The sequence below is a fragment of the Enterococcus raffinosus genome, assembly GCF_001886185.1.
Taxonomy (GTDB): Bacteria; Bacillota; Bacilli; order Lactobacillales; family Enterococcaceae; genus Enterococcus_A; species Enterococcus_A raffinosus.
The window spans coordinates 1-57,671 of the sequence record NZ_JXLA01000013.1; the positions used below are offsets into that span (position 1 = coordinate 1).

The 57,671-nt window shown below is 37.8% G+C and carries 61 protein-coding genes (1 of these 61 running past the window's edge); 12 read left to right on the forward strand and 49 right to left on the reverse strand.

The annotated features are described in order from the left end of the window. Positions 1-79: 79 nt before the first annotated feature. The 7 genes from RV13_RS20990 to rpsP all read right to left on the reverse strand — a co-directional run bounded on the left by RV13_RS20990 (position 80) and on the right by rpsP (position 4,501). Positions 80-736 (reverse strand): hypothetical protein, encoded by a 657-nt coding sequence (locus RV13_RS20990; RefSeq protein ID WP_028020892.1) that lies wholly within the window; start codon positions 734-736, stop codon positions 80-82. 368 nt (positions 737-1,104) lie between these two features. After that, positions 1,105-1,452, reverse strand: a complete 348-nt coding sequence (rplS, locus tag RV13_RS08490; RefSeq protein ID WP_010746105.1) for a 50S ribosomal protein L19 — start codon at positions 1,450-1,452, stop codon at positions 1,105-1,107. Between the two features lie 315 nt (positions 1,453-1,767). Then, positions 1,768-2,505 carry a tRNA (guanosine(37)-N1)-methyltransferase TrmD gene (gene trmD / locus RV13_RS08495; protein ID WP_010746104.1) on the reverse strand — a complete coding sequence of 246 codons (738 nt, stop codon included), beginning with the start codon at positions 2,503-2,505 and terminating at the stop codon, positions 1,768-1,770. Then, positions 2,495-3,019, reverse strand: coding sequence for a ribosome maturation factor RimM (gene rimM / locus RV13_RS08500; protein WP_010746103.1), 525 nt, complete (start codon positions 3,017-3,019; stop codon positions 2,495-2,497). The genes trmD and rimM overlap by 11 nt, the downstream gene beginning before the upstream one ends. A 22-nt stretch (positions 3,020-3,041) precedes the next feature. Beyond that, on the reverse strand, positions 3,042-3,890 hold the full coding sequence (locus tag RV13_RS08505; protein WP_010746102.1) for a membrane lipoprotein lipid attachment site-containing protein: 849 nt from the start codon (positions 3,888-3,890) through the stop codon (positions 3,042-3,044). 78 nt (positions 3,891-3,968) lie between these two features. Beyond that, positions 3,969-4,214 (reverse strand): KH domain-containing protein, encoded by a 246-nt coding sequence (locus RV13_RS08510; protein WP_010746101.1) that lies wholly within the window; start codon positions 4,212-4,214, stop codon positions 3,969-3,971. A gap of 11 nt (positions 4,215-4,225) precedes the next feature. Further along, the gene (gene rpsP, locus RV13_RS08515; protein ID WP_010740297.1) at positions 4,226-4,501 is read right to left on the reverse strand and encodes a 30S ribosomal protein S16; all 276 of its coding nucleotides are present in this window, start codon (positions 4,499-4,501) and stop codon (positions 4,226-4,228) included. Positions 4,502-4,692: 191 nt separating this feature from the next. On the opposite strand from rpsP, the gene RV13_RS08520 reads away from it, so the two are divergent. Both RV13_RS08520 and RV13_RS08525 read left to right on the forward strand, forming a co-directional pair. Next, a complete protein-coding gene (locus RV13_RS08520; protein ID WP_010746100.1) occupies positions 4,693-5,247 on the forward strand; it encodes an NADPH-dependent FMN reductase in 555 nt (184 codons plus the stop codon). 128 nt (positions 5,248-5,375) lie between these two features. Then, positions 5,376-5,987: a GNAT family N-acetyltransferase gene (locus RV13_RS08525; protein WP_249024466.1), complete on the forward strand. Its 612-nt coding sequence runs from the start codon at positions 5,376-5,378 to the stop codon at positions 5,985-5,987. A gap of 62 nt (positions 5,988-6,049) precedes the next feature. Here the strand turns inward: RV13_RS08525 and RV13_RS08530 are convergent, their stop codons facing one another. Together RV13_RS08530 and RV13_RS08535 are read right to left on the reverse strand one after the other, a co-directional pair. Beyond that, positions 6,050-6,562, reverse strand: coding sequence for a dihydrofolate reductase family protein (locus tag RV13_RS08530; RefSeq protein ID WP_010746098.1), 513 nt, complete (start codon positions 6,560-6,562; stop codon positions 6,050-6,052). Positions 6,563-6,646: 84 nt separating this feature from the next. Next, complete coding sequence (locus RV13_RS08535) at positions 6,647-7,210, reverse strand: DNA-3-methyladenine glycosylase I (RefSeq protein ID WP_010746097.1); 564 nt, start codon at positions 7,208-7,210, stop codon at positions 6,647-6,649. Positions 7,211-7,352: 142 nt separating this feature from the next. Between RV13_RS08535 and RV13_RS08540 the strand changes: the two genes are divergently transcribed. The 4 genes from RV13_RS08540 to RV13_RS08555 are packed head-to-tail and all read left to right on the forward strand — an operon-like array spanning position 7,353 to position 10,429. Beyond that, positions 7,353-7,739: a GntR family transcriptional regulator gene (locus tag RV13_RS08540; RefSeq protein WP_010746096.1), complete on the forward strand. Its 387-nt coding sequence runs from the start codon at positions 7,353-7,355 to the stop codon at positions 7,737-7,739. Then, positions 7,736-8,620, forward strand: a complete 885-nt coding sequence (locus RV13_RS08545) for an ATP-binding cassette domain-containing protein (RefSeq protein ID WP_010746095.1) — start codon at positions 7,736-7,738, stop codon at positions 8,618-8,620. Before RV13_RS08540 ends, RV13_RS08545 begins: the two co-directional genes overlap by 4 nt. After that, on the forward strand, positions 8,617-9,819 hold the full coding sequence (locus tag RV13_RS08550; RefSeq protein WP_010746094.1) for an ABC transporter permease: 1,203 nt from the start codon (positions 8,617-8,619) through the stop codon (positions 9,817-9,819). The genes RV13_RS08545 and RV13_RS08550 overlap by 4 nt, the downstream gene beginning before the upstream one ends. 4 nt (positions 9,820-9,823) lie before the next feature. Next, positions 9,824-10,429: a VanZ family protein gene (locus RV13_RS08555; protein ID WP_051095919.1), complete on the forward strand. Its 606-nt coding sequence runs from the start codon at positions 9,824-9,826 to the stop codon at positions 10,427-10,429. Between the two features lie 43 nt (positions 10,430-10,472). Here the strand turns inward: RV13_RS08555 and ffh are convergent, their stop codons facing one another. The 3 genes from ffh to RV13_RS08570 form a co-directional block, all read right to left on the reverse strand. Next, complete coding sequence (gene ffh, locus RV13_RS08560) at positions 10,473-11,888, reverse strand: signal recognition particle protein (RefSeq protein ID WP_010746092.1); 1,416 nt, start codon at positions 11,886-11,888, stop codon at positions 10,473-10,475. A 136-nt stretch (positions 11,889-12,024) separates the two neighbouring features. After that, positions 12,025-12,363, reverse strand: a complete 339-nt coding sequence (locus RV13_RS08565) for a putative DNA-binding protein (RefSeq protein WP_010746091.1) — start codon at positions 12,361-12,363, stop codon at positions 12,025-12,027. Beyond that, the gene (locus RV13_RS08570; protein ID WP_010746090.1) at positions 12,363-12,824 is read right to left on the reverse strand and encodes a 2-thiouracil desulfurase family protein; all 462 of its coding nucleotides are present in this window, start codon (positions 12,822-12,824) and stop codon (positions 12,363-12,365) included. The genes RV13_RS08565 and RV13_RS08570 overlap by 1 nt, the downstream gene beginning before the upstream one ends. A 121-nt stretch (positions 12,825-12,945) precedes the next feature. Here RV13_RS08570 and RV13_RS08575 point away from each other — a divergent pair, with 121 nt between their 5' ends. Together RV13_RS08575 and RV13_RS08580 are read left to right on the forward strand one after the other, a co-directional pair. Then, a complete protein-coding gene (locus RV13_RS08575; RefSeq protein ID WP_010746089.1) occupies positions 12,946-13,641 on the forward strand; it encodes a response regulator transcription factor in 696 nt (231 codons plus the stop codon). Further along, the gene (locus tag RV13_RS08580) at positions 13,638-15,371 is read left to right on the forward strand and encodes a sensor histidine kinase (protein WP_010746088.1); all 1,734 of its coding nucleotides are present in this window, start codon (positions 13,638-13,640) and stop codon (positions 15,369-15,371) included. The genes RV13_RS08575 and RV13_RS08580 overlap by 4 nt, the downstream gene beginning before the upstream one ends. Positions 15,372-15,448: 77 nt before the next feature. On the opposite strand, the gene RV13_RS08585 is transcribed toward RV13_RS08580, so the two are convergent. After that, positions 15,449-16,321, reverse strand: coding sequence for a phosphate ABC transporter substrate-binding protein PstS family protein (locus RV13_RS08585; RefSeq protein WP_028020703.1), 873 nt, complete (start codon positions 16,319-16,321; stop codon positions 15,449-15,451). Positions 16,322-16,559: 238 nt separating this feature from the next. Here RV13_RS08585 and RV13_RS08590 point away from each other — a divergent pair, with 238 nt between their 5' ends. Next, positions 16,560-16,760, forward strand: a complete 201-nt coding sequence (locus tag RV13_RS08590; protein WP_010746086.1) for a DUF4649 family protein — start codon at positions 16,560-16,562, stop codon at positions 16,758-16,760. 42 nt (positions 16,761-16,802) lie between these two features. On the opposite strand, the gene RV13_RS08595 is transcribed toward RV13_RS08590, so the two are convergent. Beyond that, the gene (locus tag RV13_RS08595; protein ID WP_010746085.1) at positions 16,803-17,969 is read right to left on the reverse strand and encodes a pyridoxal phosphate-dependent aminotransferase; all 1,167 of its coding nucleotides are present in this window, start codon (positions 17,967-17,969) and stop codon (positions 16,803-16,805) included. 348 nt (positions 17,970-18,317) lie between these two features. Between RV13_RS08595 and RV13_RS08600 the strand changes: the two genes are divergently transcribed. Beyond that, complete coding sequence (locus tag RV13_RS08600; protein ID WP_010746084.1) at positions 18,318-18,701, forward strand: hypothetical protein; 384 nt, start codon at positions 18,318-18,320, stop codon at positions 18,699-18,701. A 47-nt stretch (positions 18,702-18,748) separates the two neighbouring features. On the opposite strand, the gene RV13_RS08605 is transcribed toward RV13_RS08600, so the two are convergent. The 24 genes from RV13_RS08605 to rpsB all read right to left on the reverse strand — a co-directional run bounded on the left by RV13_RS08605 (position 18,749) and on the right by rpsB (position 43,884). After that, entirely contained in the window at positions 18,749-19,660 is a 912-nt protein-coding gene (locus RV13_RS08605) for an AraC family transcriptional regulator (RefSeq protein ID WP_010746083.1), read from the reverse strand. A gap of 69 nt (positions 19,661-19,729) precedes the next feature. After that, positions 19,730-19,918: a DUF6440 family protein gene (locus RV13_RS08610; RefSeq protein WP_010746082.1), complete on the reverse strand. Its 189-nt coding sequence runs from the start codon at positions 19,916-19,918 to the stop codon at positions 19,730-19,732. Between the two features lie 144 nt (positions 19,919-20,062). Further along, complete coding sequence (locus RV13_RS08615) at positions 20,063-20,890, reverse strand: MerR family transcriptional regulator (protein WP_010746081.1); 828 nt, start codon at positions 20,888-20,890, stop codon at positions 20,063-20,065. Positions 20,891-20,910: 20 nt separating this feature from the next. Then, a complete protein-coding gene (locus RV13_RS08620) occupies positions 20,911-21,651 on the reverse strand; it encodes an ABC transporter permease (RefSeq protein WP_060789543.1) in 741 nt (246 codons plus the stop codon). Beyond that, the gene (locus tag RV13_RS08625) at positions 21,644-22,366 is read right to left on the reverse strand and encodes an ABC transporter ATP-binding protein (RefSeq protein ID WP_010746079.1); all 723 of its coding nucleotides are present in this window, start codon (positions 22,364-22,366) and stop codon (positions 21,644-21,646) included. Before RV13_RS08625 ends, RV13_RS08620 begins: the two co-directional genes overlap by 8 nt. A 68-nt stretch (positions 22,367-22,434) precedes the next feature. Beyond that, positions 22,435-22,833, reverse strand: coding sequence for a GNAT family N-acetyltransferase (locus tag RV13_RS08630; protein ID WP_010746078.1), 399 nt, complete (start codon positions 22,831-22,833; stop codon positions 22,435-22,437). Positions 22,834-22,927: 94 nt separating this feature from the next. Beyond that, the gene (ribF, locus tag RV13_RS08635; RefSeq protein ID WP_010746077.1) at positions 22,928-23,875 is read right to left on the reverse strand and encodes a riboflavin biosynthesis protein RibF; all 948 of its coding nucleotides are present in this window, start codon (positions 23,873-23,875) and stop codon (positions 22,928-22,930) included. A 3-nt stretch (positions 23,876-23,878) separates the two neighbouring features. Next, positions 23,879-24,802, reverse strand: coding sequence for a tRNA pseudouridine(55) synthase TruB (gene truB, locus RV13_RS08640; RefSeq protein WP_010746076.1), 924 nt, complete (start codon positions 24,800-24,802; stop codon positions 23,879-23,881). A 134-nt stretch (positions 24,803-24,936) separates the two neighbouring features. Further along, a complete protein-coding gene (locus tag RV13_RS08645; RefSeq protein ID WP_010746075.1) occupies positions 24,937-27,018 on the reverse strand; it encodes a cation:proton antiporter in 2,082 nt (693 codons plus the stop codon). 4 nt (positions 27,019-27,022) lie between these two features. Further along, a complete protein-coding gene (locus RV13_RS08650) occupies positions 27,023-27,313 on the reverse strand; it encodes a hypothetical protein (RefSeq protein ID WP_010746074.1) in 291 nt (96 codons plus the stop codon). 123 nt (positions 27,314-27,436) lie between these two features. Next, positions 27,437-27,784, reverse strand: a complete 348-nt coding sequence (gene rbfA, locus RV13_RS08655) for a 30S ribosome-binding factor RbfA (protein ID WP_010746073.1) — start codon at positions 27,782-27,784, stop codon at positions 27,437-27,439. A gap of 85 nt (positions 27,785-27,869) precedes the next feature. Next, a complete protein-coding gene (gene infB, locus RV13_RS08660) occupies positions 27,870-30,446 on the reverse strand; it encodes a translation initiation factor IF-2 (RefSeq protein WP_028020700.1) in 2,577 nt (858 codons plus the stop codon). A gap of 12 nt (positions 30,447-30,458) precedes the next feature. Then, complete coding sequence (locus RV13_RS08665; RefSeq protein ID WP_010746070.1) at positions 30,459-30,761, reverse strand: L7Ae/L30e/S12e/Gadd45 family ribosomal protein; 303 nt, start codon at positions 30,759-30,761, stop codon at positions 30,459-30,461. After that, the gene (rnpM, locus tag RV13_RS08670; protein ID WP_010746069.1) at positions 30,754-31,050 is read right to left on the reverse strand and encodes an RNase P modulator RnpM; all 297 of its coding nucleotides are present in this window, start codon (positions 31,048-31,050) and stop codon (positions 30,754-30,756) included. The genes RV13_RS08665 and rnpM overlap by 8 nt, the downstream gene beginning before the upstream one ends. Positions 31,051-31,069: 19 nt before the next feature. Continuing rightward, positions 31,070-32,287, reverse strand: coding sequence for a transcription termination factor NusA (nusA, locus tag RV13_RS08675; RefSeq protein ID WP_010746068.1), 1,218 nt, complete (start codon positions 32,285-32,287; stop codon positions 31,070-31,072). Between the two features lie 114 nt (positions 32,288-32,401). Continuing rightward, positions 32,402-32,875, reverse strand: a complete 474-nt coding sequence (gene rimP, locus RV13_RS08680) for a ribosome maturation factor RimP (protein ID WP_010746067.1) — start codon at positions 32,873-32,875, stop codon at positions 32,402-32,404. Between the two features lie 166 nt (positions 32,876-33,041). Beyond that, the gene (locus RV13_RS08685) at positions 33,042-37,367 is read right to left on the reverse strand and encodes a PolC-type DNA polymerase III (protein ID WP_141759747.1); all 4,326 of its coding nucleotides are present in this window, start codon (positions 37,365-37,367) and stop codon (positions 33,042-33,044) included. A gap of 117 nt (positions 37,368-37,484) precedes the next feature. Further along, a complete protein-coding gene (gene rseP, locus RV13_RS08690) occupies positions 37,485-38,753 on the reverse strand; it encodes an RIP metalloprotease RseP (protein ID WP_010746065.1) in 1,269 nt (422 codons plus the stop codon). Between the two features lie 177 nt (positions 38,754-38,930). Next, positions 38,931-39,725: a phosphatidate cytidylyltransferase gene (locus tag RV13_RS08695; RefSeq protein WP_010746064.1), complete on the reverse strand. Its 795-nt coding sequence runs from the start codon at positions 39,723-39,725 to the stop codon at positions 38,931-38,933. Beyond that, complete coding sequence (gene uppS, locus RV13_RS08700) at positions 39,722-40,522, reverse strand: undecaprenyl pyrophosphate synthase (RefSeq protein ID WP_010746063.1); 801 nt, start codon at positions 40,520-40,522, stop codon at positions 39,722-39,724. Before uppS ends, RV13_RS08695 begins: the two co-directional genes overlap by 4 nt. A 191-nt stretch (positions 40,523-40,713) precedes the next feature. Then, positions 40,714-41,271 (reverse strand): ribosome recycling factor, encoded by a 558-nt coding sequence (gene frr, locus RV13_RS08705; RefSeq protein ID WP_010746062.1) that lies wholly within the window; start codon positions 41,269-41,271, stop codon positions 40,714-40,716. Between the two features lies 1 nt (position 41,272). Further along, on the reverse strand, positions 41,273-41,995 hold the full coding sequence (pyrH, locus tag RV13_RS08710; RefSeq protein ID WP_010746061.1) for a UMP kinase: 723 nt from the start codon (positions 41,993-41,995) through the stop codon (positions 41,273-41,275). A gap of 128 nt (positions 41,996-42,123) precedes the next feature. Continuing rightward, entirely contained in the window at positions 42,124-43,008 is an 885-nt protein-coding gene (tsf, locus tag RV13_RS08715; protein ID WP_010746060.1) for a translation elongation factor Ts, read from the reverse strand. A gap of 78 nt (positions 43,009-43,086) precedes the next feature. Beyond that, positions 43,087-43,884: a 30S ribosomal protein S2 gene (rpsB, locus tag RV13_RS08720; RefSeq protein WP_010746059.1), complete on the reverse strand. Its 798-nt coding sequence runs from the start codon at positions 43,882-43,884 to the stop codon at positions 43,087-43,089. A gap of 393 nt (positions 43,885-44,277) precedes the next feature. Here rpsB and RV13_RS08725 point away from each other — a divergent pair, with 393 nt between their 5' ends. Then, complete coding sequence (locus RV13_RS08725; protein WP_010746058.1) at positions 44,278-44,757, forward strand: arginine repressor; 480 nt, start codon at positions 44,278-44,280, stop codon at positions 44,755-44,757. Between the two features lie 70 nt (positions 44,758-44,827). Here RV13_RS08725 and argS read toward each other — a convergent pair whose 3' ends face one another. The 9 genes from argS to galE all read right to left on the reverse strand — a co-directional run bounded on the left by argS (position 44,828) and on the right by galE (position 54,588). Then, on the reverse strand, positions 44,828-46,519 hold the full coding sequence (argS, locus tag RV13_RS08730) for an arginine--tRNA ligase (protein ID WP_010746057.1): 1,692 nt from the start codon (positions 46,517-46,519) through the stop codon (positions 44,828-44,830). Positions 46,520-46,804: 285 nt separating this feature from the next. Then, positions 46,805-47,818 carry an ornithine carbamoyltransferase gene (gene argF, locus RV13_RS08735; protein ID WP_010746056.1) on the reverse strand — a complete coding sequence of 338 codons (1,014 nt, stop codon included), beginning with the start codon at positions 47,816-47,818 and terminating at the stop codon, positions 46,805-46,807. A gap of 478 nt (positions 47,819-48,296) precedes the next feature. After that, on the reverse strand, positions 48,297-49,319 hold the full coding sequence (tsaD, locus tag RV13_RS08740) for a tRNA (adenosine(37)-N6)-threonylcarbamoyltransferase complex transferase subunit TsaD (RefSeq protein WP_010746055.1): 1,023 nt from the start codon (positions 49,317-49,319) through the stop codon (positions 48,297-48,299). Beyond that, on the reverse strand, positions 49,312-49,737 hold the full coding sequence (gene rimI, locus RV13_RS08745) for a ribosomal protein S18-alanine N-acetyltransferase (RefSeq protein ID WP_010746054.1): 426 nt from the start codon (positions 49,735-49,737) through the stop codon (positions 49,312-49,314). The genes tsaD and rimI (RV13_RS08745) overlap by 8 nt, the downstream gene beginning before the upstream one ends. Beyond that, a complete protein-coding gene (gene rimI / locus RV13_RS08750; protein WP_010746053.1) occupies positions 49,738-50,286 on the reverse strand; it encodes a ribosomal protein S18-alanine N-acetyltransferase in 549 nt (182 codons plus the stop codon). It lies immediately after the preceding gene. After that, complete coding sequence (tsaB, locus tag RV13_RS08755; protein WP_010746052.1) at positions 50,270-50,977, reverse strand: tRNA (adenosine(37)-N6)-threonylcarbamoyltransferase complex dimerization subunit type 1 TsaB; 708 nt, start codon at positions 50,975-50,977, stop codon at positions 50,270-50,272. The genes rimI (RV13_RS08750) and tsaB overlap by 17 nt, the downstream gene beginning before the upstream one ends. A gap of 126 nt (positions 50,978-51,103) precedes the next feature. Then, positions 51,104-52,093, reverse strand: a complete 990-nt coding sequence (locus tag RV13_RS08760; RefSeq protein WP_010746051.1) for a LacI family DNA-binding transcriptional regulator — start codon at positions 52,091-52,093, stop codon at positions 51,104-51,106. 12 nt (positions 52,094-52,105) lie between these two features. Next, positions 52,106-53,587 carry a UDP-glucose--hexose-1-phosphate uridylyltransferase gene (gene galT, locus RV13_RS08765; RefSeq protein WP_010746050.1) on the reverse strand — a complete coding sequence of 494 codons (1,482 nt, stop codon included), beginning with the start codon at positions 53,585-53,587 and terminating at the stop codon, positions 52,106-52,108. 11 nt (positions 53,588-53,598) lie between these two features. Next, a complete protein-coding gene (gene galE / locus RV13_RS08770; protein ID WP_010746049.1) occupies positions 53,599-54,588 on the reverse strand; it encodes a UDP-glucose 4-epimerase GalE in 990 nt (329 codons plus the stop codon). Positions 54,589-54,795: 207 nt separating this feature from the next. Between galE and RV13_RS08775 the strand changes: the two genes are divergently transcribed. After that, positions 54,796-54,963 (forward strand): DUF3042 family protein, encoded by a 168-nt coding sequence (locus RV13_RS08775; RefSeq protein ID WP_010746048.1) that lies wholly within the window; start codon positions 54,796-54,798, stop codon positions 54,961-54,963. Between the two features lie 27 nt (positions 54,964-54,990). Here RV13_RS08775 and RV13_RS08780 read toward each other — a convergent pair whose 3' ends face one another. Continuing rightward, positions 54,991-56,763 carry an FAD/NAD(P)-binding protein gene (locus RV13_RS08780; protein ID WP_010746047.1) on the reverse strand — a complete coding sequence of 591 codons (1,773 nt, stop codon included), beginning with the start codon at positions 56,761-56,763 and terminating at the stop codon, positions 54,991-54,993. A gap of 108 nt (positions 56,764-56,871) precedes the next feature. Then, a protein-coding gene (gene yidA, locus RV13_RS08785) for a sugar-phosphatase (protein ID WP_010746046.1) crosses the window boundary here: on the reverse strand, positions 56,872-57,671 show its 3' portion. The gene runs 13 nt beyond the window's last position; only the last 800 of its 813 coding nucleotides appear in the window; the start codon falls outside the window, past its right edge; its stop codon occupies positions 56,872-56,874.

Consider the following 57,671-nt stretch of genomic DNA (forward strand, 5'->3'; position numbering starts at 1 on the left):
ACGAAACTGACTAAAGTCATTAAATAAAAAAAGACGTTCAAATTTTTAGTTTTGAACGTCTTTCTTAAATTTGATACTATTAACTTTTCTTTCGAGATAGATTATTTCTTTGTTTATAAATTTTGATTTTACGATAATCAAATCCAATTTCTTCCATTAATTCCTCCCAAGTTTTATTTGTCCTTCTCAATATTGTTATCGCCGAAGGAAGCTTATCCGATTTTGATAGCTTACGAAATTTCGTCATCGATAAATCTTCTTCAAGTCCTAATCGAATAATTTCTTCCCTAAGCTCCATCAATAATTGAAAATTAGTTAACAAATTTTTCTCTTCCTTTTTTCTAAATAGTGGTCGTACATCACCAACTATTTTTTTCAACGTACTTAGAGAAGGGACATCTCTTCCAACTGCTTTTTTTTCGTAATTACGCTGTGACCGAATTTTTTCATCACTTATAAACTTTTCTACTATTTCAATCAATTTGTCATATGGCATCTTAGTCCATTTTCCATAATCATTTTTTTTAAGTCCAATACTATCTAGTAAGTTGTCCCATGATCCATATTTCTGATTAATGAACCAAATACTTGGTGACTCATTGGGGTATTCTGCTAGCTTTTTTTGGTATTGTCTTGTAGATGTAATTCCGTGTTTTTCGATAAAATTATTAATTGTTAAAATCAATTTTAAGTCACTTTGGTTCTTCCAAATAATTCGACCATCAATCTTATCCATTAATGAATCTCCTAAAAAAAATTTAGAGAATATCTATCACAACAACTTTTTATCACCAAAGTATATGTTTTGCCTTTTTTTGAGAACTGACACCTTTTTATCCTAAGGGGTTAAAAACATGATAAATTCGGTAAATGTTTTGGTATTTTTCGTATTATATTTGCAGTCAAGTTGACTACTAAATTTTGTCCTATTTTGACGACACTGTTAGTCAATATCGGACAATCTAGGGGAATATGAGTAAAAAATAGCCCAAAACAGCCAATTCAGGCTTAAAACTGCGATAGAGAAAAAAGAAAAAGCCCTTGATATACAAGGACTTTTCAAAGATTTTAGAGATTTTAGAGATTTCAGGAGTTTTTCCGTTATTATCTTCTAATTTCTTTGATACGAGCTGCTTTTCCGTGTAATGCACGTAAGTAGTAAAGTTTTGCACGACGCACTTTACCGTAACGAACAACTTCGATTTTAGCAACACGTGGTGTGTGTAGTGGGAAAGTACGTTCCACACCAACACCGTTAGAGATTTTACGTACAGTGTAAGTTTCGCTGATACCAGCTCCACGACGTTTGATTACAACGCCTTCGAATAACTGGATACGTTCGCGAGTTCCTTCGACAACTTTCGCGTGAACACGAACAGTGTCCCCAGGGCGGAATGCTGGGATGTCAGTACGTAATTGTTCTTGAGTTAATTCTTGAATCAATGGATTCATCTTTATCATTCTCCTTATTCCAAACATTCTTAGGACGGTCGTCCCAGCGGAACATCGTATAATAGATGAGCTTTGCACTCACCTGAATATTCTAACAGAGGAATATCTATCTGTAAAGATAAAATTCTTGTCAGAAGAAATTATTTTTATTGTGCTGTGGGTGTTGATAAGCTGTTACTGAAAAAACATTTTGGTCACAGCAACTGGACAACTAATAGTTACTATAAGCGATACTTGTCGTTTTCAATTTGTAAATTTCTATTTTTCCTCTAAATAAGAAAGAAAGCCTTAACTATTTAAGGACTTTCTGAATGTTTATTGTTCTTCCTGTTTGATCTCTGCTAAGAATTTTTCCATCTCTGGTGTTAATTCTACTTTCTCCAGCATGTCTGGTCGACGTAAATAGGTACGACGCAATGATTCCTTTAATTGCCATTCTTCGATCAACCGATGATTGCCGTTCATTAAAACTTCAGGCACACCCATTCCCTCAAATTCTGCGGGACGCGTGTATTGTGGATGTTCCAGCAAACCAGTGGAATGCGAGTCCGTTTTGGCTGATGTCTGATTGCCTAAAACATCCGGTAATAAGCGAACTGTCGCATCGATCATGACCATTGCGCCCAGCTCACCGCCGGTTAAGACATAGTCCCCTAACGACACCTCATCAGTCACTAATGAGCGAATTCGCTCGTCATAGCCTTCGTAATGTCCACAAATAAACACAAGTTGCTCTTCCTGGGAAAAATCCTCTGCCATTTTTTGATTAAAGGGTTTCCCAGCTGGGTCAAGCAGAATAACCCGTTTTTTTTGATTACCTGTTTCTGCTTCGATTGCTTTCAAGTTTTCGAAAATCGGCTGAACCTTTAGCAGCATTCCAGCTCCTCCACCATATGGGTAGTCATCTACCTGTTTATGCTTATTATCTGAGTATTGGCGAAAATCATGAACATTAATTTCCAATAAGTCTTTCTCAACAGCTTTTCCAATAATTGATTGGCCTAATGGCTCTTCAATCATTCTAGGAAAAAGAGTCAATACATCAATTCGCATCGTCCAACAACCCTTCTGGAATTTCAACATGGACGACCCCTTCAGTTAAATCAATCTCTTTCACGACAGATTCAATGTAAGGAATCAATGCATCCTTTTGACCCTTGCGCTTCACGACCCAGACATCATTCGCACCTGGAGATAAAATCTCCGTGATCTTACCAATTTCTTTTTCATCTTCATCTACAACGATCAGCCCAATAATCTCATGATAGTAATATTCATGCTCGTCTAATTCACTTAGCTGCTTCTCTGAAATTTTTAGAATTCCATCGCGAAAAGGTTCAACTAGATTGATATTTTCATAGCCTTCAAAGCTCAGTAAATCAAAATTTTTATGTCTGCGATAACTTGAGATCTTCAGCGGAAGGACCTCTTGCTTGTCACGAAACAAGAAAAGCTGTTCCCCGACTTGATAACGTTCCTCCGTAAAATCAGTAGTGGAAATCACACGTACTTCTCCACGAATACCGTGAGTATTGACGATCTTTCCGACTTTATAATAATTTGTCACGAATCTTCCTCTTTCTTTTCATCTATTTTGCCATTGAGACAGCCATCTTCAAGCTGCTCATTGAATCCCCATTCATGATGGTATAAACAGTTTGATTATCTTGCCAAACCACACGATTTGATTGATAATCGCCTGGTGCTACCCGCAAAGAAATCTGCCCAGCATCCTTTGGAACAGGTAAAAAAGCACTTTCCAGGTATTCAACCGTTTGTTTCGCTAATGGTATAGGATCTTCTTGCTCAAGATTATTTGCTTGCACAGCTAAACTCCAATTGCCTTCTTTCCACATAATGAAGCTAGAGCCGGCTCCAGCGCTGCGATAGCCGATAATCTGGTGACCTAAATCCACCTGCTGACCATTTTGATCATAGGTTTGCCCAACTTCATTTCGAGCAGTTTCTTTTGAATCAACGGTTTTACGTTGGAATTGAGCGACGGGTGTTTGTTCGTTAAGAGAAGGATCATTGAATGGTGTATCCTCATTAACAGCATAGTAATTAACCTTTAGCGTTCCCTGCTCTTCAGAAGCAGCGATACCGATTTGTTTTCCTCCACTGATGGTTGCAGGATCAGGGAATTTGTCATTTGGATAATTGGCTTTTAGCTCATCCCATGCTGACATGGCATGATTGCCGTGAGATGAATCGGTTTTTGTCGAACTTGTTTGTGTATTTGAACTAGTCGACGAATTTTTAGTTGAGCTGTCGTTTGTTGAATCAGCTTTTTCTGAAGTAGATGTACTTTTTTTCGAGCTGTTTTTTCCAGTCTCCGTGGTGGTCGATTTTGTCGTACTATCTTTTGAATCATTAGTTCCTGAATTACAAGCGGCCAAAACAAACAACGCACTAAACAACAACAAATATTTTTTCATGATGGAACACCTCCACCCATAGTTTATCGTATTTTTAACGAAAAAACACCCGAATCAAACTGACTCGAGTGCTTTACTTTATTTACCATCCACGATGTTAAGCCGAACTTTTTTCGGGCCATTTGTCCGAACGCTGTAGACGATCGTACGGATCGCTTTTGCCACTCGGCCTTGTTTTCCGATAATTCTACCGATATCTTCGGGTGCAACCGTTAAGTTGTACTCTAAGAAATCTTTAGACTCTTCGATCTCTAATTTCACTTCTTCAGGTTTTGTCACCAAAGGGTGGACAATGGTCAACACAAGGTTAGTTAAATCTTGCATAATTGATCACCTTATTTCTTAGCGAATTTAGCGTCGTGGTGTTTTTGCATGATGCCTTCTTTAGAAAGGATGTTACGAACTGTATCAGAAGGTTGTGCACCTTTTTGTAACCAGTTTAAAACATCTTCTTCTTTTAATACGACTTCTGCAGGGTTTTTCAAAGGATTGTAAGTACCCACAGTTTCGATAAAACGTCCATCACGAGGAGAACGAGAATCAGCAACAACGATACGGTAGAAAGGTTTCTTTTTAGAACCCATACGTTTCAAGCGAATTTTAACTGCCATTGTATAACTACACCTCCATATAATTAATCACAAGATGTAGTCTAACACGCTTTGAGTTAGCTGTAAAGAGTTTTTTCTTTACAGCTCTATTTTTCTTTCAAAGCATATCCTTTGCACATTTTACTTATTTTTTGTAAGATACATTCATAGGATAACTTATGTATTGTTATTTCGATTTAGGAGGAATTATTATGACAAAAAAAATTGGTATTTTAGTAGGGAGTCTTCGTAAAGACTCATACAACAAAATCGTTGCAAAACAATTTGCTGAATTATTGCCTGAAGGTTTCGAGGCAAAATTTATTGAGATTGGTGATCTACCATTTTATAATGAAGATCTTGAAGTGGAAGGCTCTGTTCCTGAAGCGTGGACACGTTTAAGAAACGACGTTAATGAAGTAGACGGATTATTCTTTGTAACACCTGAATATAATCGTTCAGTTCCGGCTGCATTGAAAAATGCATTGGACGTTGGTTCTCGTCCAATGGGCAGCAGCGTTTGGGGGGGGAAACCTGGTTTAGTTGTGACGGTATCACCTGGTGGCCCTGGCGGTTTTGGTGCAAACCACGCTTTACGTCAATCATTAGTTTTCTTAGATGTACCTACTTTGCAACAACCTGAAGCCTATATTGGCGGCATCATGAACTTAGTCGATAACGACGGACATATTGCTGACGGTACTGTTGACTTCTTCAAGATGATCACTGACAAATATATTGATTTTTTCAATAAATTAACTAAATAATTTTAGCGACAGAGACTGTAGAGATGCCTGACAATTTAAGACATTCTACAGTCTTTTTATTATTTCTTCCCTTCACTTAATTCTGCCTGTGCTATACTTTATTTATTAAAAAAATTGGAGGAAATTAGTTGACTGTAAATATTAGACTCGAAGAAGAAAAAGATTATCGTATTGTTGAAGAAATCACTCGTGATGCATTTTGGAATCTATATCTTCCAGGCGCGGAAGAACATTATGTTGCGCATTCACTTCGCAAGCATCCTGATTTTATTCCTGAATTGACCTTTGTCATTGAACTAGATGGCAACATAATCGGAAGTATTTTTTACAGCCATGCCAAAGTCGTCTCTCCCGAAGGAACAGAATATCCCCTTATTTCTTTTGGTCCTGTTAGTATCAAACCTGACTATCATAGACAAGGTTATGGTAAAATGCTGATTGAACATTCGATCGCTGAAGCAAAACGTTTGGGCTATGATGCGATTGTACTTGGTGGATTCCCTTATCACTATCATCCTTATGGCTTTATTGGTACAAAAAAGTACAACATTTCAATGCCTGATGGTAAATTTTATACAGGAATTATGGCGTTGCCCTTGAAAGAAGGCGCTTTAGATAATGTCCATGGTAAAATTATCTTTTCTTCAGGTTTATATCCAAATCCTGAAGGTTTAGCAGCATTTGATAAAACATTTCCAAACAAAGAAAAAAAAAGTTTTGTCTTGTCAGGCAAAATTTGAAGCTGCAGCAAGCGAAATTGATGAAAATGAGTATTAAAAAAAGCCAGAAATCTGGCTTTTTTTTATTTTTTTAAATGTAGCTGCGCAAATTGCCCGAACTGCTCTGTTTCTAGTAGTTGAAGCTTTTGTTGATTTGATTGGGGTAAAAATAAAGGAACACCCTCACCTAACAAAATCGGTACGATTTGAATCCACCATTCTTCAATTATTCCCGCCTCTATTACTGGTTTTAATAAAGAGCCTCCACCTACTATCCAAACAGTTTTGTCTGCAGGCAGCGCCTTTATAAACTCCACAGGATCTTCGTTAACTAATTGCATCGTGTCATCTACTTGAATCGTTGAGTGAGTGAACAGATAGTTTTTCTTCTCCGGATAAATTGCTTCTAACTCAGCATCTCGTTTGATCGCTTCATAAGTCCGCCTGCCCATTATCGTGTAATCGATTGTTTGATAAAACGCATCATAGGGAACAAGCTCCCCACCTTCTTGCCCGTACAGCCATTCCAATCGATCCTCTTTATCTGCTAAATACCCATCTAAACTAATTGCTCCATAAAATACTGCTCTAGCCATTACCCCGCCTCTTTCTCCTATTTACCTGACCAAACGTACCAAGTACAACAAATATTTCCCTAGTTATGTTCAAATCAGAAAATATTACTTACTTAGTTCAGTATAACGAAAACAAGACATTTCGTGATCATTGACGATTCCAACAGCCTGCAGAAAGGCATAGATCGTCGTACTGCCAACAAACTTGAATCCTCGCTTCTTCAAATCCTTCGCAATTTTATCAGATAACTCCGTTTTAGCTGGCACTTCTGAAGATGATTGAATGTGATTATCCACCACCTGATGATCCGTAAAGCCCCACAAGTAATCGGAAAAGCTTAAGCCCTCAGCCTGCATCTCTAAGATTTTTTGTGCATTGATGATCGCAGCTTCGATTTTTCGCCGATTTCGGATAATTCCTGCGTTCTGCATCAATTCTTCAACTTTCTCTTCATCAAACTGTGCGACTTTTTCGATCTCGAACTGTTCATAAGCCTGATCAAAATTGTCCATCTTATTTAAAATGGTCTGCCAACTCAGTCCCGCTTGGTTCATATCTAAAACTAATTTTCGAAAAAGTCGCTGATCATCATACTCTGGAACACCCCAAGTCGTATCATGATAGATTTGCATATTTTCATTACTCCCAGCCCATTGACAACGATACATCTTCACCACTCCTAAATTACAATTTAAAAAAAGCGAACATACGATCCCCTTTAGTATATCAGAAATATTGAAAAAGTCATTGCTTAAATCAAGTGTACTATGTATACTAGTACACACAAATGATTTTTAAGGTGGTGAAGAGATGGTTCGTATCGACAAAAACAGCAGTCGAGCATACTATGAACAGTTGGTACTAGGGATCAAAGAAGATATCTTACATGGCGTTCTACAACCAGGAGATAAGATTCCCTCAGTTAGAGAAATGGCGAAGCAATTATTAATGAATCCCAATACCATCAGTAAAGCATATAAAGTGCTTGAGAATGAAAAAGTTCTAGTCACTGTAAAAGGCAAAGGTACGTTTGTTCGTTCGATCGAAGAAACTCCTCGAGATGAACTTCGCATCCAAGAACTTAAGAAGGATTTAAATGAATTAGTGATTGAAGCGCACCACTTACAAATCTCTCAAGAGGAATTACTTCAATGGATTAAAGAGGCAGAAAATAATTTTGGAGGTCCGTCATTTTGAATATCAAAAATTTAACAAAAACAATTGATCAACAGCCTGTCTTGAAGGACATATCGTTCACATTAACAGAGAAAGAAATTGTCGGCCTCGTTGGTCGAAATGGTTCAGGTAAGACCACCTTGTTCCGTGTACTTGCTGGACACTATTTGCCTGACAGTGGTGATATTCAAATCAATCAAGAATCTCTATTCCAGCACCCCGCTGTCAAACAAGATCTTTTTTTTATCGATGAAAAAGAGAATTTCCTTCGTACCTACTCTATAAAAAAAATAGCGAAGTTTTACCAGCTGGCCTATCCTAAATTTGATCAAGTCCTATTTATAGATTTGATTAGAAAGCACGAATTACTCCTCAACCGAAGCTACCGTCAGTTGTCAAAAGGTCAACAGGCTTTATTTCAAGTAATTCTTGCTATTTGCTCTAATGCTCAATATTTATTATTAGACGAGCCTTTTGATGGGTTAGACCTAATTGTCAAAAAAGAAGTGATTGGATTATTGATGGAACACCTTGGTGAGCAATCGAGAACCGCATTGATCGCCTCTCATAATTTATCTGAATTAGAAAACTTAGTCGACCGAGTCTTACTCCTAAAAAATCAAACAATCAGTAAAGACTATCGATTAGAAGATATGCGTGAAAAGGCAAAAAAACTTCAATTAGTATTCAAGACGAAAAAAGTACCTGCTCTAGTAAAGGAAAATTCTAAAATGCTCGACTTCCAAGGTCGTGTAGTAACTGTAGTCTTCGAGCGTTTTTCAAAGGAACTTGAAGAAGCAATCAAAGAGTTTGATCCGTTGGTTTATGAAGAATTACCGCTTTCTTTAGAAGATCTTTTCGAAGCAAACCTAAAATCTCATAAAAAGGAGGCCATGAAATGATTCGATCGATATATTTTGAACGATATAAAAAAGTTTTGTTTGTAGCTTGTTTATTAGTCGTCGGTATCTGCATATTCACGGCAATCAGTCAAAGCAATCAATGGAGGGACTTTTATAACGATCCTGAAATCAAAGCTCAATTTGAGGCAGATCGCGATAGCTATACTTATTATGATGAAGAAAAAATGACAAATGTCCCTTATAAATCTTATAAGGATTATCGTGATACAATTCTTGTTTTCTATAATTATTTCCCTTTAGATAATTCAGGACGTGACATCAAAACGATAATGAATGCAGAAAATTATTCAAATAAAACGCCTTATATCGCAGGTTTTGGTCGATTCTTTTCAGGATTTGCCTTATTATTTATTGTCCCTCTTGCTGGCTTTTTGCTTTTCTTTATCGATCAAAAAACAGGCTTCAATCAATTTCTTTTCTCTTTAGGTATCTCACGAAAAGATTTGTTTAAGAAGAAGCTTTTATATGTTGCGTTACCATTTTTGTTTTCAATTTTAGTCGGACAATCCTTGTATGCTTTATTGATTCATACCCTGATCCCTGCGCCATATATGAATGCTACTCTGGGGCAGCTTTTTACTTCCGTCATTAGTAATTTTTGCCTATTATTCATACTTTTTTCTAGTAGCATTTTTATTGGAGCCATGGTTGGAAATATCGTTTTTGGGCCTTTGACTTGGGGTGTCTATTGGTGGTTGACACTTTCAGTACCATCTACTATCTATCGATTAGGAAATATGATTTACACATCAAAGAATATTTTGCATAAACAATTTCCTGAAACGCTATTTGTTTACTCAGTAGGGAAAATGGGCGGTTTCTGGTGGATGAATCTCCTTTTTTTATTGTTGGGTTCAATGCTTCTTTTTTGGGCATACAAAAGTTTCCAGACCCTTTCATTGGAAAATGAGAACACCTATTTATTGTATAGAAAGTCCCGGTGGCCGATTTGGATGATTATGACATTTTTTACCTCGACTATTCTTACTATTAATTTCTTTGACCCTTGGTCTTACTTTATCCAAAGAAGAATTTATGATCACGCAACGGATTCAATCATTGGACCGATACTAACGAGCGGCACTATTGTCTTGATTGTTGGAGGTATTTGCTTGCTCATCGTCTTTTTCAAAGAAGTTCGTACTACTATCAACAAACTACAACATCGAACGGGGTGATTTCTTGGATGTTTTAGATCTCTTCTTTCGACTTTACCTTATGACTTGCGTTTTTTTACCCTGTCTCATTTATCAATTCTTTACTTTGAAGGACAAGGAAGGGACTATTTTCATTTCTTCGATGATTTGGCGAGGGATCTTCCTATTTTATCTCTATTTAGTTATTACTGTTACCGGTGTCGGAACCCTCGAGGACCTTCTTAGCTATCCAGAGCTTTTTAGACCTGAGGAACTCAATCTTGTCCCCTTCCAATCTGGAGTAGGGTTATTAAATATTCTTAATATTATCATGTTTATCCCTTTTGGCTTCCTGTTACCATTGATTTGGAGACAATATCGTACTCTCTGGCCTGTCGTCTTTCTTGGTTTCGAATTTTCGTTGATGATCGAGTTGCTGCAACTTTTTAATCGCCGTGCAACAGATATTGATGATTTATTAATGAATACACTTGGTGCTCTTGTTGGTTTCCTCTTTTGGCAGCTCAGTAAAAAAATTTTCGACAAGGTTCCTAATAGCATTCAAGCATTTCCTAATCACGAACCGAAAATTTACCTTTTATTAAGTTTGTCAGGAGTCTTTTTCTTTTATCATTGGCGTTTCTTCTTATAAAAAATGATGCTTATCTCAATATTTGAGACAAGCACCATTTTGTTTATTTGCGTTTCTTTTTCTTTTTCTTGTTTTTCTTGACCATGCGATTCATCGCCATTTTACCCATCTTACCTTTAATACCGGTACCAAACATTTGATCCATCCCAGCAGGCATGCTGCCTTTACTCATTTGTTGCATCATCTTACGTGATTCTTTAAATTGTTTTATCATGCGATTGACTTCCACCACTGAATTTCCAGATCCAGCAGCGATACGGCGACGGCGACTTGGATTTAACAAATCTGGATTTTCGCGTTCAGCTGGAGTCATCGAGAAGACCATCGCTTTTTTTCGTTCAACATCTTTAGGATCCACTTTAACATTTTCAATACCTGGCATTTGACTCATACCAGGAATCATTTTTAGTAAGTCCTCAATGGGCCCCATTCCCATTACTTGATCCAACTGCTCGATAAAGTCATTAAAATCAAAACTATTTTCCTTCATCTTGCGAGCAAGTTCTTCTGCTTTTTTCTCATCGTAATCTTGTTGTGCCTTTTCGATCAGGGTCAGCATATCACCCATACCCAAAATTCGGCTGGACATCCGATCTGGATGGAAGACCTCTAAATCGGTTAGCTTTTCACCAGAACCGATGAACTTGATTGGTGCACCCGTTACCGCACGAATTGATAATGCCGCACCACCACGAGTATCCCCATCTAATTTAGTAATGACAACACCGGTAATTCCAAGTTGTTCATTAAAGCTTTGTGCCACGTTAACGGCATCTTGACCTGTCATGGCATCAACTACTAGCAAAATTTCATTTGGTTGCGCGATTTCTTTGATTTGCTTTAATTCATCCATTAAAGCCTCATCAATATGCAAACGACCAGCCGTATCAATCAAAACATAATCGTTTTTATTTTCACGGGCTTGTTCCATCCCTTGTCGTACGATTTCAACTGGGCTTACCTCTGTTCCCATATCAAAAACTGGAACATTTAATTGTTGACCTAATACTTTTAATTGGTCAATGGCTGCTGGGCGGTAAATATCGCCCGCAATCATTAAAGGACGGGCCTTCTCATTTTTAATCAGTTGATTGGCAAGTTTTCCAGCAAAGGTTGTTTTACCAGCCCCTTGCAACCCCGCCATCATGATGACTGTTGGAATTTTGGGTGATTTTTCAATACCAACAGCTTCAGACCCTAGAGTCTTTGTTAACTCTTCATCTACAATTTTTACAATTTGTTGCGCTGGTGTTAAGCTTTCCATGACTTCTACACCTAATGCACGTGTTCGCACTTCTTTGGTAAATTGCTTCACGACCTGTAAATTGACGTCGGCTTCTAATAAGGCCAAACGAATTTCTCGCATCATTTCAGTGACGTCAGATTCCGTGATTTTTCCTTTTTTTCGTAATTTTCCCATCGCAGCTTGTAACCGCTGCGTTAAACTTTCAAATGCCATGACTTATTTTCCTTTCTGTCAATAAACTGCTTCATTTAATATACTCAAATTCTCTATTTTTTTTCAAGCCTTTTATTCAAAAGGCTATAGAGTCACTAATTTTGAATCTAGCAATAAAAAAGTAGAGATGATGGAGCTATTCATCTAAATCCTGTAAACCGATAATTGTCTCAGCTAAAAATTCATCTTTAGGATAATGCTCTGTTACATATAGCGCAAGTTTGTCCAGTTGTTCCTCTCTTACGATGTAATCAGAGAACAAATGCAACTTCCGCTCATAATCCTCTAAAATTTTTTCTGTTCTTTTGATATTATCATAAACCGCCTGCCGACTCACCTGATATTCCTCTGCAATTTCTCCTAAGGAAAAATCATCGGCGTAATACAACTCCATATAATTCATTTGCTTTTCTGTTAATAGCGTTGCATAGAACTCAAACAACGCATTCATGCGATTCGTCTTTTCGATCTCCATTACGTCATCCTCATTTCTCGCCAATTTTCTTCGGAGTACACGGCTAATCCTTTTTGCTTAAAATAAGCGGTTGCTACACCGATTCCTTTAATTCGCATACCTGAGAAGCTGCCATCATATATCAAGCCACTACCACAAGATGGGCTTCTTTCCTTTAAAATCAAAGCTGTAATCTGTAATTTTTTTAACTCTTTGTACGCCCTGATAGCCCCTTGTTTAAATTCCTCAGTTAAATCATTGCCCATAGTATCGAAAACTCGCGCCTGTCCGCGCCATACGTCCATTCCATCGCCACCTTGTATTTCAGCGGGATTTCGTGGTGTTGAAAGACCGCCTAAAACTTCAGGACAAACCATGATAGCTTGTCCGGTTTCCACTAATCTTTTCAGATCAGCGATTTCATTTGAAACGCCATCATAACGACAAGCAATGCCGCCTAAACAAGCACTAATTCCTAACATCGTTATTTCTCCCATCAAATTAATAGAAAATAGGTGACAAAACTGCCTTCCCATTATACCATTTATTCAGGTATGGAAATAGTCTTTCACAAATGAAAAGTTTTTAAAAAAGGAGACACATATGAAACGTGTATTAGTTGTAGACGATGAGCTTTCGATCGTAAAGTTATTAAGCTTTAATTTAGAAAAAGAAGGGTATGCCGTCACTACTGCTGAGGATGGAAAAGAAGGCTATGAGTTGGCCTTGAATGAAAAATTTGATTTCATTATTTTAGATGTCATGCTGCCATCGATGGATGGATTAGACATCGCAAAAAAATTACGACAAGAAAAAATTGATACGCCTATCTTAATGCTCACTGCTAAAGACGATGCGATTGATCGAATTTTAGGGTTGGAAATTGGAGCAGATGATTATCTAACCAAACCGTTTTCTCCTCGTGAGGTACTAGCCCGCATGAAAGCTATCTTTCGTAGAGTGGAACCTCGTCAAGAAGTCGTTGAGCATGAATTTTTAACTGCAGGAGATATTAAGGCCGACCTATCAAACTACCAAGTGACTGTTCGTGGTGAAAGAATTGAGCTGACACCAAAAGAATTTGAACTTCTAGTTTATTTCATGAAGCGCAAAGAACGTGTCATAGATCGAGATACCTTACTAGATCGAATCTGGCAATATGATTTCTCCGGACAAAGTCGGATCGTAGATGTTCATGTCTCTCATCTGCGGGAAAAAATTGAAATGGACCCTAAGCATCCCCAATATTTGCAAACTGTACGCGGCTTTGGCTATAAATTTCAGGTGCCGAATCAATGAAACGCAAGCATTTAGATTATCTTATTCCTTTTCTACTTATTTGTTTGCTTTTCTTTGGCAGTTGGAAACTTGCTAACCATTTTTATACAAAAGAATTGTTGGAGCAACAGGAAGAATTTTTGACCAGCAATGGTGAACTCATTATTCATCGATTAGACTTACAACAGCTGGACTCAGAAAAAAACCGATCAGCTATCGAAAACTTTTCTCAGGAAGCTCATGACCGTATTACATTGTTAGATGCTAAAGGAAAAATTATTTTTGATAGTTCAGACCCAAGTCTTTCAGGAAGCCGTGAAAATCGTCCCGAAGTAAAAATTACTTTAAACAATAATAGTGTTGGATCTTCCGTTCGTTATAGTACTACTTTAAAAACCGAACTGCTTTATACAGCACAACCCATTCGTTCTGGTGATAAAACCGTTGGTATTTTGCGTGTTGCAAAAAGAACGTCCGCCTTTCAACCGAAAACTCGGAATTTTCAACGAACCATTTTTATTATCTTGTTTTTATTTTACGCGTTTATTTATTTGATTATCTGCTATTTAACTTATCAACGAAATCGTCCTATTGAGACAGTCCTGCCGGTCCTGCAGCGAATGCTGAAGGAACCTGAAAAAAGTAATTACGTTATGCAAAACTCGCCCCAATGGCAAGAGCTTTATCTCACGGTGAATCAAATCAGTGAGCAATTAAATGAAACCTATGCCGCATATACCTCCACGGAAGAGCAATTTTCGACCCTCTTCCATGAATTGACGATTGGTGTCTTCATTATTGATACTGAAGGCCGCTTTATCATGATCAATCCAGCGATGGAGGAGCTCCTGCATATTGGGGGTGCCAGTCAGCACTATTATTGGCAGGTCATTGAAGACAATAAGTTTATCCAATTAATTCAACAAGTACTAGTTGATAAAAATCAAGTGCACCAAGAAATTTCAACGAAGCTTCCAAGTTCCATGAATTTAGATATTCGTTTACGTTATATCGAAAATGAAATCAAAGGTGATCAAATCATGGGGACTGTTTATGATTTGACTCATGTGCGGCGTCTAGAAAAAATCCAACGTGATTTCGTTGGTAATGTCTCACACGAATTGAAGACACCTGTAACATCGCTATTAGGCTTTACAGAAACTTTATTAGATGGTGCCAAAGATGATCCTGAATTAACCGATGAATTTTTGACGATCATGCAAAAGGATGCGAAACGTTTGCAGCGATTGATCCAAGATATCATTGAGCTGTCAAAAGATAGCGATGATTTAGCGGAAGACCGCCAAACAATCGAACTAAATTATTTCTTGCAACAGCAAATAGACTTATATAGCCATCTACTCAAGACGAAGCACATTACTGTATCCATAGATGGAGCTGAGAATTGCTTCTATCAAACTCGATTGACCTTCTTCCAGCCAATCATAAAAAATCTTCTAGAGAATGCTATTCAGTATTCACCTGAGGAAAGTCAGATCGAAATACGTTATCGTCTGACAAGTCAGTTAGAAATTACCGTTACCGATCACGGCATTGGAATGTCAAAGGACGATCAAAAACGGATCTTTGAACGCTTTTATCGTGTCGATAAAGCACGTGCTCGTCATTCAGGTGGAACTGGATTAGGACTTGCTATCGTTAAAGAGTACACTGAAATTTTGGGCGGTGCTGTCGAAGTAGAGAGTCATCCAAAGCTTGGCTCTACTTTTACTGTCAAATTGCCAAATTAAAAAGGATCGCGGGTTAAGCCGCGATCCTTTTTTAATATCCATATTTCTTCCACTTAGACGGTCAAAATATCTCAGCACTACTTAACCGTTCCATCTGCTGCACGTTCCACCTTCATTGAGGTAATAGGCAGGTAACCCAACTCTTTAACAGGACCAGATTGAATTTCATCACTTGTCATATACTTCAAGAAATCGGCCAACGCTTTTTCCGGTTTTCCATTTGTATACATATGTTCATAAGACCAAATTGGCCATTTATTCGTTGTAATATTTTTATCATTAGCTGTTACACCATCTAATTCTAAGGGCTGTAAACTATCATCCACGTAAGAGAGTGCAAGGTAGCTGATTGCACCAGGTGTTTGTGCCACAATTTTTTTCACTGTTCCAGATGAATCCTGTTCTTGTGACTGAATTGGTTCTTTGCCATCTAAGCCCCATTTTTCAAAAGTAGCTCGAGTTCCGCTTCCTGACGCACGGTTTACGACTTGAATGGCTTCATCTTTTCCACCAAGTTCTTTCCAATTTTTGATTTTTCCTGTAAAAATATCAATCAATTGCTGTTTTGTAACATCTTTTACACCCACATCTTTATTTACTACTGGAACAAAGCCCACAACAGCTACTTTATGATCAACTAATTTACTAGCATCTACACCCTCTTTTTCTTCAGCAAACACATCTGAATTACCGATTTCTACTGCTCCGCTTTCCACCTGACTCAAGCCCGTTCCGCTTCCTCCGCCTTGAACAGAGATTTGAACAGTCGGATGATTCTGTGTATAGCTTTCTTGTGCAGCGTCAACTAAGGGTTGTAATGCTGTTGAACCTACCGCTGTAATTTTCGCTGTTTCCTCTTTCGCAGAACTTGAATCTTTTGTCGCATTCCCACTGCCGCAGCCAGCTAAGATAATTCCTGAAAATGCTAATGCTAAAATAATTTTCTTCATCATGTACACTCCTTATAATAAATAATGCATTTTAAAGAGACTCAATGAACCTTTTGACCCTCTCTTATTTTTAGTACATGGTTACTTTAACAATAGAAAGTAAATATCTTATTGATTGCATGTAAACAATCCGTAAAGTACTGTAAATATTTGGTAAAGGCAGATTAGCTTACTTTTTATTAGTTTCAGTATATAATAATCTTGCAATGAAAATTATTAATGAGAGAAGCGAATAGCAATGTTAGTCATTACTTATGAATTAAACGGATCCCAAAAAGAAAAAACTTATACGAATGCCAATGATTTCGTAGCAGCTCAATTGAAAGAGGTTCCCGATTTGCCTGATTATTACCATGTTGTAAAAGCAACAGTGGATAGTAAAGAAATTGGTTTAACCGACAAAACGATCAGCGGACTCTTTAACTACTTAAACAAATAAAAAGAAACGATCAAATCGAAAAATTGATTTGATCGTTTCTTTTTATTTTCCTACATAGGCTGCCAAACGATTCATTGCTTCAACCAAATTCTCCATGGAAGCCGCATAACTGATTCGAACATAGCCTTCCCCTTCAGGTCCAAAGGCAATTCCTGGAATAATTGCTAATTGATTTTTTTCAGCTAAATCAATACAAAAGGCCATTGAATCCTGTTCTAAATTCGCTGGGATTTTGGCAAAGATATAAAACGCCCCAGAAGGACGTGCGACATCAAACCCTAGTTTCGTCATCGCTTGATAAACATAATCCCGACGCTCACGATATTCTTCTCTCATTATCTCTGCATCTGATATTCCTTGTACTAATGCACGGACCGCAGCTTTTTGTGAAATCGTGGAAGCTGCTGTTACTAAATATTGATGAACTTTTATAATCTGCTCGGTTAACTCAACCGGTGCAAAAATAAAGCCAATCCGCCAACCCGTCATCGCATGGGATTTTGATAAACCATTAATTAAAATCGTTTGTTCCCTCAAATATTTTCCAAAGGAAACATGCTTTGTTTCATAATTCAATTCACTATAAATTTCATCACTGATTACAAAAACCGGATATTTTTTTAAGGTTTCACTTAACGCTAAAACTTCTGCTTCATTGTAGGCAACACCCGTTGGATTGGATGGTGAAGTGATAATGATCGCTTTCACCTTATCACCATGCTCTGCCATCGCCTGGTCAATCTGTTCAGGAGTTAAAACAAACCCAGTCTCCCGTGTATCAATATAAACAGGCTCCGCTCCCGCCAATAAAATTAATGGCTCATACCCTGGGTAGGTCGGTGCCGGAAGCAAAACCTTATCTCCCGCCTCTAAAATTGATAGCAAACTCGCCGACAGAGCCTCAGTTGCTCCGACTGTCACCAAAACCTCAGTCGTTGGATCATAATTGACTGTATATTTCTCTGATAAAAAACGACTTGCCGCTTCTCGAACATCCATCAACCCAGACATCCCTGTATAGTGACTAAAATTATCCCTAATTGCTTGCTGCCCTGCTTCTTTCACGTGCTCGGGGGTATTAAAATCCGGCTCGCCTAATGTCAACTTTAGCATATTAGGAATTCCCGAGACTTTTTCATCAAATTGACGAATCAATGAGACGGCGATTTCGTAAACATTTTTGTTAAATCGATCTTGCAATTTATTCATATAACCCCTCCATTTCTAATCATATTATCACAATCTCTCAGATAGTAAAGAAAAAATAGTTCACTTTTATCTGCTTTACAGCAATGATTTGAAAATTTTCTTGCTTATTACAACGATAATTTTTACTTTCGGAAGCCCCTTTATAAAAATTCAGGTTAAGCCGCTATTCTTTTTTTAGAATTGAAAAAAAGAATCAATAAGAAAAAATTTGAAATTAAACAGGTGATTATTTGTTGATAACAGTATAAAAGAACTTTCATTATTATTAGCTTTTCAGAGTTTTATGTTGAATTGACCATTTATGAATCATAAAATAACCGTAGATAACGCTTTAAGGAGGGCTATTTGATGGTTAAAAAAAGAATCATGCAATTACCATTCATTTTCTATTTGATTCCGTACGTTCATCTCTCTCTAGCGATAGATTATTTATTTGATTCAATCGTGGGAATTTTTTTCTTTTTAGTACTTACTGTCATTCTCGGGTATTATGCCAAAGCCAGTCAACAACTTTCTTTATTAATAGCTGGAAATATCCTTAATATACTACTAAGTTGCGCGTTAATAAGCTTTAAAAGTCCTTTAGTTAGTTTGTACCATTCTTCTTCTCCATATTTTGCGGCGATCCCACTAATTGTGCTTTTTCTAATGACACAACTGACAGGCATATTTTGGGGATATACGTTGCATAAAGAAACTGTTCTTTCTGTCAATAAAGAAAAAAAGAATTAAGAGCATATAAAAAGCTTCTGATCCGTAAGGAACTGAAGCTTTTTCTCTTAACCTTTGACAAGCTCTTTTGTTGGCTTGATCCATATTTCGATTTTGGGTTCATCTGTCACATTCACATACTTCTGGATCAAAAAAGGTTCCATGTCTTCCTTACCGATTCCATGCCTTTTTAGCCATGTTTCAAAGAAGTAATTGTTCGCCTTATACAATGCATCCTCAACTAAATAGTCAAAACTTTCAGCTTCGAATGTACAAACATAATATTTCCCCGGTTCAACACTCAGTTGATTAAACCCGTTTATTGGGCTATTATCAGAGCTAGCTCCTACAAAATACTGTACTTTTCCAGGAATAGCATCCGTCGAAAAATAATCGATGGATAGCCCCTCTGCTAATAAATTGGGAATCCCTTTCTTTTTTTCGAGAAACGCATCCCATAACTCGATCAAGGTGTTTACACCAACCGTATTCATTTCTTTTGAATCGATTTTTTTTGAGACACCCGTATAATATTCTGTTTCCTTTAATACACGTTGATTTATTTCTAACACCATATCATCCACCATCAGTGGCACATCTTCATCGACCATCGTATAGTAGATCGATAGATCTGGTTTTAAAAAATCCGTCAGTAACAGATTATTTCTTCTATAAGCTTCAGGTGTTATACAATAAATTTCTTTAAAAGCTTTCGTAAAACTTTCATGGCTGTTGAACCCATATTCTAGAGCAATATCCGCAATCCTTAGATTCGTTGCTTTCAATAAAGGTTTCGCATTTGCAACTCTTCTAGCCTTTATATACTCCTTTACTGTCTTTCCAACTAGACGACTGAATAATTTTTGGAAATAATACATGGATAAATAAGAAACGTTCGCTAATTCTTCTATTGATAATTCTTCCTTGATATTCTCTTCAATATAGTCCACTGATTGCTGAATGGCTTCCCACGCGTGCATCCTGTTCACTCTCCCTTATAAGAAAAGCTTAGCATAAGTTTTTGTTATAGGCTTGTCCCCCAATGTCCTCTATTTCTTATCTATTTCATCAATAGGAGTAATGACTGGTTTTCCATCCTTGTCCAACAAAGGGGTCAAGCCTCCTGCATAACCGACTTTGTTAAACAAATAATTCACTCCTGTTTCACGGTCAATAAAGATCATGAGCGCATCTAACTTTCCTTGAGCGTATACTCTTACAAAACGTTCTTTCGCCATTTCCATTCCTCCTTTCCTTTTTGTAACGCTTTCATTAAAACTACAACTAGCGTAGCATATCGATAGAAGGCAAACAATTATTAATCGTCATGATTCTTCAAAAAAACAAAAAGAAATCTTTTGAACAAGACTTCTTTTTGCTTCTCATATTTTCTTAACTGGTATTTGAATTTCTGTTAACCAATCGTCTTCGTTATCCTTATTCCACATTCCATCAATATAGTTTTCCCGAATAGAATCGATAATTTCATATCCGTTTTCTTCAGTAAACTTAATCGCCGCAGCAAATGCTTTCGGAATCGATGTATATGGTCCCTTATGCATTGTACAAACTGCCATTGGAACTTCAGGAATTACCTTGAATTTCAAGTCACCGAAATCCTCTTTCTGTTCTGTTACTGCTTCACAAACCTCGACACCAATATTTTCATCTTTATATTCATTGTCATAATAAATATTGAAACAGTATTCGGGCATCGCACAGACACAACCGGCTTTCTCCATCATTGCACCCATCTCTGGCATGATAGAACTCAATGATTCAAAATTTGGAATTACTTTTTTCATCGATGCCACAATGACTTCTGGTAATCGTTTGACTACCATATGATAACTTTCTTCTTCCTGTTGTAAATACCCTTCAATCTGCGAGAGCATCGACATGCGTTCAGATATCTCTTTCATTAATTGCTGTTTTTTTCGACGTAAGATTCGCTGCTCACTTACTCCATCTTGAACCTGCTTAATTTCTTCAATGCTATAGCCGATTCTTCGAAGAGCTAAAAGCCGGTGCAGTGGTTCTAACTGGCTAGAGCTATAATAACGATACCCATTATCTGGATCAATGAAGCGGGGGCGAAGCAGCCCCACTTCATCATAGTAACGTAATGTTTTGATCGTCACTTGGTTCATTTTTGAAAACATACCAATTCGATATAGTTTTTCTTCAATCTTTTCACATTCGTAGTCCATGAAATTCTCCTCTTTTTTTATTATTCCCAACGAAAGAGTTTTGCCGCTAAACCAAATCCTAAGATAGTAATTCCTATCAAGAGTACCAACACAAATTGAGGATTTCCTACAGACTGATTAAGACTTACACTTTTCAACAATTGCACTCCCTGTGTTAATGGTAGAATATTCGCAATCCTTTGCATCCCATTTGGAAATAACTCAAACGGAATAACTGCACCCGATAAAAACAGCATTGGGAAATAAACCAAACTGCAAATCAAGTTTGCAATCTTAATATTTTTACACAAACTAGCGATCAATAGTCCTAAACTATACATCGAAATCATAACCAAAAAATAACTTGCAATTAATAATCCCCAGCTTCCCTGCATGTGGTAATCAAGAAAGAAAACAGCGACGAATGCAACTAATCCTGCGGAAATAATTGCTGTGATCATTGCAATCAGCACTTGAGTCGCTATCAAATGAACTGGTGAAGCGGGAGTCACAAAAAAATGTTTCAGTATTTTCTTATCTCGATAATCACATATTGTTAGTGGAATTCCCATGAAAGCAGTAGCACATATTCCCACTACTAAAAGGGAACTGAAACTGCTATCTAAAAAAGTATAAGAAGTAGTGCCGGCTTGTTTGTTTCCTGCAATCATCGTCGTCAACAATAAGACACCTAATGGCATACCGATGCCAAAAAGAACACCGTCAATTGACCGGAGCGCTAATTTACCTTCCACTTTTGCTAAACTAAGAACTTTATTCATACTCATCCTCCCCTACATACCACAGATAAGCCTCTTCTAAACTATTCTGGGAACTTTCCTCTAGCAATTCTGAGATTGATCCCTCCGCTACGATATTCCCACGTTTAATCAAAAGTAGTCGATCACAAAGAGTCTCTGCTTCTTCCATATAATGAGTCGTCAAGAAAATAGTTAAATTCGTCTCCTTGAGTTTCAATAATGTTTGCCAAACACTTCTCCGTGCCTCTGTATCCAGTCCTGTCGTCAATTCATCCAAAAAAATAATTTCTGGATTAGGAATCAATGCGAGGACAATAGAAAGTTTTTGTCTTTCCCCACCAGAAAGCTTCTCAACAAATTGTGATTCAAATCTTTCCAGTTTAAACAAACTTAGTAATTCACGGTAAGAACGAGGCTGCTTATACAAACTAGAAAGTTCTCGACATAACTCGCCTACACGAATGTTGTTTTGATAACTAGACGATTGCAATTGAACACCTACTCGCTCAAAAACTTCACGGCGCTGCTTGCGCGGATCGAATCCTAAAATCTTGGCTGAACCTTGATCTGGACGTTTAATTCCTAAAAGTGTTTCAATAGTCGTCGTTTTTCCTGCCCCATTTGGTCCTAACAAACCGAAAACCTCACCTTTTCTGATGGTAAAGCTCAGTTGATTAATGATATTTCTCCCACCGATTCCCTTAGTTAGTTGTTCTGCCTCGATAGCTACATTCATTGTGTTCCTCCCCTTTCACTAACAGAATACTGTCTCCTGTTAAGGGAGAGTCAATCACCAAAGTAAATTTATTTTGGTTTCACAATAAAAATCGTTCCTTCTTTTTGATACCCTTGCTTTTCATAGTATGGATCGACATCACTCATAACATAAACCATCTGATCAGGGAAATCTTTACAAGCCTGCTCCATCAAGTATCGACCATAGTTTTTTCCTCGAGAATCTGCGTTAACCAATAAATCATAAACATATACGCCAAAGCCATCATCCTCTCGGCAACGAGCATACCCACAAATTTTATTCTCCTCCAAAATCAGATATGTCAAAGATGTTTCTAATGCCGTCGCATATTTTGTTCTTCCGTCACCAAAACAATAGTCATGCCAATCAGATTCTTTTTCCATCATTGTGAATAATTCTTTTTCATCAGTCTTTTTATACATCCGAATCTGCCAGTTTTTTTCCATCCCATTCATCCTTTTTATTTTTATGATAGCAAAAATTTGACCATTCTGCTTTAATGCTTTTTTCTCGAAAAAAAAGACACTCATTTCTGAGTGTCTATAACTGGTTAAAGTAATCTCTCGTACCCTGCTCATCTTCTTCTAGTTGCTTAATTAGGCCTTGAGCAGACTCAAAGGCTACTTGCCCACGCAGCATATGATACCAACGGACTTTGACTTTTTCTCCATAAATCTCTTGATTGAAATCCAAAATATTGATTTCTACTGTCAACATCCGATTAGAGCCAAAGGTGTCGTTATGACCAATTGACCCCATCGCTGGATACCAGTCATCACCGATTTTGATCTGATTTACATAAACACCTTCTCTAGGTAATTTCATATCATCAGGCACTTGAATATTCGCCGTCGGATAGCCTAATGTCCTCCCTCGTGCTTCCCCATGAATGACCGTCCCACTCGTCTCATAAATGTATCCTAACAAATGATTGGCCTCGTCTAAACGTCCTTCAGAAAGCAAGCGGCGAATGCGCGATGAACTGATTTTTTCAGTTTCATGTTCTTCTGTTTTCTTAGCAACAATGATTACTTCAAAACGATCATTCGCATAAGTAGGCAGATGCTTTGCATCAGCAGTTTGATCTTTTCCAAAATTATAATCAAAACCGGAAACTGCCACCTTTGCATGAAGTCCAACGATGTATTGATCGACAAAATCTTGTGGTTTTAAAGCCGCAAATGAAGAGGTGAATGCTACTTCATAAAGTAGATCAACGCCCAGTTCCGACATTCGCTCTTCTTTTTGTCTCAATGTAGAAAGATACTTGATAGGTTTACTTTGTACTTGCTGAAATACCACTGCAGGATGTTGGTTAAAAGTCATTACTGCTAATTTCAATTTTTTTTCCTGTGCGATCTTTTTTCCAGTCTTGATCACTTCTTGGTGCCCGCGATGAACACCATCGAAAAAGCCTAAAACTAAAACACAATCACCCGTAGGAATTTCTTCTGGCTTATAGGGATGACGTAGTTTAACAATTTCCATTTGCTATACCTCGTTTCGAATCACTTTACTTGGCTTCAAAAGCCAATTTTTTTCTGGATGCTGACCATAGAGACTGACTAGCAGATTTTGATAGTAGAAAGCGATTAATTTTTCTGGCATCTTTTTGATTCTAAAAGCTTTCATAGGCAGCACTTGACCATTTTTTACCCTTTGCCAATCCTCCTCTGTTAAATCAATACGAGGAAAGTCTTTCATAGCCTCTTCAATCGGCTGCAGTGCTTGATCAATCTGCTCATTTTCCATTAATTCGCTAACTTGTGCCAAAGTAACTGCTTGTCCAACTGAAAAACCGCCGCTTGCTAAACGCGTTAAATCAGACATATGTGCAGGGTAGCCTAGTTTCTCCCCAAGGTCCACCGCTAATGTTCGAACATAGGTCCCTTTCCCGCAAGTAACTTGAAATCGCCAGCTTTGTGTCTTGTTCTCTTCATTGTAAACGGGCTCTGTTGTTCGTTGAAAGCTTTCTATGACAGCTTGTCGTTCTGGGCGTTCCACCGTTTCGCCAGCTCGCGCATATTCATATAAACGTTTGCCATTTACTTTTACCGCTGAGTACATAGGTGGGATTTGTTTGATTGTCCCAATAAATGACTTCATCATTCGATCAATTTCTTCTGTCGATAACACGCCGTCCACCGCTTTAGTTTCTACAATGTCGCCACTACGATCCTCAGTTGTCGTTGAAAAACCTAGTGTAATTTCACCTTCATAAATTTTCCCACTATCTTGCAGATATTCGATCACCTTAGTTCCCTTTCCTATACAGATGGGTAAGACCCCATCGACATCAGGATCTAATGTTCCTCCGTGGCCAACTTTTTTTGTTTTTAAAATTTTTCTCAATTTAAAGACACAGTCATGACTTGTCATGCCGCGTTCTTTCCATAACGGCAAAATACCGTCCATCGCTGTTTCCTCATTTCATTTTATAATCAACGCTCCCATTATAGCATAGCTAATCTGAGAAATGGCAAGTTAAAGTCGTAGACTAGTTATCCTCTTTTTTAACAAATAAAAACCGCCATTTATGATGACGGTTTTTAATATTTTTTTTCCTTTGCTTTTTTCTTGTGACGTTGACGATTAATCACAAATGAGATACTTGGATCTGACGGTTGACGCATTGCATAAGATTCTAATTGATTCACTTGATGACGATAATTATTAGCTGCAAAGTTAGATATTTCTTCGCTACCTTCATACTTATCAATAATTTTTCTTTCTAAATAAAAACCGCGAATTAGTTCTTTAGCATAGATTGGATCTTGTTGAATTAAATACGTTCCAAATAATCCATGACCGCTAACTTGGTGCATTAAATTTTTTCGTTCATCAACGAAAAAATCAATTAAATCTTCATCATACACATCACGCAAGTTTTCCAAGCTGTCAAGTATAGCTTCACTATTTCGAATAAAGATTTTTCTAAGATTAGAAATATCTTCGTTATCAACCGTTTCTTTCCGTTTTTGTCGACGTTGCCAGAACATTTTCGGGTGCATGATGACACGAATAATTCGACGAACAAAGATTAACCAAAAACTAAGCAAGGACAACATTTGCTTCGTAACAGATTCAGATACATTTGAAATAAATCGTGAATATAAACGATAAGCACCGGAATCAATCTGATGTCTCCTAAAACTTTCATCGAGACCATCTCGTTCAACCGAAATAATTAATGCTTGAATTTCTTGAAATTCTTGTTGCGCACTCTCGGGCATTGAATTGTTAAAAACCATTTGGATGCGGCCTTGATAATTTGCGATCACTGCTAGCAGCGCAAAACGTTCCTTTTCACTCAATTTTTTATTGTCTAGATCCTCATACAGTTCACTAATAACCTCTCTAAGAATCAACATTAATTTAGGATCAGTCGGCGGAACCACTTCCCCTTCAGATAGAATTGGTAACAAGATCATACCGATAATCAGCGTCAAGAATGTCACGCATGCAGTAATAAACAGTAATAGCGAGCGCTCTGGAAACTCTAATCCGTTAATTGTTGTCGGTAAAATAAAAATCGTCGCTATACTAACTGTTCCCTTAACGCCCCCGAAGGTTAACAATAAGCGATCTCTTAACTGTTCATGACTCTTTTTCCATCCTTGTGTCACAATATAAAAGCCGCTAACGAACAGAAACCGTAAAACAAATAGAAGAGCTGTAAGTAATAAAACGATGCCTAGGAGATGAATGTTTGAATAATTACGACTATTCCATACGGGTGAAAAGACTTGTGAAAGCTCAATGCCTAAAAAGATAAAAACTAGCGCATTCAACATAAAACTGATTGTACTCCAGGAACTCTCGGTTACATTCGAAAGCTGTGCTTCAAAAAGCGTCACACGACGAAAACCAGTCGCTTGTAAAACACCTGTAACAACCGCAGCAATAATTCCAGAAGCATGGAATAGCTCAGCAATAAAATAAGCCGCAAACGGTAAAATCAGCTCAATTAGCAAATAAGCTGATACATCTTGAGCGGAAATTCGTTCAATAATTTTTATAATTTCATTCTTTATCCAAATAATCAATAGACCAACCAGTACTCCGACGATACTTGATTCAAGTAAAGAGATAGAAGCATCAGTCGCAGAAAATTGACCGGTTAATAAAGCAGCTACTGCAAACTGAAAGGCTGTAACACCTGTGGCATCATTAATTAACCCTTCCCCTTCTAAAACATGCATTACTGATTCTGGGATGTTTAAACGTTTCGCCAGCGAGCTAACTGCTACCGCATCTGTTGGACCTAAAGAGGCGCCAAAAGCTAAACAGGCAGCGATCGGTATCGCTGGCAAAATACTATGCAGAACGAAGCCCAAACCAAATAGCGTAAAAATCACTCCGCCAAAGGCTAATAACAAGATCAATCCAAAATGTTTTAAAATCGATGGAATATCTGCTGTCTCTCCTTCACGAAAAAGCAAAGGAGCAATGATCATTACAAGAAAAACTTCCGGTTCAAAATGGATAGAACTACCTACTTCGGTAAATCCAAGAATGATGCCGGTGATGATTTGGATCATGAAGATCGGAAACGACGGAAAAACTTTTGCTAAAACATTCGATAAGGTAATGGCAATGGCTAAAATAATAATAATCTCAATTAGGCCCATTCACTCACCTCTTGGAACAATTTTCTTTCGCCTTAAATAATAATTTTAAAAATTCTCTTTTCTTACTAATAATTCGATCTTCCAATTCAGATAGTTCTTTTGACTCACCATCCAATGAAAGTTGAGCACGTTTTGTTTCCATACGTAGCAAATCGTGCTTCATTCGTTCTAATTTACGAGAAGTTAAGACATTGATTCTTTTTATTTTTTGTTTAACGGCTTTGCGTTCTTCAGGGCTCAAATTTTCAAATTCTTTATGGAGAGCCTTCATCCGTTCTTCAAATTCCGTAGTCATTTTAGACGTTGCCTCCTTGAAAAATATCCAGCAAAAGGATTCATTACAAACTGCATACACTTTAACAGGATTTGACCAATAATGCAAAAAAGAACCCGAAAAATTTTCCAGGTTCTAACTAATTTATTCTTTATTTAAGTCGCGAATCATTTGATCAATCTTAGAACCATATTCAACTGATTCATCCAACTCAAAAAACAGCTCCGGTGTTTTGTAAATTGATAATGCATGACCTAATTCTCGACGAACTAACCCACTTGCCTTATTCAATCCTTCTTGTGCTTTTTCTTTATCTGACGCTTTATCAGATAATAAGCTATAATAAATCGTCGCTTGCTGCAGGTCGCCAGTAACGTGAACATCCGTGATATTTACTTCTTGCACACGCGGATCACGAACTTTTTTTCGTAAGATGTCATTGACTTCTTTTAAAATCTCTTGAGCGAGACGACGATCGCGATAATTTGGCATATCGACTGCCTCCTTGTTCATACTAGTAGATTAATTTTTAATCATTCCGCCATGCGTTAAGAGTACATAGCGGAACGAATAATTATTATTTAGGCTTGATTTCTTCCATAATAAAACCTTCGATAACGTCGTCAACTTTAATATCATTGAAGTTTTCGATCATGGCACCACATTCGTAACCCATCTTAACTTCCTTCACATCGTCTTTGAAACGTTTCAAGCTAGCAAGTTTGCCTTCAAGAATAACGATTCCGTCACGAATGATACGCACACCGCTGTCACGTTGGATAGAACCTTCGTTAACGTAACATCCAGCGATAGTACCAACTTTAGAAACTTTATAGGTTTCACGAACAGTCATTTGACCAGTAATTTTTTCCTCGTATTCTGGATCAAGCAAACCTTTCATCGCCGTTTCGATTTCTTCGATTGCTTTATAGATAATACGGTGTAAACGAATATCTACTTCTTCTGTTGATGCTTGTTGTTTTGCTTGCGGTGTAGGACGAACGTTAAATCCAATGATAATCGCGTTACTTGCCGCTGCTAAAGTAACATCACTTTCATTGATTGCTCCAACTGCGGAATGGACAATTTTCACACGTACGCCTTCAACATCAATTTTTTTCAATGATGCTGCTAATGCTTCAGCTGAACCTTGTACATCTGCCTTGATAATGACATTGACTTCTTTCAATTCTCCTTCTTTAAGAGATTCAAATAAGTTATCTAATGTCACACGGGCACTAGCACTGCGATGCTCAAGCAACGCGCGTTTCGCACGTTCTTCCCCAGCAGCGCGAGCTGTTTTTTCATCATCGAAGATTGCAAAACGATCTCCTGCTTGAGGAACATCATTTAATCCAGTAATTTCTACTGGTGTTGCTGGTCCGGCCGCTTTTTCTCGGCGGCCAATATCATTTGTCATTACACGAACACGGCCATAGGTATTTCCGACAACGATTGGATCTCCGACTCTCATTGTACCTTGCTGAACCAATAAGGTTGCGACTGGTCCTTTTCCTTTATCTAAACGAGCTTCAATGACTGTTCCGATTCCGTGTTGCGTTGGATCTGCTTTTAAGTCTTCCACTTCTGCAACCAGTAGAATCATTTCTAATAATTCATCGATATTTTGGTTGAATTTCGCTGAGATTTCAACAAAAATCGTATCGCCGCCCCAAGCCTCTGGAATCAGTTCATATTCGCTCAATTCTTGCATTACATGCTGCGGGTTAGCACCAGGTTTATCAATCTTGTTCACGGCTACGATAATTGGTACTTTCGCTGCCTTCGCATGGTTGATTGCTTCAATTGTTTGAGGCATCACACCATCATCAGCAGCCACTACTAAAATCGTAATATCCGTGATACTTGCTCCACGGGCACGCATGCTTGTGAAGGCAGCATGTCCTGGTGTGTCTAAGAAAGTGATTGGCTTGCCATCAATATCAATTTGATAAGCACCAATATGCTGAGTGATTCCTCCTGCTTCACCACTTGTTACACGTGAGTGACGCAAAGTATCTAACAATGTTGTTTTACCATGGTCAACGTGTCCCATGATCGTAACTACTGGCGGACGAGAAACAAGGTTTTCTTCATTAGCTTCTTCCACATCGAAGAAACGGTCGATATCAGCGATATCAATTGTCACTTTTTCCTGTGGTTCGATTCCGTAATCAGTTGCCAACAGTTCAATTGTATCTTTATCTAATGGTTGGTTTTGGTTGACCATTACCCCCATCATGAACAACTTCTTGATGATTTCAGCAGGCTCGCGATGAATCTTCTTAGCGATATCTGCAACATTCATACCCTCTGTATATTCCAAGATTTCTGGCAACTCACGGAATTTACGTGGTGGTACAGCAGGTTTTTGGCTTTGTTGATGCTTGCCCTTTTTCCCTTTTTTGTTGAATTTGTTTTTGTTACGATTTTGATTGCCACCAAAGTTATTGTTGCGGTTTTGATTACCGTAATTATTTTTATTACGATTTTGATTGCCGCCTTGTGTAGATGAACCGCCTTGGTTCGAGCGTTGCACATTGCCTGCACCACCTTGTGCTGGACGTTGGCCCTGGTTTTGGCGTTGTGCGTTATTCGGGCCACCTTGCGCTGGACGTTGTCCCTGATTTTGGCGTTGTGCATTATTCGCACCACCCTGTGCTGGACGCTGTCCTTGGTTTTGGCGTTGTGTGTTATTCGCACCGCCTTGTGCTGGACGTTGTCCTTGGTTTTGGCGTTGTGCGTTATTCGAGCCACCTTGCGCTGGACGTTGTCCTTGGTTTTGGCGTTGTGTATTATTCGTGCTTCCTTGATTTGGACGTTGTCCTTGGTTTGAACGATTTGCGTTCGCTGAGTTGTTCTGTCTATTGTTTTGTGTCAAGTCTTTATTTCCTTTTCTATTCTGGAAATTTGGGTTATTCTTCGAGCTCTTTCCATGGAATTTTGGTTTTTCGTGCTGGTTAGCTGATGGTTTTGCTTGAGTAGTTTGTTTCGTTTTGCTAGAAAAAGCTTGTTTCAATTTTAATTCATCATCTCCGGACAATGAACCCATATGATTATTAACGTCAATCCCTAGGGTTTGTGCTTTTTCCACAACATCCTTACTTGATTGATTCACTTCTTTGGCAAATTCGTATACTCTCTTTTTTCCCATGCAATCACCTTCCTAACCTGTTATTAACGTCATAATTTTGTTGGCGAATCCTTGGTCTAAAACCCCTATTACTTTTCTCGGTTTGCCAATCGCGCCTAAAATCTCTCCTTGAGTAAATTCGACAAAACATGCCGCTTGATAATACTTACTTTTATCTGATAGTTTCTTTTGAGTGTTTTCACTCGCATCAGTAGTAACAATCACGAGACTCACTTTATGCTTACGAATTTCGTTGATTGTCAATTCTTCTCCTGTGATCAGTTTGCCTGCACGCATAGCAAGGCCTAACATGTTCAAGGCCTTTTTTTTATTCATTGCCGAAGAGCTCTTTTCTGGCTTTTTGGTGCTTCACATAATCTAATAGTTCTTGATAAAATTCATCGCTTAGTTCCACATCCAACGTACGATCTAAAATACGCTTTTCCCAGGCTGCTTCAACTTCTGCCGGCTCAAGAGCCACATAGGCTCCACGCCCTGGCTTTTTACCAGAAGGATCAATTGAAACCTCGCCTTCTTTTGACTTAGCAATGCGAATCAATTCTTTTTTAGGAAACATTTCACCGGAAACTACCGATTTACGCAAAGGAACTTTTCTTTTTTTCATTTGCTGTCCTCCTATTGAATTATTGATCCGTTTGATCTGAAGCAATGTTTTCTTCATCTTCAATCATATTGTCAATTGTTACTTCTGCTTCTGTTTCAATGTCTTCTACTTCCGTTTCAACCGCATCTGCTTCAGAGGTGATTTCTTCAACCTCGGACACAATATCTTCTACTTCCGATTCGTCATAGGTTTCATAAAACTCTTCCATGTCCGATTCAGATTTGATATCAATCTTGTGAGCAGTTAGTTTAGCGGCAAGACGCGCATTTTGCCCCCGTTTACCGATAGCTAATGACAGCTGATAATCCGGTACAACAACCGTGCAAACTTTTGGATTATCAATATCAAAGATAACATCTTCCACTTGTGCTGGATTTAAAGAGTTTGCGATAAATACCGCTGGATCTTCATCCCACTCAACGATATCCATGTTTTCACCTTTTAACTCATTTACAATTGCTTGTACCCGTTGTCCTTTTGGCCCCACACAGGTTCCTACTGGATCAATGTTCGGGTCGGTTGAACGAACAGCCACTTTCGCACGATCACCAGCTTCGCGAGCAATGCTGACGATTTCAACAATACCATCGTAGACTTCAGGGATTTCTTGTTCAAACAAACGACGTAATAAATCTGGATGACTTCGGCTTACGAAAACTTGAGGTCCTTTTGAAGTGTTTTCTACTCGAGAGACATATACTTTAATACGGTCATGTGGTTTGTAATGTTCATTAGGCATTTGATCTTGTTTTGAAAGAACTGCTTCGATCTTACCTAAGTTGACATAGATGTAACGATTGTCCTGACGCTCAACCACGCCTTGCATAATGTCTTTTTCATAAGCACTATATTCATTGTAGATGATACTACGTTCTGCTTCACGAACACGTTGCAAAATAACCTGTTTTGCTGTTTGTGCAGCAATTCGACCAAAATCTTTTGGTGTTACCTCAAATCGAATCGTATCACCGATTTCATAGGCTGGATTGATTTCCATTGCATCCTTTAAAGATACTTCTAATTGTGAGTCCATAACTTCTTCCGTTACTTCTTTCACGGCATATACATGGATGTCGCCTTTTTTTTCATTGAATTCGACTTCAACATTTTGTGACTGGCCATAATGACGTTTGTAGGCAGAAACTAAAGCCGCCTCCAATGCCTCGATCACGATTTCCTTCGAAACACCTTTTTCTGCTTCTAGAGTATCCAACGCATTCAGCATTTCTTTACTCATTCTAACTTTCCTCCTAGTTCATATTAACGAATCTATCCTTCAAAGTAAAAAGAAGTTGTACTTTTGTCACATGCTTCAATCTACTAATAGAAAAATAGGTTTGACATCATTTACTTAAAATTCGATTGCATAACGAGCTTTCGCAATATTTTTACGATCAAAGACCATGTCCTTGGTGCGTGTTTTGATTTTTACCGTTAGCGTCAACTCATCTTCAGTTAGCTCTTTCAAAAAGCCTTGATATTGTTTTTCGCCATCGATATTTTGGTACAATGAAACATTAATGTATTGACCCATCGCTTTTTGATAATCCGCCTCTTTTTTCAATGGACGTTCGGCCCCTGGAGAAGACACTTCTAGAAAATATGCTTGCGGAATCGGATCTGGGTCGATCGAATCCAATTTATCACTGAGTTTTTCACTGACAAAGGCACACTCTTCAATATCAATGCCGCCTTCTTTATCAATAAACACTCTTAAAAACCAGCTTTTCCCTTCTTTGACGAATTCCACTTCGACAAGTTCAAAATTTTGCTCGTCTAAGATCGGTGTTACTAAGTCAGTCACTGTTTCGACTACACTGCTCAAACTGTCAGCCTCCTTTAATCCATTAAAAAGAGTGAGCGAAAAATCCGCTCACTCACCATCAATCTATGATTACATTGTTATATTAGCACAAATCTATTGAAAATTCAACCTTATCATTTTCATAATAGGAGTTCCTTTCATTTTTAGGTTGAATTTATCTTTTTCTTTACATATCAAAAAGTGAAAGTTGGTTTTCATCTGGTAAGTCTTTTAGGACACCGTGAGTATCCATATATTCAATCAATGTCTTAGATACCTTTCCTCGAGAAGCTAAATCTTCCTTCGACAAAAAGATTCCGTCTTTTCGTGCTTCAACAATTTGTTTCGCTACGTTCAAACCAAGTCCAGGAACTGCACGGAAAGGAGCGATTAGCGTATCTCCGTCAATGACAAAATCTTGAGCATCTGATTTATATAAATCAATCATTCCAAAATGGAAGTCACGCTCTAGCATTTCATTACACAACTCTAATACCGTTAACTGATTTTTCTCTTTTGTTGAAGCGTCCATTCCCTTATCTGTAATAGCCTTCATAGCTGCTTTCACAGCATCTTTCCCTTTTGCCATTGCTACTAAATCAAAATCATCGGCACGCACCGAAAAATACGCACAGTAATAAAGGATAGGAAAATAAACCTTAAAGTAAGCTACTCGCAACGCCATCAACACATAAGCTGCCGCATGGGCTTTAGGGAACATATACTTAATTTTAGAACAAGAATCAATATACCAATCGGGAACATTGTTTTCTTTCATCGCGGTTAAATAGGTTTCACGTAAGTCATCGTCAATTTTGTTCCATTGCCCTTTACGAACAGTCTCCATAATTTTGAAGGCCATTCCGCTATCCAATCCAGCGTGGATTAAGTAAACCATGATATCATCTCGACAACCAATTACTTCAGCCAAATTGGCTTCTCCACGACTAATCAACTCTTCTGCATTTCCTAACCATACATCAGTACCATGGGATAAACCGGAAATTTGAAGTAACTCAGCAAATGTCGTTGGACCAGTTTCTTCTAACATCCCTCGAACAAAACGTGTACCAAATTCAGGGATTCCTAACGTCCCTGTTTTAGAATATATCTGATCTGGCTCTACGCCTAATACTTGAGGTCCTGCAAAGATTTTCATTACCTCTGGATCATCTGTTGGAATCGTTTTGGGATCGACTCCCGATAATTCTTGCAACATCCGAATCACTGTTGGGTCATCATGACCAAGAATATCGAGCTTTAACACATTATCATGAATTGAATGGAAATCGAAGTGTGTCGTTTTCCACTCAGAGTTTTGATCATCAGCTGGATATTGAATCGGAGTAAAATCATAAACATCCATATAATCAGGGATAACAATGATGCCTCCAGGATGCTGTCCGGTGGTCCGCTTAACTCCCGTCGCACCTTTAGCTAATCGATCCACTTCTGCATTACGAAAATGCAAATTGTGGTCTCGCTCATATCCTTTAACAAATCCATACGCTGTTTTATCAGCGACCGTACCAATCGTCCCTGCTCGATAAACATAATCCTCACCAAATAACACCTTAGTATAATTATGTGCTTCTGCTTGATAATCACCAGAAAAGTTCAAATCAATATCTGGTACCTTGTCTCCATGGAAACCCAAGAAGGTCTCAAACGGAATATCATGACCATCTTTATTCAAACGTGTACCACATTTTGGACAAGCTTTTTCTGGCAAATCAAAACCTGAACCATAAGAGCCATCTTCAAAGAATTCTGAGTACTGACACTCAGGACAATAATAATGTGGTGGCAATGGATTAACCTCAGTGATCCCGGTCATAGTAGCAACAAAACTTGATCCTACCGAACCACGTGAACCAACTAAATAGCCATCAGCATTACTTTTATGCACTAGTTTTTGAGAAATTAGGTAGATTACTGAAAAACCATTTCCGATAATGGAAGTCAATTCTTTTTCTAAACGTTTTTCGATAATATCTGGTAAAGGGTCACCATACAATTCTCGTGCACGATCGTAACTTAATTTTTTGATTTCTTCTTCAGAACCTGGAATTTTCGGCGTGTATAAATCGTCTTTCACTGGAATAATCTCTTCACAGCTATCCACGATTGAATTCGGGCCATCAACAACAATCTCTTTAGCCAACTCAGGTCCTAAGAAGCTAAAAGCCTGCAGCATTTCATCTGTTGTCCGAAAATGTACATCTGGCAAACTATGACGGTTCAATGGATTCGCACCACCCATTGAACTAATCAAAATTTTTCGGTAAATAGCATCTTCTTTATTCAAATAATGAACATCCCCAGTAGCAACCACCGTTTTATTCAAATCTTTTCCGATTTTAATTAAGTTCCGCAAAATGTCCTCTAAATCAGACTCATTCTTCACTAGTTCCTGTTCAATTAGTGGCGCATAGACAGCTTTTGGCATTACTTCAATATAATCATAAAAGGCTGCGCGATTTTTCGCTTCCTCAACACCCTTTTGCATCATCGCTTCAAAGATTTCTCCTTGAGAACAAGCAGAACCTATTAAAAGATTTTCCCGTAGCTTATTCAACTGGGAACGAGGGATTCGAGGAACTCGTTCGAAATATTCTACATTTGACATCGAGATTAGTTTAAATAAATCTTTCAGACCTGCCTGGTTTTTTGCTAAAATCGTAGCGTGAAATGGGCGTGCTCTTTTATATGAGTCTCCTTCACCGACATGATCGTTCAACTGATCATGATAATTCATTTCATGCTTTTCGATTGCTTCCTTAACAAAAATCCATGCTAAGTGTCCTGTCGCTTCTGCATCATAAACCGCCCGGTGATGTTGCTCTAAATTAACACCAAATTTTTTCGTTAAGACACCTAAACCAAACCGCTTAAATTCTGGATACAAGAAACGAGCCAGTTCCAAAGTATCAATCACTGGATTTGGTGTTTCTGGCATTCCGTGACGAACATACGTTGTATTAATGAATCCAATATCGAACGTTGCGTTATGGGCCACCAAAATCGACCCTTCACAGAATGTTTCGAATAATTCCATGACTTCCTTTTCTGGTTTTGAGCCGCGAACCATTTCATCGGTAATTCCAGTTAAATTAATTGTTGTTTCTGACAGTGGATGTCCTGGATCAATGAATTCCTCAAAAGTATCAATCACATTTCCTTTATGCATCTTAACTGCTGCCAACTCAATAATCGTATCATAGACAGCTGATAGCCCTGTTGTTTCCACGTCAAAAACAACATAAGTAGCATCCGTTAACGATTCGTGAGCATCGTTGTAAGCAATCGGAACACCATCAGAAACGACATTTGCTTCAACCCCATAAAGAATTTTTACACCAGCTTTTTTACCGGCCGCATGGGCATCAGGAAACGACTGCGCGCCACCATGATCTGTAATAGCAATCGCTTTATGGCCCCATTTCCCTGCTTGTGCGACTAGTTCGCTAGCACTGTTTATTGCATCCATCGTGCTCATATTAGTATGCAAGTGTAGTTCTGAACGCTTCTCTGTTGCTGTATCTTGACGTTCTGGATGTTTGACTTCTTGAATATCTTGCGCATTCATGACAAGATCACGCATGAAGGTATCCTCTTGGACGCTCCCTCGGACACGAATCCAACTATTATTTGCTATCGCTTCAAAAATGGCCTCATCCTTTTCTCCATTGGAGAATTTCTTCACGACGAAGGAAGATGTATAATCGGTCATTTTCAAAATCAAAATTTTCCGTTTTGATCGCAACTCCCGAACTTCTTTATCGAAAATAAAGCCCTCAATAGTGATTCTGCGTTCTTCTTCAATTATATTTCCCATAGGTGTAATGGATTCATCTGCTGGAATATTTCGTCCCATTTGAATAGGTCCGTCAAAATGAGCAGCATTTTCTTTTTGCTCTTTTTTCTTCGATTCATACTGCGCTAAACTTGCTGCAGCTTGTTCTTGCATTGCTTGGGCTTGCGCTTGCTTGCGAACTTCGAATTCCTGCAATTTTTTATCTGCTTGCGCTTTGTCCACTTCTGGATCAATCCTCAAGTGTGGAAAACCGTATGAAACCAGATTTTCTTCAATAAGAGGAAGATACTGTTGCTTCAGAAATGGAATAACCGTCTCGTTGTCAATCAATAAGACAATACGTTTACCTTGGATTATTGGTAACGGCTTACTTAAGACTTGTTTGACCAAAGGTGTATCACATTCTTGTTCACTCAATGCCAATTGCCAATAATTTTGAAGAAGCTCTTCTTCAAATTGATTCTCTTCTGGGATGATATGTAATTTCACCTTTGCAATAGATTGAAAGGCAAGTTGTAGCTTTTGATGAAACGCATAAAATAATTTTGCCGGTAATATTTTCGGTGTTTGAATAAAAAATTCCCAAACTCGCGATTTCTCATGAACAACAACTTCCTTGATCTCAGATTCTTGAATCATTGGGTGTTGCTGTTCTTTCTCGGCCAATTCAATTTGTCGTAATAAATTTTCGAACATTTCACGATTCTTAGACAAAAAGACATCTCCTTCACTTTTTCAAGTATGTTCCAGTATACCTGTTTTTTTTTATGATTGCATTAGAAAAAGGATCGAAAAAATTTCGATCCTTTCATTTTAAAAGAAGAAACGCTGAATGTCATTCCATGTAACCAATATCATCAAAAGCATGATAAATCCAAATCCAATCATGGTAATCATACCTTCTTTGTCTGGATCAAGTGGTTTTCCACGAACACCCTCAATAAAATTCAGCAATATTTTACCACCATCAAAAGCCGGAATAGGAAGTAAATTAACAATACCCAAATTAACGGATAATAACGCCATTAGGTAGATGACTGTTTTAACTCCTGCACGCGATGCTTCGGCCGACATTTGATACATCATCACCGGTCCACCCAGCTTATCTAAACTAAACCCAGTAAACAGTGACCCTAAGGCCCCGAAAATTCTTTTAACCATATCCCATGATTGAGTTAAACCACCAATCACTTTATCTCCAAAGCCTGTCTTCATGTAAGGTGTTACACCAATTTGTCCTACTTTTTCACCATTACTTTTCACACTCTTTGGTGTCATTTGCATTGTTTTTTCTTTACCATCATGTTCTGCTATGATAGTTAATTCTTTTCCGGGTTTCTTAGTAACTGTATTAGTTAGATCATCCCAAGTGGAAATCTTTTTTCCATCTACTGAAAGAATTGTATCATGATCTTTAAGACCCGCAGCCGCTGCTGGACTACCAGCTTGTACAGTCCCAATTTGATTTGTATCGTAATTTGCTACTCCACCTTGCAGAAATGCTAAAGCAATAAACAATAGAACCGTTAATATAAAATTATTCATCGGACCAGCAAAATTTGTCAAGATTCGCGAACCCAACTTGGCGGATTGAAACTGGACATCACGCGGAGCAATTCGGACTTCTGTTCCGCTCTCTTCAATCACCGTCGCATCATGCTGAACCTTATAAGTCGTCTCTTGACTTTCATCACCATTCACGTATCCTTTGATAACAAGCTCATCCACTAAGTCGGCCGAAATCAACTCCATTGGAATACTATTTGGTAACTGGATTTTCTTACTGGTATTGATTCGATGAACCTCATTTTTAGAAGTTAATTCCACAGACAATGGCATTCCTGGGCTCAGTTCTGTTTCTTCATCTTCTAATCCTGCCATTCGTACATACCCGCCAATCGGCAATAATCGCAAAGTATAAGTAGTTCCATCTTTTCCCATATGAGCAATTAGTTTAGGCCCCATGCCAATCGAAAATTCACGAACCAAAATCCCTGCACGTTTTGCAAAGAAAAAATGTCCAAACTCATGAACGATTACAAGAACCCCAAATACAATTAAAAACGTAATAATCGTACGCATAATTTTCCTACCTTCAATTAGTTTCTTAGAATTAGTTTATCATAGTCTCGAAAGAATATATTCCTTTACCGATCATTTCATAGAAAATTTAAAAAAGTCTCCTATATAAATTCAATCTTTCCTCTGAAGTGTTTCTCTCTCTTATCTCCGAAAAAAAAAAAGAGCTATTGCGCTCTTTTAAAAAACACCTAATAAATGCATCATTGGAAAAACAAACAACATACTATCGAAGCGATCAAGAATGCCACCATGTCCTGGCAAAATTTTTCCTGAATCCTTCACACCATAATGGCGCTTAATTGCTGATTCTACCAAATCCCCAAATTGACCGACAACTGAAAAGATGATTGTGAAAATGACCATCGTCACTAAATTATGTTGAAATACATTAGGTTGAACCAAAATGAAGACAACTGCAACTACTATCGCACTGGCAATACCGCCCAGCGCTCCTTCAATCGTCTTGTTTGGTGAGATGTCTGGCCATAATTTATGCTTTCCGACTTGTCGCCCTACCATATAAGCACCAATATCTGTGGCCCATACAACAAAGAAGGCAAAAAGTAAGATCGCCAATCCATCTGCTCGTGCTGTTACTAAATTTTGAAATCCAACACCAACATATAAACTAGCAACAACAGGAAAACCTGCTTCATCAATAGTGTAGGTGTTCTTGGATACAACCGAGAATCCTAAAATGATCATAACTGTCAAATAGAATAATAGAAAATTACTATTATTTCCGCTTAAAAAAGGCATCCAGCGTTCTGCTGGTAAGACTAAAAATACCGCACCTAGAATAGATAAGACACCTTCAAAACTTAAAATCGCAAGTCCCTTCATACGGAACAACTCATATACACCAATTCCTGCTAATACTGCTGCCGCTAGCTCCACTGCAATTCCACCGACATAAAGAATCGGAATAAAAATCGCTAAAGCAACAACAGCGGTAATAACTCGCTGTCTCATTTTTTATCCTCCTTGTTCAAACCGCCGAAGCGCCGATTTCTTTGTTGGAAAGAAGCAATAGCTGCTTCTAAATGATCACCATCAAAATCTGGCCATAAGGCTTTTGTAAAATAAAGCTCACTATAGGCTAACTGCCAAAGTAAAAAATTGCTAATTCGTTCTTCGCCGCTAGTCCGAACAACTAGCTCAGGATCTCTCAGTTCTTTTGGTAGAAATCCTGTCATCAAGTGATCACCGACAATCTCATCATTGATCGCTTCGATTGAAAGCTCATCCTCTTTAACCTCTTGAGCCATTTGTTTGATGGCAGTAATAATCTCAGCCCGGCTCCCGTAATTTAACGCGAAATTCAAAACAAGTCCATCGTTTTTCGATGTTTGCTCGATTGCACGTTTTACCGCATCTTGCGTATGTGCAGGCAAATACTCCTCATATCCCATAACATGAACTTGCACATTTTCTTCAATCAACTCTGGTACAAAAGTATCAAAAAAATCAACTGGCAGCTGCATTAAAAATTTGACTTCATCCTCTGGACGCTTCCAGTTTTCAGTTGAGAACGCATATAGCGTTAATACTTTTATTCCTAAACGATTTGCATGTTTCGTGATTTTTTTGACTGTCTCCATGCCTTCTTTATGTCCGGCGATTCTTGGTAAACGACGATTTTGCGCCCAACGTCCATTTCCATCCATAATAATCGCAACATGCTTAGGTACAGAACCTTCAGGATCAAAGACGAATTGCGCATCCTCTGGTGTATATTTTTCTTTTTGTGGAAAAAATCGCAATACCATGTTTTCCCCTCCTTTATTTAAGATAACAAATTAAAAATACTTCTAGAAAGTCATCTGCCATTATAACAATAAAATGAGCTTATTCCTACGAAAAATGAATACCTTTAGGCTTTTTCAATGATTTTATCAGTTGAATTGAGGGATAAACACAACAAAAAAACCTAGAGAAATTTCTCCAGGCTTTGATTAACTTAAACCTCTAATAATTCTTTTTCTTTCTCAGAAACAATTGAATCAATGGCCTTGATATTTTCATCGGTTAACGTTTGGATGTCCTTTTCCATGTTACGTAGATCATCTTCTGTCAAATCGCCATTTTTTTGTTGTTTCTTGTAATCGTCCATCGCATCGCGACGAATGTTACGTACAGCAATTTTTGCGCCTTCTGATTCTTTCTTTACTTCTTTTGCCAATTCTTTACGACGTTCTTCAGTTAATTGAGGAATGACCAATCGAATAACGTTTCCGTCATTTGCTGGATTTAATCCAATATCGCTTGCTAAAATTGCTTTTTCTACATCATTAATCATATTTTTATCAAACGGTGTAACCATTAATACACGTGCTTCAGGAATAGTAATTGAAGCCATTTGGTTAACGGGTGTAGGTACTCCATAGTAATCTACCACAATGCGATCAAGTAAACTCGCATTTGCACGACCAGCACGAATTTGCCCTAATTGACGTTGTAGAGCTTCCTGTGCCTTTTTCATTTTGTCTTTTGCTTCGTTCATTACTGCATCTGCCATTTTATTTCCCCCTTACAGTTGTTCCGATGTTTTCACCGAGTACGACACGTTTAATATTTCCTGGTTCATTTAAATTAAAGACAACAAGTGGAATATCATTGTCCATACTTAATGAGCTTGCAGTTGAATCCATGACTTGCAATCCCTTAGCGATTACATCTAAATGAGTCAATTCTTCATACTTCACAGCATTTTCATCAAGTTTTGGATCTGCCGAATAAACACCATCGACATTGTTTTTAGCCATCAAAATCACGTCTGCATTTACTTCTGCTGCTCTCAAAGCCGCCGTTGTATCCGTTGAGAAGTATGGATTTCCCGTTCCACCTGCAAAAATAACGATTCGTCCCTTTTCGAGGTGACGTTCTGCTTTGCGACGAATGTATGGTTCAGCGATTTGACGCATTTCGATTGATGTTTGAACGCGCGTCGGTACATCAATATTTTCTAATGCATCCTGTAAAGCTAACGCATTCATCACCGTTGCCAACATCCCCATATAATCTGCTTGTGCGCGTTCCATGCCCATTTGAGCACCGATTTGTCCACGCCAAATATTTCCACCGCCAACAATTATCGCCATTTCGATTCCTAAATCATGGACTTCTTTAATTTCTTCCACGATCTCTGAGATCACAGGTGGATTAATACCGAATTTTTCGTCGCCAGCTAGGGCTTCTCCACTGAGTTTCAATACTACACGTTTATACTTTGGTTCATTCATCTCAATACCTCCACTGTCACTCTATTGATATTTTAGCATACTCTGTCTTTGAAGCGAGCCAAATTTGAATTTGCTTAAAAAAAGGGAGCGCACATCTCACGTGCGTTCCCGACTGTTAAAAAACAGAACTATTTTTTAATTTGGCTCATAACTTCTTCAACAAAGTTATCTTCACGTTTTTCGATACCTTCGCCTACTTCGAAACGAACGAAGCTTGCAACTGTAGCGCCTTTAGAAGATACATACTTCTCAACAGTCATATCAGGATCTTTAACGAATGGTTGATCCACCAAAGCGATTTCTGCTTTAAATTTATTTAAACGACCAATCACCATTTTTTCAACAATATTAGCTGGTTTGCCTTCGTTTAATGCTTGTTCAGTTAGAACTGCTTTTTCATGCTCTAATTCTGATTCAGGAATTTGACTTTCGTTAACATAACGAGGATTGATTGCCGCAACGTGCATTGCAACATCTTTAGCAACTGATTCGTCAGTAGTACCGTTCAACAGAGCTAAAACAGCAATACGTCCGCCCATGTGAAGGTATCCGCCAAATGCTGCATTGTCTTCTTTTTCAACAACTTCAAAACGACGGAAGTTGATTCTTTCACCAATAACTTGTGTAGCTTCAATTAATGCCGCTTCTAAAGTTTCACCTTTAGCGTTCGTTAATTTCATCGCGGCTTCCATATCAGCTGGTTTATGTTCAGCAACTAAGGCCGCAATTTCTTTCACCAAGTCTTGGAACATTTCATTTTTAGAAACGAAGTCTGTTTCTGAGTTTACTTCTACAATTGCAGCAGTATTTCCATGGATTGCAACTGAAGCTAAACCTTCAGCGGCAATACGATCATTTTTCTTAGCTGCTTTAGCCATACCTTTTTCGCGTAAAAGATCAACCGCTTTTTCAATGTCGCCTTCTACTTCTACTAATGCACGTTTCGCATCCATCATTCCTACGCCAGTCATGTCGCGTAGTTCTTTTACCATTTTAGCTGTTACGTCTGCCATTTTAAGGGCCTCCTTAGTTTTTCTAAAAAAGCTGCTTCAAAGGAAAATATTTACTTTGAAGCAGCATATGCTACTAAATTATTCAGCTGATTCAGTAGAAGCATTGTCGCCTTCTACTACATCAACAATTTCTTCAATTGAAGTTGCTTGTCCGCCATCTTCAGCTACGAAGTCTTCTTCAGCTACTTGATCTTCCCCTTGGTTTCCTTCGATAAACGCATCAGCCATTTTTGCAGTAATTAACTTCACGGCACGAATAGCATCATCATTTGAAGGGATAACTACGTCGATTTCATCTGGATCGCAGTTTGTGTCTACCATAGCCACGATAGGAATGTTTAATTTTTGAGCTTCTTGAACAGCGATACGTTCTTTACGTGGATCAACGATATACATTACATCTGGAATGCGAGGCATATCAGCGATTCCGCCTAAGAATTTTTCTAAGCGTTCACGTTCTTTATTCAAACCAACTACTTCTTTTTTAGGTAATACTTCGAAAGTACCATCTTGTTCCATAGCATTGATTTGTTTCAAACGAGCGATACGTTTTTGGATTGTATCCCAGTTAGTCAAAGTTCCACCTAACCAACGATGGTTTACGTAGTATTGACCAGCACGTACTGCTTCTTCTTTGATTGCTTCTTGAGCTTGTTTTTTAGTTCCTACGAACAATGCAACGCCGCCATCTTCAGCAACATCTTTCATATAATCGTAAGCTGCATCTACTAATTTGACTGTTTTTTGCAAGTCAATGATGTAGATTCCATTTCTTTCTGTGAAGATATATTTCTTCATTTTTGGGTTCCAGCGACGAGTTTGATGACCAAAATGTACGCCGGCTTCTAGTAATTGTTTCATAGACAATACTGACATTTGTGTTTCCTCCAATTGGTTTTTTGTTTTCCTCTTCTGCTCTCTTCTTTATAAGGAACTGACAAGCAGCACCGCCTTATAAATCAAGCCAGAATGTGGATTTTTTATGTATAGTCGCCTACACACAATTAGTAATTATACAAGAGTTTTTTTAATAAATCAATCTTTTTTATTTCACTTTTTGATACATTAATATTTATATAGAGTACTGGTTAAAAAAACTTTTTCTGCTATACTAAATGCATAATTATGATTTTAACTTTTTACACTACTCAAACGTGATTTGAACAAAGAAGTCGTCATTTATAGTTATATATTATGTAACCAATCTGATCAATTCTTTATACGTATGAGATATGTTTGGTTCAGCACATAAGAATAAGGAGTTTTTTTATGCGAAAAAAAGATCGACACGAATTAATCAAGAAGCTTATCTTGGAAAACCCAATTAGAAATCAAGGAGAATTAATGGAGTACTTATTAGAGTACCAAGTCTCTGCTACTCAAGCAACGATTTCGAGAGATATTCGAGATTTAAAAATTATAAAAACGATTGATGAGTCCGGCAATCCGCGTTTTGAATTGTTTCAAGAGCGTAAAACGCCTACAGAGGATGATGACATCAAACGATTAATCCGTATGTCAAACGATGTGATAGTCAAAGTTGATACCGTTCAATTTATGACGATCGTCAATACTTTACCTGACAATGCACATTTATTAGCTTCCGTTCTAGATGATCTATCGAGTGAACTAATCGTAGCAACAATGGCAAGCTTTGATACGATTATTATTATTTCAAGAACACCTGACGACGCTCAAAAAGTCACTACGTTTTTACAGGATCCAACACAAAGTTCAATTTTTAAATAAAAAAATTCCGACCTTCAAAAGTTAGATTTTCACCTTAACTTTGAAGGTCGGTTCAAAATTTCTCCGTTTTTTACATTTTATTTGGTGCATGAACACCCAATAAACGTAAATCTTCTTTCAATATTACGGTTACTGCGTAAACTAATGCTAACCGAGCATCTTTTTGATCATCATCCACTAAAATTTTTGTATGTGCATAATACTTGTTAAATGCTTGCGCCAATTTAATCGCATGCTTAGCAATTACAGATGGCTCATATTGATTTGCCGCTTGCATTACTACTTCAGGATAATTTTGCAGTAATTTGATGATTTCCCAGCTATCCGCATCGTTTAACGCATATACTTCTTCAGAGTCAACATTATATCCCGCTTTCTCCAAAACAGTCATTGCTCGCGCGTGAGTGTATTGAACATAAGGGCCGGTTTCGCCTTCAAATCGAACAACTTCCTCTAAATTGAAATCAAAATTGTTCAAACGATCATTTTTTAAATCATGGAAGACTACTGCACCAACACCTACTTGGTGTGCAACTTCTTCTTTATTTGGTAAATCAGGATTTTTTTCCTGAATCTGCGAAAGTGCTGAGTCTTTTGCTTCATTTAGGACTTCTTCTAAGAGAACAATTTTCCCTTTACGTGTAGACAATTTTTTCCTGTCTTTTGTGATTAATCCAAATGGAATGTGAATCATCTCTTCTGACCAATCGAAGTCCATTTCTTTCAAGACAGCTTTCAATTGTTTAAAATGTCCGCTTTGTTCATTTCCTACAACATACAGTGATTTAACAAAATTATATTCACGTTTTCTGTAAAGTGCTGCGGCTAAATCACGTGTGATATACAAGGTTGCCCCATCAGATTTTTTAATTAATGCAGGATTTAAGTCATACTTTTCAAGGTCGACAATTTCTGCCCCTTCATTCGTTTGCAATAAATGTTTTTCCTCTAACATTGTTACGACTTCATCCATTTTGTCATTATAGAATGCTTCTCCATTATAAGAGTCAAAATTTACTTCCAGCATGCCATAAATTTTATTAAACTCTTTTAGGGACTCACTACGGAACCATCTCCATAATTCTAAGGCTTCATCGTCATTCTCTTCTAATTTTTTAAACCACGCGCGGGCCTCATCGTTAAGTTCAGGCTCTTCTTCGGCTTTTTCATGAAACTCCACATACAAACGTAAAAGTTCATTGATTGGTTCTGCTTTAACTTTCTCTTCTGAACCCCATTTTTTATAAGCCACGATTAATTTACCAAATTGAGTACCCCAGTCGCCTAAGTGGTTAATTTTTATTGGATTATAGCCAATCTTACTTAAAATCAAACTGATAGAATTACCAATGACTGTTGAACGTAGATGTCCCATTGAGATAGGTTTTGCAATATTTGGAGAAGACATATCAATTGTTACATTGCCCTCGTTACCAATATTGCTATCACCGAAATGATTTTTCTCTTTAGCGATTTGTTTTAAAACCATACTCGAAATGATTTCTTTCTTCATGAAAAAGTTCAAGTAAGGACCCACCACTTCGATCTTCTCAAATGCTTCTGGATTGATTTGTTCCGCTAGCTCACCCGCAATTTGTTGTGGTGCTTTACGAAAGACTTTTGCTAAAGCGAATGTCGGAAAAGCAACATCCCCATGATCAACTGATTTGGGATTTTCTAGCAGACGTTCCACTTCTGGTAGCGTCAGATTTTCCTTAACCACTTCAAATACAGCTTGTGCGACGATTTCTTTATTATTCATCCAAATTCCTCCCTTATAATACAAAAAAGTCCCTGATGTATAAATACATCAGAGACGAGAATTCCCGCGGTACCACTCTTATTGTCATAAACGACCAACTTAGGCTATAACGGTAGCTGCCGTTTCATCTCAAAAGTGCGCCATCTATTTTTGTTTATTCGGCTCTCACCTGCCCGAACTCGCTGCAAAACAGACTATAGACTTCTCTTTTTCATCGATGAATGATTTATCTGGCATTTATAGTAACAGAAAAATTACCATCTGACTAGTCAAGAAATATATTTTTTATACTTTAGGGATAAATAGGTTGCCTAGTGTCGCAGCCATTACAGCTTTAATGGTATGCATGCGATTTTCAGCTTGTTGAAACTGCAAAGCCCTCTCACTGCGAAAGACTTCGTCAGTCACTTCCATTTCAACTAACCCGTACTTCTCTTTAATTTCTTCTGCAACTTCTGTTTCAAGATCATGAAAGGCTGGTAAGCAATGTAAGAAAATCGTTTCCGCCTTTTTCGTTTTTAACATCAACTCTTGATTGACTTGATAGGGCAATAATAAATCTATCCGTTCTTTGAAAGCTGACTCCTCACCCATGGACACCCAAACATCGGTATAGATAATATCCGTCTGAGCCACGCCTTGATCAATATCATCAGTGATAAAAACTTTAGACTGTGAAGCTTCCGCATATTTTTCAGCCATGACAATTAAGTCTGATTCAGGAAATAGGCTTTTAGGTGTTACGATTGAAATATTAACACCTAAAATAGCACTGGTAATCAATAAAGAATTCGCTACATTATTTCGACCATCACCAACATAAGCTAAGGTCAAGCCTTCTAGTTTTCCAAAATGCTCCTTAATAGTCAAAAAATCCGCCAACATTTGAGTAGGATGCCATTTATCCGTCAAACCATTCCAAACAGGTACACCGGAGTACTTTGACAAGTCCTCGACAGCCCTTTGAGAAAATCCGCGATACTCGATCCCATCGAACATACTTCCTAGAACTTTTGCCGTATCTTCTACCGATTCTTTTTTCCCTAATTGGATATCATTTTTTCCTAAATATTCTGGATGAGCGCCTAAATCAATCGTTGCAGTAGTAAACGCAGCGCGAGTGCGAGTAGAAGTTTTTTCAAAGAGTAACGCGATATTTTTCCCCGCTAAATATTTATGCGGAATGTTTTTTTGTTTTAATGCTTTCAGATGCGCAGCAAAATCAATTAGATAAAGCAACTCCTCTTTAGTAAAATCAATTTCTTTTAAAAAACTCTTTTCTTGAAAAATATTAGTCATGATAACCCCTCCATTTTTTGAATATTAATTCTATGCCAGAGATAATAATTCATTTTTATTCATGATAACTGAATAAAATGAAAGTATCAACCGTTATTTGTATTCATTTACAAAAATTGTCTTTACGCTTGCCGTAGTTTTTTCTTTGCATGCTTAATCTGTTTTTAAAACGGGATTTAACACACAACCTCTTTATAGAAAAAATATACTATTTAAAAGGAAAAGCAGCCAATATTTGGCTGCTTAAGTATTACTTATTCTTTCTTGAATCATAAATATACTAAAATATTTAATATCTTAAAATTTTTTCCTGTCGATTCTTTAGAGTAACATTTTTTAGTAGTCATTCCTCTAACCAGTAATTCCATACATTTTAAAAATAGGTATCTGCTACAAATTTTTTTCATCTGTTTCAGCGTCTATTATTATTTTGAAATTTTATCCTCCGTTTCTTTCTCCACCTTTTTATCGTAAGAAGTTAGATATGCTGAAAAGCTAAACTCGGATTGGCATTCAAACTCATATCTGCAAAATGCTTCTTTTGCAATTCAACATGAGCAGCAGCCCCAATCATCGCCGCATTATCCCCACATAAACGTAAAGGCGGAACGATCAAACTAACTTCAGGCAGTTCTGCTTCAATCATTGCTGTCATCTTTTCTCGCAATCCTCGATTAGCTGCTACTCCCCCAGCAACAATTAATTGCTTAACTGGATAAGTTTTACAAGCTTTGATTGTCTTCGTAACTAGTACATCAACAACGCTTGCTTGAAAACTTGCAGCTAAATTTATTTTATTTAATTGTTCTCCCCGTTGTTCAGCATTATGAGTCAAATTAATAAACGCACTTTTCAAACCACTAAAACTAAAATCAAAATTATCTTCCTTAATCATCGCGCGTGGAAAGTCATAGGTATCTTCACCTTGATGAGCAAGTTCGTCAATTTCTTTTCCACTAGGGTAACTTAAGCCTAGAACGCGTCCAACTTTATCATAAGCTTCACCGGCAGCGTCATCTCTTGTTTCACCAATAATTTCAAAAGAACCATCTTCAACCATATAGACTAATTCTGTATGTCCACCACTAACTAGTAAGGCCATTAAAGGAAATTCTAAAGGTTTAACTAAACGTGCAGCATAAATATGTCCTGCCATATGATTGATTGGCAACAAAGGTAACTCATTTGCCCAAGCAAAAGCCTTTGCTGCACTTAAGCCAATTAATAGTGCGCCAACAAGTCCTGGACCATAAGTTACCGCGACAGCACTTAATTCTTTAGAAGTCACATTTGCTTCCTCCAATGCTTCTTCAATGCACAATGTGATTTGTTCAACATGGTGACGGCTGGCAACTTCAGGAACAACTCCACCAAATCGTTTGTGACTTTTTATTTGCGAAGCAACAATATTAGATAGGATTCTTTCACCGTTCTCAATCACTGCAACACTTGTTTCGTCACAGCTACTTTCAATTGCTAAAATAAGTTCTGATTCATTCATCTATATTTCCTACTTTCAAAGACATCAGTACAGCATCTTCTTGAGGGTGCTGATAGTAATTTTTTCGCGTAGCCATTTCTTGGAAACCAAAATTTTCATAAAAAAGACGCGCCTCCTGATTCGAAACACGTACTTCCAAAAAAATACTTACTATTCTCTGTGACTTAGCATGCTTAATCAATCGCTTCAATAGTCTTTTTCCATGACCTTGTCCTTTTGATTGTACTGCAATATTTGTGATTTCAATTTCATCACAGACTTGATGAAATCCCAAAAAAGCAATAATCTCTGTACCTTCAGTGAAGTAATGACTATGGGCTTGTTTTATGTCACTAGCAAATTGTTCAGCTGTCCAAGGAGAGCCATGTGCATAAGCAGTTTGACTTATTTCCCAAAATTTTGTAGATAGCTGCTCCAATTAATTCACTTCCAAACGTTTAATCATGTCCAGCGCGTCTTCATTATTTTCAGTATAATAATTTTTACGAATATTCCGTGCTGAGAATCCCAGCCTTCGGTACAACCGCTGCGCATCTGTATTACTAAGTCGAACCTCCAAAGAGAGAGTTTCACAATCGTTCATTATAGCGAATTTTTCTACTTCGTCAATCAATAGCTTACCCATCCCACGATTTTGAAAAGTCGTTCCGACTGCAATATTCGTAATATGTGTATCGTTTCCTATCAAACGACTCCCAATAAATCCAGCAATTTCCTCTTTTTTAGTTACGATACAAATATACAAATGAGGAATCGGCGAATGAATCTCAGAAAGAAAGGCACTTTTTGTCCATGGAGTCTCGCCAAAATAGACATCACGTTCAAGCGCAATCAGTTCTTTAATATCTTGATCTGCTATTTTTCTTAGTAGATACTCTTCATCCTTTAGTTTTACATATTTCGCATTGAAGGGATATTGTTTCCCATATAAAATGGTCTTTACTAAACCACTAAATTTTTTCAACATAGTTCTCGTCCTCTGGTTGGTGTGTCTCCAGCCACTTTTCTTCTGCCTCCACCCGTTTTAAATACGCGGGTACTAACCCATGGACATTTTCAACTGGCTGCGCTAAGAAACCTAATTTACCTAGGATTATTCCATTAGGTAGATTTACTTCATCTTCTTCTGATACGTCTGCGTTTGTTAAAATTGATTCTATTTGATCTTTAAACTTACTAGTCTCTCCGATAAATAATGCTGGTTCTTTGATTTTATTCAATAAATCAGCTAGTGGTATGTGCTGATCAGCTATTACATTCACAAGCTGTTTGTTTTCCCAACGATAAACACCCGCATATACATTGTTACGCCGTGCATCCATCAATGGAACAATCAACTTATTTATACGAGTATTTCCTGCAATAACAGCCAAACTAGAAACCGTTGCTAACTCAATTTTCAATGTTTCTGCTAACGTCTTTGCGGTCGTTACTGCAATCCGAATACCTGTATACGAGCCTGGGCCCTTCGCAACGACGATTCGATCCAGATCAGTAGGCTTCAAACCAGCTGCCTCCATCACAGTTTCAATTGCTGGCATTAAAGTTAAACTATGATTCATTTTTCGGTTCAACTGAAAATGAGCCAAAACTTTATTTTCCTCTAAAACAGCCACTGCTAAAGTTTGATTGGATGTATCTATCGCTAATAATTTCATAAAACGTCATTTCCTCGCATTTAAGATAGCCATATTTTAACACAAACTATATTTCCTTCCTACTAACTGTTTAAACTTTCTGATTTTCTAAAATTTTTACAGAAAAAAAGCAGCGAAATTCGCTGCTTAAAACTTTTTGGTGGATTCTCGTTGAACCAACTTAGTTGCCAACATAATTTTCCTTGGTACTGGAGAGAACTCTTTTGCCAAATCTAAAATCGTTGATACCGCTAATTCCCCCATCCACTCAGTTTCTACCTTGATCGTTGATAATGCGGGTGATACATATTTAGCTACACTAACATCATTAAACCCAATCACTTCTATATCTTCTGGAATTCGCAAACCAGCCGTTTGAATTGCTTGCATCGCTCCCACGGCTAAAGCATCACTTGACGCGAACAAAGCACTTGGTCGATCATTCATTTTCGTCAAAAAATTTTCCATTGCAATTTTTCCGGCTTCCATAGAAAAAGCTGACGATAAAGCAAACTCTGGTCGATAGAGATTGATTTGCTCCATCTTTAGTTTGAATGCAACTAACCGTGGATCTTCTATCGGCTGAAGATTATGCTTCGTTTTTTCTTCCCCTGAAAGGATTCCAATTTTTTTATGCCCATGCTGGATAAAATAATCAATTACAAGATTCATACTTTGATCAAAATCGACTACTAAAGAATTTAATCCCATACTCATCCCATCAAAATCGACAAAAAGCAGGTTCTCATCAATTTTCTTTAACCGACGAATCTGTTCAGCATCAAACTTACCTAAAGCAATTGTTCCATTCACTTGGTTGTCTGACAATTCATCTAAACCTTCACGACGAATTTGGATATTTAACTCTTCCGCCTTTTTTTCTATCCCCAGACGAATCGACAAATAATATAAATCTGCTAATTCTTCTGCATCATCGTACCATTGAACAAGCCGAATCACAGCTTTACCAATTTTATTGGTTCGTTTATGTTTAGTATAATTTAGTTCCTCTGCCACTTCAAAAATGCGCTGTTTCGTCTCATGAGCAACAGATAATTCTTGATCGTAATTCAATACACGAGAAACGGTGGCAGGAGAAACACCTGCTAATTTAGCAATATCGCGAATAGTTGCCATCGCTGCCCCTTTCTACAACGTTTTGATAAAACGCATAAAACCTTCTTGTCCTTCAACATCACGCTTAAATACTCCCGCATCTTCCAAAACACGAGCAAAAACAGCCCCTACTGCTTTTTGTACGACCTGTGTTACATTCTCACGGGTAATTTGATTGTCCGCTTTTAATTGATCCGCCCATACAATATGATAATCAGCTATATTATTCTCTTTTTCTAATAGATAATTTTCAACTTCATTAAGCTCTGTTTGTAAGCGTGGCGGTAAAACAGCCAACCCCATTACCTCGATTAAGCCAATATTTTCTTTTTTGATATGTTGTACATCTGGATGTGGATGAAAAATTCCATCGGGAAACTCTTCCGAAACATTGTTGTCTCGTAAAACAAGATCTATCTCAAAAAGATTTTCCTTGCGACGAGCAATAGGAGTAATCGTATGATGTGGGATGCCATCTTCTGTGTGAGCAACAATTTGTAACGATTCGTCTGAATAGGACTGCCATTTTTCCAAAATCATAGTTGACGCTTCAATCAAATCGTTTTGATTTTCCCCTTGTAAGCGAATCACAGATAGAGGCCATTTTACAATTCCCGCCTTAATATTTGAAAAGTCATTTAATTGAAAAGTTCTTTCTACTTCAGCAGTCGCCATCGGAAATGTATGTCGACCGCCTTGATAGTGGTCGTGAGATAGAATAGAACCACCAACTATTGGCAGATCTGCGTTGGATCCAACAAAATAATGCGGTAGAACTTCCGTAATTTTTAATAACCTTTGAAAAGTCGCTTTTGTGATTTTCATCGGGCGGTGCTCTTCAGATAGAATTATGCAATGCTCGTCATAATAGGCATAAGGCGAATACTGAAAACCCCAGCTTTCCCCATCAAGATTCATTCGAATAATTCGATGATTCGCTCGTGCTGGATAATTTAATCGTCCTTTATAGCCTTCATTTTCCATGCATAACATACACTCAGGATAATCTACCTTCACCGCTTGACGTTCTTCTGCAATTTGTTTTGGATCTTTCTCAGGTTTAGAAAGGTTGATTGTAATCTCTAATTCCCCATATTCAGTTTCTGCAGGAAAGATAATATTTTGGGCAATTTCTCGTGTTTTAATATAATCGTTTTCTTTACTTAACTTATAGAAATAATCTGTTGCCTGAATAGGATCTTTGGAATAGTACTGAGCAAAATAAGCATTAACTACAGATGGTGGAGGTGTCATTAGATCCATCAGCTGAGCCTCTAAAATTTCCTTTTCAGCTTGCAGACTTGTAATTACTTTATTTTTTTCCGCCTGAATCAAAAGCTGATCAACTAACTCTACGGCACTGTTTGAAACTCTACGAATCTCAGCTTTCTCTAATGAATCTTCACCAATCATTGCAATAACACGATTTTCTAAATACAAACGATCCATTTCCATCCAGCCACCTGATTGGATAGCTAACGTAATGAAATCTCTGGCGATTTGACTGATCGACACTTTTTTTCCTCCTACTCCTCATATCCATGTGGATGGCCAACATGCCAGTTCCACGCAGTTTCTATAATTGCTTTTATATCTGTGTATTCTGGTTTCCAACCTAAAGTCTCTTTCACTTTTTCACTAGAAGCTACTAAACGACTTGGGTCCCCAGCACGACGCGGTCCAATTTCTGCCGAAATTTCCTTGCCTGTAACTTCACGCGCTGCATCCAGCATTTCTTTCACTGAATAGCCATTATTTGAGCCCAGATTAAAGAAGTTGCTCGGATTCCCGGCTTTCAAATATTCTAATGCCAGAATATGTGCAGCCGCCAGATCTTCAACTTGAACATAGTCACGAATACAAGTGCCATCTGGAGTATCATAATCATCACCGAAAATTGTCAAATGATCTCTTTGTCCTAATGCTACCTGTAAAATAATTGGTACTAAATGTGTCTCAGGATCGTGATCCTCTCCGATACTTGCGTCAGCCTTCGCACCAGCAACATTGAAATAGCGTAAAGCTACATAGCGCATGCCATAAGCATTATCACACCATCTCATCATTTTCTCCATCATTAATTTACTTTCGCCATAGGGGTTAGTAGGATTGGTAGCCACTTCTTCTGTGATAGGTGAAACACCTGGTTCGCCATAAGTTGCTGCAGTTGAAGAAAAGACAATATTTTTAACACCAAATTCCTCCATAACTTCTAATAGGCTTTCCATACCGACTACATTGTTATTGAAATATTTTAACGGTTTTTCCACCGATTCACCAACTAACGAACTAGCCGCAAAATGAACGACACCTTCAATTGACTCTTTCGTAAAGACATCCTTCATAAATGCTTTGTCACGACAATCCCCTTCATAAAATCTTGCATCTGGATGAACTGCTTTACGATGACCCGTCAACAAATTATCCACAACTACAACATCATATTTTTGAGTAATTAATTTGTCGACTGTATGAGACCCAATATAGCCTGCTCCACCTAATACTAAAATTGCCATTTAATCTACTCCTGTCTCTTCAATTTATTTAGTAAACAAAGTATAGTTTGTTTACTAAATAAAATCAACCCTCATTTCCATTCATTAAACTTTTAATTTTTAGAGTTTTGCTTCATAATAAGGGTATAAGAAGAAGTTAAATGATATACAGTTCGTATTTTTCGATGAGAAATATGTTTCTTATAGTTTAGAAAGGAGTGATGACAGATGCGTAAATTTGCTTCAGGATTCGTTACTGGTACTTTAGCTGCAGCTGCAGTAGTTGCTAGCGTAGTGATGGGTGTTAAAAAGAAGGTTATCGATCCAATCGAGGAAAAAGAATCAAAAATTGATGAAAATCGTAAAAAAGCTCGTAGAAAAAGAATTGCTCGATAAAAAAGAAAGCCAAGTCGGCTTTCTTTTTTATTTATAAATTGTAGTGACGATCCTATTTGCCAAATCGAAGACGCGATCCTCACTTTTAGGTCGAGGAGAAGCAGCATTTAACCAATCTAGTCCTTCTAGTGGGATTCCGTAACAATAAACATGGGGTAACACCTTATCGTTTTGATCTATCACTTGATGTGTTTCGCGAACAACTTTGATAGCACCCGTAAAATGTTTCTTCCCCTCGAACGGTACATTATGAGAAGATAAATACCCCTTTTCTCGCATTCGGATTAGTAGAGAATTTTTTGTTCTTTTTAAACTTGTAGCTGGAAGACGTGCTTCGATGAAATTTTTTGTTTTAAAAAAACGTGCAGGAGCCCTCTTACTATAGGCTAAAAATTCTCCACCCTCTCTTTCAACTACCATTTCTGGTGCTAAAATTTTAACGATTCCTGCTTCTATCAAAGCCAATAATTGTTTTTGCCGAATGACTGGTGCACCAATGGTTAAAAAACTATAATTCCGATTGAATGTCGCAAAGAAATCATCAAAATACTCTTTCGGTGTAAATTTTTCGTGGTCCAACATGTAGTTAAATGGCGCCTGAAGCTCTTTATATGTATCAACTGCAGCAGCAATTGGCCCAGTTTGATTTCCTAACTCTGCCTCAGTGATATCTTTTTTTAAATATTCTAGAATAAAATTAGGAAATGCTTGTGGAGAAACTCCCTTCGCTGGATTTAGAAGAACGGACCAATCTAAACGAGACTCGATCGGTATCTGATATTTTTTTAAAACAGATTCTCTATCATCTGAACGATAGTCAGACAGAAAAGCTTCTAAATCCATTTCTGTACTGGACAATTTTTTTTGATAAAATATTAGTTCTGCTTCTTTTTTAAGTAAATCAAATAATTCATCAGCACTACCATTAAATTGTGTCATGAACTTTTCCGTTAAAATTTGCGGTTGTGCATCCTCTCCAAGTTTTTTTTGATTGTTCGGACGCGCATGATAAGGTAATCCTCTACCTGACCCAGCAATCAAAAGTTGCTCTTTACCAGATGGGCGATATCCCAAACAACCATCCTCGCCTTCGAAAAACTTTCCGCCCCATCTATCTACAAATAATGCAATATAATCAAAAAAGCTTAACCCTAGTCCGCGAAGTATTACTGGCTCTCCTTCAATCAGATAACCTAACTGCGTATCGGAAGGATTTCCTGGACTTTGATAGAAAAGTCCATGCTTGTTTGCATGATTTTGATTTTCTTCTTCAGACTGATTCAATTCATTTTGAGAATGTCCCGTTGCTAAAATCACATCATCTACCTGATAAATCTCCGAAGCTTGAAGAATGATTTGATTCTCCTCTATAATCAAATCAACGACTCGCTCTTTAACCATTTTAACCATCACATTTTCAGGTAACGTTTTTAAAAGTTCGTCAAAAAACCACTTTTGGTAAACGCCATAATAACGTCGTTGACAATAGTCATTTTCCTTTAAATTTGTCTCCGAAAAAAAAGTTTCACCAAACGCTAAAGAAGACAGATAACTTGGTGCCTCTTTTTGGCTCCATTCTGCTAGATTTGGGCCTTCATCCTCAGAATAGAGGGTCACATGCTGCATAACCGTATTCATAATAACTTGATCCGTTTGGTTCTCACGCCAAATGTTCCCACCTGGTCCATCAGGATCGAACAACAAAAGTTCTATTTTTTCTGACTCAGGTGCTTGCTTAATTAATCGGCCCAATGCAATTAACCCATAAGGTCCCGCTCCAACAATCGCGATTTTTTTCATATTCATTCCTCATTTTTGATAGATTCGTCTCTTTAAGAGTAGAGAATAATCGTTGAATAATCAATAAAAAAAAGTTTCTGATGATTTTTTCACCAGAAACTTTAAAAACTATTTTAGCACCCAACGCTCAAATGCTTCCTTAACGCCATCCTCTAAATTTGTTGCTACAGTATAATCAGCAGCTGCTTTGACTGTCTCACTAGCATTTCCCATAGCTATGCCAGTTCCAGCAAACTCAATCATTGATAAGTCATTTTCTGCGTCCCCAATTGCCATTACTTCAGCTTTTTTTACTCCTAGATGTTCACTCAATTCTTTTAAAGCCAATCCTTTACTGGCATTGGAATTTAATACTTCAAGGAAATAAGGGGTACTGCGAACGATTGTATATTTCTCAAAGTACTCCGCCGGGATTTTTTTGAAGGCGCCACTCAAGATTTCAGGATCATCAATCATCATCATTTTAACAGCCAACACATTTTCCGCAATTTCCTCCGGTGTGCGATAATGTAGCGGCATATTTACCAAGTGGGATTCCAGAACCGTATATTGGCTGATATCACGGTTGGCTGTGTACATTGCTTTTTTATCAGCGATGTGCAGATGAACATTTAGCGAACGTGCCAGATAATCAATTTCTAGGTAATCTGCTCTCGTCAGACTACGCTCAGCTACAACATCCCAAGTTTTTGTATTTAAAACTAAGGCGCCATTATAAGTAATGATGTAATCATCCTCATTATCTAATCCTAATACCTCTAACTGTGATTTTGTTCCTGATAACGGTCGTCCAGTAGAAAGAACGACATATACTCCAGCCCTGCGAGCTTTCTTAATACAGTCAACGACCGGCTGATTGATTTCATGATGATCGTTCAGTAATGTTCCATCTAAATCTATGGCAACTA

Coding starts and splice junctions, on each gene's coding strand:
- rseP (WP_010746065.1), bottom strand. CDS start 38,753: ATGCGTACGATTATTACGTTTTTAATTGTATTTGGGGTTCTTGTAATC.
- RV13_RS08630 (WP_010746078.1), bottom strand. CDS start 22,833: ATGGAAAAAAACTGGCAGATTCGGATGTATAAAAAGACTGATGAAAAA.
- RV13_RS08725 (WP_010746058.1), top strand. CDS start 44,278: ATGCGAAAAAAAGATCGACACGAATTAATCAAGAAGCTTATCTTGGAA.
- rpsB (WP_010746059.1), bottom strand. CDS start 43,884: ATGTCAGTATTGTCTATGAAACAATTACTAGAAGCCGGCGTACATTTT.
- RV13_RS08645 (WP_010746075.1), bottom strand. CDS start 27,018: ATGGGCCTAATTGAGATTATTATTATTTTAGCCATTGCCATTACCTTA.
- RV13_RS08610 (WP_010746082.1), bottom strand. CDS start 19,918: ATGGCGAAAGAACGTTTTGTAAGAGTATACGCTCAAGGAAAGTTAGAT.
- rnpM (WP_010746069.1), bottom strand. CDS start 31,050: ATGAAAAAAAGAAAAGTTCCTTTGCGTAAATCGGTAGTTTCCGGTGAA.
- argF (WP_010746056.1), bottom strand. CDS start 47,818: ATGACTAATATTTTTCAAGAAAAGAGTTTTTTAAAAGAAATTGATTTT.
- RV13_RS08520 (WP_010746100.1), top strand. CDS start 4,693: ATGACAAAAAAAATTGGTATTTTAGTAGGGAGTCTTCGTAAAGACTCA.
- RV13_RS08605 (WP_010746083.1), bottom strand. CDS start 19,660: ATGCACGCGTGGGAAGCCATTCAGCAATCAGTGGACTATATTGAAGAG.
- RV13_RS08510 (WP_010746101.1), bottom strand. CDS start 4,214: ATGCAAGATTTAACTAACCTTGTGTTGACCATTGTCCACCCTTTGGTG.
- rpsP (WP_010740297.1), bottom strand. CDS start 4,501: ATGGCAGTTAAAATTCGCTTGAAACGTATGGGTTCTAAAAAGAAACCT.
- RV13_RS08615 (WP_010746081.1), bottom strand. CDS start 20,890: ATGGACTACGAATGTGAAAAGATTGAAGAAAAACTATATCGAATTGGT.
- RV13_RS08550 (WP_010746094.1), top strand. CDS start 8,617: ATGATTCGATCGATATATTTTGAACGATATAAAAAAGTTTTGTTTGTA.
- tsf (WP_010746060.1), bottom strand. CDS start 43,008: ATGGCAGACGTAACAGCTAAAATGGTAAAAGAACTACGCGACATGACT.
- ffh (WP_010746092.1), bottom strand. CDS start 11,888: ATGGCATTTGAAAGTTTAACGCAGCGGTTACAAGCTGCGATGGGAAAA.
- RV13_RS08780 (WP_010746047.1), bottom strand. CDS start 56,763: ATGAAAAAAATCGCGATTGTTGGAGCGGGACCTTATGGGTTAATTGCA.
- RV13_RS08650 (WP_010746074.1), bottom strand. CDS start 27,313: ATGACTACGGAATTTGAAGAACGGATGAAGGCTCTCCATAAAGAATTT.
- rbfA (WP_010746073.1), bottom strand. CDS start 27,784: ATGCCAAATTATCGCGATCGTCGTCTCGCTCAAGAGATTTTAAAAGAA.
- frr (WP_010746062.1), bottom strand. CDS start 41,271: ATGGCAGATGCAGTAATGAACGAAGCAAAAGACAAAATGAAAAAGGCA.
- RV13_RS08575 (WP_010746089.1), top strand. CDS start 12,946: ATGAAACGTGTATTAGTTGTAGACGATGAGCTTTCGATCGTAAAGTTA.
- truB (WP_010746076.1), bottom strand. CDS start 24,802: ATGGACGGTATTTTGCCGTTATGGAAAGAACGCGGCATGACAAGTCAT.
- argS (WP_010746057.1), bottom strand. CDS start 46,519: ATGAATAATAAAGAAATCGTCGCACAAGCTGTATTTGAAGTGGTTAAG.
- tsaD (WP_010746055.1), bottom strand. CDS start 49,319: ATGAATGAATCAGAACTTATTTTAGCAATTGAAAGTAGCTGTGACGAA.
- ribF (WP_010746077.1), bottom strand. CDS start 23,875: ATGGAAATTGTTAAACTACGTCATCCCTATAAGCCAGAAGAAATTCCT.
- tsaB (WP_010746052.1), bottom strand. CDS start 50,977: ATGAAATTATTAGCGATAGATACATCCAATCAAACTTTAGCAGTGGCT.
- RV13_RS08580 (WP_010746088.1), top strand. CDS start 13,638: ATGAAACGCAAGCATTTAGATTATCTTATTCCTTTTCTACTTATTTGT.
- RV13_RS08595 (WP_010746085.1), bottom strand. CDS start 17,969: ATGAATAAATTGCAAGATCGATTTAACAAAAATGTTTACGAAATCGCC.
- trmD (WP_010746104.1), bottom strand. CDS start 2,505: ATGCGAATTGATGTATTGACTCTTTTTCCTAGAATGATTGAAGAGCCA.
- RV13_RS08505 (WP_010746102.1), bottom strand. CDS start 3,890: ATGAAAAAATATTTGTTGTTGTTTAGTGCGTTGTTTGTTTTGGCCGCT.
- rimI (WP_010746053.1), bottom strand. CDS start 50,286: ATGTTGAAAAAATTTAGTGGTTTAGTAAAGACCATTTTATATGGGAAA.
- RV13_RS08665 (WP_010746070.1), bottom strand. CDS start 30,761: ATGAATAAAAAAAAGGCCTTGAACATGTTAGGCCTTGCTATGCGTGCA.
- RV13_RS08585 (WP_028020703.1), bottom strand. CDS start 16,321: ATGAAGAAAATTATTTTAGCATTAGCATTTTCAGGAATTATCTTAGCT.
- RV13_RS08685 (WP_141759747.1), bottom strand. CDS start 37,367: ATGTTCGAAAATTTATTACGACAAATTGAATTGGCCGAGAAAGAACAG.
- nusA (WP_010746068.1), bottom strand. CDS start 32,287: ATGAGTAAAGAAATGCTGAATGCGTTGGATACTCTAGAAGCAGAAAAA.
- RV13_RS08535 (WP_010746097.1), bottom strand. CDS start 7,210: ATGTATCGTTGTCAATGGGCTGGGAGTAATGAAAATATGCAAATCTAT.
- RV13_RS08620 (WP_060789543.1), bottom strand. CDS start 21,651: ATGAATAAAGTTCTTAGTTTAGCAAAAGTGGAAGGTAAATTAGCGCTC.
- RV13_RS08570 (WP_010746090.1), bottom strand. CDS start 12,824: ATGTTAGGAATTAGTGCTTGTTTAGGCGGCATTGCTTGTCGTTATGAT.
- uppS (WP_010746063.1), bottom strand. CDS start 40,522: ATGGTATTGCGATTTTTTCCACAAAAAGAAAAATATACACCAGAGGAT.
- RV13_RS08530 (WP_010746098.1), bottom strand. CDS start 6,562: ATGGCTAGAGCAGTATTTTATGGAGCAATTAGTTTAGATGGGTATTTA.
- RV13_RS08540 (WP_010746096.1), top strand. CDS start 7,353: ATGGTTCGTATCGACAAAAACAGCAGTCGAGCATACTATGAACAGTTG.
- RV13_RS08775 (WP_010746048.1), top strand. CDS start 54,796: ATGCGTAAATTTGCTTCAGGATTCGTTACTGGTACTTTAGCTGCAGCT.
- rplS (WP_010746105.1), bottom strand. CDS start 1,452: ATGAATCCATTGATTCAAGAATTAACTCAAGAACAATTACGTACTGAC.
- RV13_RS20990 (WP_028020892.1), bottom strand. CDS start 736: ATGGATAAGATTGATGGTCGAATTATTTGGAAGAACCAAAGTGACTTA.
- RV13_RS08760 (WP_010746051.1), bottom strand. CDS start 52,093: ATGGCAACTATTCGCGATATTGCTAAATTAGCAGGTGTTTCTCCTGCC.
- RV13_RS08625 (WP_010746079.1), bottom strand. CDS start 22,366: ATGAATGTAGCTATCGAGGCAGAACAACTAACTAAGGGAATCGGTGGG.
- infB (WP_028020700.1), bottom strand. CDS start 30,446: ATGGGAAAAAAGAGAGTATACGAATTTGCCAAAGAAGTGAATCAATCA.
- RV13_RS08565 (WP_010746091.1), bottom strand. CDS start 12,363: ATGGAGATCGAAAAGACGAATCGCATGAATGCGTTGTTTGAGTTCTAT.
- RV13_RS08695 (WP_010746064.1), bottom strand. CDS start 39,725: ATGAGACAGCGAGTTATTACCGCTGTTGTTGCTTTAGCGATTTTTATT.
- RV13_RS08600 (WP_010746084.1), top strand. CDS start 18,318: ATGGTTAAAAAAAGAATCATGCAATTACCATTCATTTTCTATTTGATT.
- galE (WP_010746049.1), bottom strand. CDS start 54,588: ATGGCAATTTTAGTATTAGGTGGAGCAGGCTATATTGGGTCTCATACA.
- pyrH (WP_010746061.1), bottom strand. CDS start 41,995: ATGAATGAACCAAAGTATAAACGTGTAGTATTGAAACTCAGTGGAGAA.
- RV13_RS08590 (WP_010746086.1), top strand. CDS start 16,560: ATGTTAGTCATTACTTATGAATTAAACGGATCCCAAAAAGAAAAAACT.